Source organism: Streptomyces lunalinharesii (genome assembly GCF_039532155.1).
Classification (GTDB): domain Bacteria; phylum Actinomycetota; class Actinomycetes; order Streptomycetales; family Streptomycetaceae; genus Streptomyces; species Streptomyces lunalinharesii.
On the sequence record NZ_BAAARK010000002.1, the window covers coordinates 1 to 55,449 of the forward strand.

At 73.0% G+C, this 55,449-nt stretch carries 56 protein-coding genes and 1 pseudogene (1 of these 57 only partly in view); 22 read left to right on the forward strand and 35 right to left on the reverse strand.

Annotated features, from left to right (window positions below):
* Window positions 1-617: 617 nt before the first annotated feature.
* Complete coding sequence (locus ABD385_RS04005) at window positions 618-1,268, reverse strand: DNA-3-methyladenine glycosylase (RefSeq protein WP_344573520.1); 651 nt, start codon at window positions 1,266-1,268, stop codon at window positions 618-620.
* A gap of 154 nt (window positions 1,269-1,422) precedes the next feature.
* On the opposite strand from ABD385_RS04005, the gene ABD385_RS04010 reads away from it, so the two are divergent.
* The 3 genes from ABD385_RS04010 to ABD385_RS04020 all read left to right on the forward strand — a co-directional run bounded on the left by ABD385_RS04010 (window position 1,423) and on the right by ABD385_RS04020 (window position 3,717).
* Window positions 1,423-2,205, forward strand: a complete 783-nt coding sequence (locus ABD385_RS04010; protein WP_344573521.1) for a sporulation protein — start codon at window positions 1,423-1,425, stop codon at window positions 2,203-2,205.
* 42 nt (window positions 2,206-2,247) lie between these two features.
* Window positions 2,248-2,787, forward strand: a complete 540-nt coding sequence (locus tag ABD385_RS04015) for a YbhB/YbcL family Raf kinase inhibitor-like protein (protein ID WP_344573522.1) — start codon at window positions 2,248-2,250, stop codon at window positions 2,785-2,787.
* A 423-nt stretch (window positions 2,788-3,210) separates the two neighbouring features.
* A complete protein-coding gene (locus ABD385_RS04020) occupies window positions 3,211-3,717 on the forward strand; it encodes an HNH endonuclease (protein WP_344573523.1) in 507 nt (168 codons plus the stop codon).
* Between the two features lie 35 nt (window positions 3,718-3,752).
* On the opposite strand, the gene ABD385_RS04025 is transcribed toward ABD385_RS04020, so the two are convergent.
* The 4 genes from ABD385_RS04025 to ABD385_RS04040 all read right to left on the reverse strand — a co-directional run bounded on the left by ABD385_RS04025 (window position 3,753) and on the right by ABD385_RS04040 (window position 7,022).
* Complete coding sequence (locus ABD385_RS04025) at window positions 3,753-4,520, reverse strand: sulfite exporter TauE/SafE family protein (protein ID WP_344573524.1); 768 nt, start codon at window positions 4,518-4,520, stop codon at window positions 3,753-3,755.
* An 85-nt stretch (window positions 4,521-4,605) separates the two neighbouring features.
* Entirely contained in the window at window positions 4,606-5,541 is a 936-nt protein-coding gene (locus ABD385_RS04030) for an SPFH domain-containing protein (protein WP_344573525.1), read from the reverse strand.
* Between the two features lie 98 nt (window positions 5,542-5,639).
* Window positions 5,640-6,053 (reverse strand): NfeD family protein, encoded by a 414-nt coding sequence (locus ABD385_RS04035; RefSeq protein WP_016571699.1) that lies wholly within the window; start codon window positions 6,051-6,053, stop codon window positions 5,640-5,642.
* Window positions 6,054-6,209: 156 nt separating this feature from the next.
* Window positions 6,210-7,022: an ABC transporter ATP-binding protein gene (locus ABD385_RS04040; protein WP_344573526.1), complete on the reverse strand. Its 813-nt coding sequence runs from the start codon at window positions 7,020-7,022 to the stop codon at window positions 6,210-6,212.
* Window positions 7,023-7,112: 90 nt separating this feature from the next.
* Between ABD385_RS04040 and ABD385_RS04045 the strand changes: the two genes are divergently transcribed.
* Window positions 7,113-7,928, forward strand: coding sequence for a hypothetical protein (locus ABD385_RS04045; RefSeq protein ID WP_344573527.1), 816 nt, complete (start codon window positions 7,113-7,115; stop codon window positions 7,926-7,928).
* 102 nt (window positions 7,929-8,030) lie between these two features.
* Here the strand turns inward: ABD385_RS04045 and ABD385_RS04050 are convergent, their stop codons facing one another.
* The 4 genes from ABD385_RS04050 to ABD385_RS04065 form a co-directional block, all read right to left on the reverse strand.
* Entirely contained in the window at window positions 8,031-8,276 is a 246-nt protein-coding gene (locus ABD385_RS04050) for a chaplin (protein ID WP_344573528.1), read from the reverse strand.
* A gap of 164 nt (window positions 8,277-8,440) precedes the next feature.
* Window positions 8,441-8,653: a chaplin gene (locus ABD385_RS04055; protein WP_344573940.1), complete on the reverse strand. Its 213-nt coding sequence runs from the start codon at window positions 8,651-8,653 to the stop codon at window positions 8,441-8,443.
* Window positions 8,654-8,870: 217 nt separating this feature from the next.
* Complete coding sequence (locus tag ABD385_RS04060) at window positions 8,871-9,554, reverse strand: response regulator (protein ID WP_344573529.1); 684 nt, start codon at window positions 9,552-9,554, stop codon at window positions 8,871-8,873.
* Window positions 9,547-10,692: a GAF domain-containing sensor histidine kinase gene (locus ABD385_RS04065; protein ID WP_344573530.1), complete on the reverse strand. Its 1,146-nt coding sequence runs from the start codon at window positions 10,690-10,692 to the stop codon at window positions 9,547-9,549. Before ABD385_RS04065 ends, ABD385_RS04060 begins: the two co-directional genes overlap by 8 nt.
* 415 nt (window positions 10,693-11,107) lie before the next feature.
* Here ABD385_RS04065 and ABD385_RS04070 point away from each other — a divergent pair, with 415 nt between their 5' ends.
* Both ABD385_RS04070 and ABD385_RS04075 read left to right on the forward strand, forming a co-directional pair.
* Entirely contained in the window at window positions 11,108-11,839 is a 732-nt protein-coding gene (locus ABD385_RS04070) for a nitroreductase family protein (RefSeq protein ID WP_344573531.1), read from the forward strand.
* 338 nt (window positions 11,840-12,177) lie between these two features.
* Window positions 12,178-12,897 carry a transglycosylase SLT domain-containing protein gene (locus tag ABD385_RS04075; protein ID WP_344573532.1) on the forward strand — a complete coding sequence of 240 codons (720 nt, stop codon included), beginning with the start codon at window positions 12,178-12,180 and terminating at the stop codon, window positions 12,895-12,897.
* Window positions 12,898-12,999: 102 nt separating this feature from the next.
* On the opposite strand, the gene ABD385_RS04080 is transcribed toward ABD385_RS04075, so the two are convergent.
* Window positions 13,000-15,537, reverse strand: coding sequence for an ABC transporter ATP-binding protein/permease (locus ABD385_RS04080; protein ID WP_344573533.1), 2,538 nt, complete (start codon window positions 15,535-15,537; stop codon window positions 13,000-13,002).
* Window positions 15,538-15,988: 451 nt separating this feature from the next.
* Here ABD385_RS04080 and serB point away from each other — a divergent pair, with 451 nt between their 5' ends.
* Entirely contained in the window at window positions 15,989-17,236 is a 1,248-nt protein-coding gene (gene serB, locus ABD385_RS04085) for a phosphoserine phosphatase SerB (protein WP_344573534.1), read from the forward strand.
* A gap of 236 nt (window positions 17,237-17,472) precedes the next feature.
* Here serB and ABD385_RS04090 read toward each other — a convergent pair whose 3' ends face one another.
* From ABD385_RS04090 to ABD385_RS04105, 4 genes are all read right to left on the reverse strand, one after another.
* The gene (locus ABD385_RS04090) at window positions 17,473-17,991 is read right to left on the reverse strand and encodes a SixA phosphatase family protein (RefSeq protein WP_344573535.1); all 519 of its coding nucleotides are present in this window, start codon (window positions 17,989-17,991) and stop codon (window positions 17,473-17,475) included.
* Window positions 17,992-18,092: 101 nt separating this feature from the next.
* On the reverse strand, window positions 18,093-18,311 hold the full coding sequence (locus ABD385_RS04095) for a hypothetical protein (RefSeq protein ID WP_344573536.1): 219 nt from the start codon (window positions 18,309-18,311) through the stop codon (window positions 18,093-18,095).
* Between the two features lie 213 nt (window positions 18,312-18,524).
* On the reverse strand, window positions 18,525-18,641 hold the full coding sequence (locus ABD385_RS04100) for an SGM_5486 family transporter-associated protein (RefSeq protein ID WP_344573537.1): 117 nt from the start codon (window positions 18,639-18,641) through the stop codon (window positions 18,525-18,527).
* Between the two features lie 156 nt (window positions 18,642-18,797).
* Entirely contained in the window at window positions 18,798-20,126 is a 1,329-nt protein-coding gene (locus ABD385_RS04105; protein WP_344573538.1) for a CynX/NimT family MFS transporter, read from the reverse strand.
* A 151-nt stretch (window positions 20,127-20,277) separates the two neighbouring features.
* Between ABD385_RS04105 and ABD385_RS04110 the strand changes: the two genes are divergently transcribed.
* Window positions 20,278-20,964 (forward strand): FadR/GntR family transcriptional regulator, encoded by a 687-nt coding sequence (locus ABD385_RS04110; protein ID WP_344573539.1) that lies wholly within the window; start codon window positions 20,278-20,280, stop codon window positions 20,962-20,964.
* Window positions 20,965-21,217: 253 nt separating this feature from the next.
* Here the strand turns inward: ABD385_RS04110 and fabI are convergent, their stop codons facing one another.
* Complete coding sequence (gene fabI, locus ABD385_RS04115) at window positions 21,218-21,997, reverse strand: enoyl-ACP reductase FabI (protein WP_344573540.1); 780 nt, start codon at window positions 21,995-21,997, stop codon at window positions 21,218-21,220.
* Between the two features lie 5 nt (window positions 21,998-22,002).
* A complete protein-coding gene (gene fabG, locus ABD385_RS04120; RefSeq protein ID WP_344573541.1) occupies window positions 22,003-22,707 on the reverse strand; it encodes a 3-oxoacyl-[acyl-carrier-protein] reductase in 705 nt (234 codons plus the stop codon).
* 162 nt (window positions 22,708-22,869) lie between these two features.
* Between fabG and ABD385_RS04125 the strand changes: the two genes are divergently transcribed.
* The 5 genes from ABD385_RS04125 to ABD385_RS04145 all read left to right on the forward strand — a co-directional run bounded on the left by ABD385_RS04125 (window position 22,870) and on the right by ABD385_RS04145 (window position 28,581).
* Entirely contained in the window at window positions 22,870-24,447 is a 1,578-nt protein-coding gene (locus tag ABD385_RS04125) for a TldD/PmbA family protein (protein ID WP_344573542.1), read from the forward strand.
* An 82-nt stretch (window positions 24,448-24,529) separates the two neighbouring features.
* Window positions 24,530-25,957 (forward strand): metallopeptidase TldD-related protein, encoded by a 1,428-nt coding sequence (locus tag ABD385_RS04130; protein ID WP_344573543.1) that lies wholly within the window; start codon window positions 24,530-24,532, stop codon window positions 25,955-25,957.
* A 159-nt stretch (window positions 25,958-26,116) separates the two neighbouring features.
* Window positions 26,117-27,520 carry a tyrosine--tRNA ligase gene (gene tyrS / locus ABD385_RS04135; RefSeq protein WP_344573544.1) on the forward strand — a complete coding sequence of 468 codons (1,404 nt, stop codon included), beginning with the start codon at window positions 26,117-26,119 and terminating at the stop codon, window positions 27,518-27,520.
* Window positions 27,521-27,736: 216 nt separating this feature from the next.
* Entirely contained in the window at window positions 27,737-28,099 is a 363-nt protein-coding gene (locus ABD385_RS04140; protein ID WP_344573545.1) for a DUF3099 domain-containing protein, read from the forward strand.
* 239 nt (window positions 28,100-28,338) lie between these two features.
* Entirely contained in the window at window positions 28,339-28,581 is a 243-nt protein-coding gene (locus ABD385_RS04145) for a hypothetical protein (protein ID WP_344573546.1), read from the forward strand.
* Here the strand turns inward: ABD385_RS04145 and moaA are convergent.
* The 3 genes and pseudogenes from moaA to ABD385_RS04160 form a co-directional block, all read right to left on the reverse strand.
* Window positions 28,564-29,553, reverse strand: coding sequence for a GTP 3',8-cyclase MoaA (moaA, locus tag ABD385_RS04150; RefSeq protein WP_344573547.1), 990 nt, complete (start codon window positions 29,551-29,553; stop codon window positions 28,564-28,566). The genes ABD385_RS04145 and moaA overlap by 18 nt on opposite strands.
* A 159-nt stretch (window positions 29,554-29,712) precedes the next feature.
* The gene (locus ABD385_RS04155) at window positions 29,713-31,335 is read right to left on the reverse strand and encodes a solute symporter family protein (protein WP_344573548.1); all 1,623 of its coding nucleotides are present in this window, start codon (window positions 31,333-31,335) and stop codon (window positions 29,713-29,715) included.
* 101 nt (window positions 31,336-31,436) lie between these two features.
* A pseudogene (locus ABD385_RS04160) lies at window positions 31,437-31,778 on the reverse strand (DUF485 domain-containing protein); the annotation flags it as partial.
* Between the two features lie 184 nt (window positions 31,779-31,962).
* Between ABD385_RS04160 and ABD385_RS04165 the strand changes: the two are divergent.
* A complete protein-coding gene (locus ABD385_RS04165; RefSeq protein ID WP_344573549.1) occupies window positions 31,963-32,172 on the forward strand; it encodes a hypothetical protein in 210 nt (69 codons plus the stop codon).
* A 192-nt stretch (window positions 32,173-32,364) separates the two neighbouring features.
* Window positions 32,365-33,864 carry a S8 family serine peptidase gene (locus tag ABD385_RS04170; protein WP_344573550.1) on the forward strand — a complete coding sequence of 500 codons (1,500 nt, stop codon included), beginning with the start codon at window positions 32,365-32,367 and terminating at the stop codon, window positions 33,862-33,864.
* Between the two features lie 49 nt (window positions 33,865-33,913).
* Here the strand turns inward: ABD385_RS04170 and ABD385_RS04175 are convergent, their stop codons facing one another.
* The 7 genes from ABD385_RS04175 to ABD385_RS04205 form a co-directional block, all read right to left on the reverse strand.
* Window positions 33,914-35,476 carry a TIGR03086 family metal-binding protein gene (locus tag ABD385_RS04175; RefSeq protein ID WP_344573551.1) on the reverse strand — a complete coding sequence of 521 codons (1,563 nt, stop codon included), beginning with the start codon at window positions 35,474-35,476 and terminating at the stop codon, window positions 33,914-33,916.
* A gap of 45 nt (window positions 35,477-35,521) precedes the next feature.
* A complete protein-coding gene (locus tag ABD385_RS04180) occupies window positions 35,522-36,280 on the reverse strand; it encodes a lysoplasmalogenase (protein WP_344573552.1) in 759 nt (252 codons plus the stop codon).
* Complete coding sequence (locus ABD385_RS04185; RefSeq protein ID WP_344573553.1) at window positions 36,277-37,233, reverse strand: sterol desaturase family protein; 957 nt, start codon at window positions 37,231-37,233, stop codon at window positions 36,277-36,279. Before ABD385_RS04185 ends, ABD385_RS04180 begins: the two co-directional genes overlap by 4 nt.
* Before the next feature lie 159 nt (window positions 37,234-37,392).
* Window positions 37,393-38,655, reverse strand: a complete 1,263-nt coding sequence (locus tag ABD385_RS04190) for an amidohydrolase family protein (RefSeq protein WP_344573554.1) — start codon at window positions 38,653-38,655, stop codon at window positions 37,393-37,395.
* Window positions 38,648-40,000 carry an amidohydrolase family protein gene (locus ABD385_RS04195; RefSeq protein ID WP_344573555.1) on the reverse strand — a complete coding sequence of 451 codons (1,353 nt, stop codon included), beginning with the start codon at window positions 39,998-40,000 and terminating at the stop codon, window positions 38,648-38,650. Before ABD385_RS04195 ends, ABD385_RS04190 begins: the two co-directional genes overlap by 8 nt.
* A 9-nt stretch (window positions 40,001-40,009) precedes the next feature.
* Entirely contained in the window at window positions 40,010-40,900 is an 891-nt protein-coding gene (locus tag ABD385_RS04200) for an SDR family NAD(P)-dependent oxidoreductase (RefSeq protein ID WP_344573556.1), read from the reverse strand.
* Complete coding sequence (locus tag ABD385_RS04205; protein ID WP_344573557.1) at window positions 40,900-41,697, reverse strand: acetoacetate decarboxylase family protein; 798 nt, start codon at window positions 41,695-41,697, stop codon at window positions 40,900-40,902. Before ABD385_RS04205 ends, ABD385_RS04200 begins: the two co-directional genes overlap by 1 nt.
* A 124-nt stretch (window positions 41,698-41,821) precedes the next feature.
* Between ABD385_RS04205 and ABD385_RS04210 the strand changes: the two genes are divergently transcribed.
* The 6 genes from ABD385_RS04210 (at window position 41,822) to ABD385_RS04235 (ending at window position 47,521) form a co-directional block, all read left to right on the forward strand.
* Window positions 41,822-42,454, forward strand: a complete 633-nt coding sequence (locus ABD385_RS04210; RefSeq protein ID WP_344573558.1) for a TetR/AcrR family transcriptional regulator — start codon at window positions 41,822-41,824, stop codon at window positions 42,452-42,454.
* Window positions 42,455-42,577: 123 nt separating this feature from the next.
* Window positions 42,578-43,615: a DEDDh family exonuclease gene (locus ABD385_RS04215; protein WP_344573559.1), complete on the forward strand. Its 1,038-nt coding sequence runs from the start codon at window positions 42,578-42,580 to the stop codon at window positions 43,613-43,615.
* Window positions 43,616-43,678: 63 nt separating this feature from the next.
* Window positions 43,679-43,912 carry a hypothetical protein gene (locus tag ABD385_RS04220; protein ID WP_016574077.1) on the forward strand — a complete coding sequence of 78 codons (234 nt, stop codon included), beginning with the start codon at window positions 43,679-43,681 and terminating at the stop codon, window positions 43,910-43,912.
* Between the two features lie 114 nt (window positions 43,913-44,026).
* Window positions 44,027-44,947: an SURF1 family cytochrome oxidase biogenesis protein gene (locus tag ABD385_RS04225; protein WP_344573561.1), complete on the forward strand. Its 921-nt coding sequence runs from the start codon at window positions 44,027-44,029 to the stop codon at window positions 44,945-44,947.
* Between the two features lie 29 nt (window positions 44,948-44,976).
* Window positions 44,977-46,761 carry a glycoside hydrolase family 15 protein gene (locus ABD385_RS04230; protein WP_344573562.1) on the forward strand — a complete coding sequence of 595 codons (1,785 nt, stop codon included), beginning with the start codon at window positions 44,977-44,979 and terminating at the stop codon, window positions 46,759-46,761.
* A 4-nt stretch (window positions 46,762-46,765) separates the two neighbouring features.
* Window positions 46,766-47,521, forward strand: a complete 756-nt coding sequence (locus tag ABD385_RS04235; RefSeq protein WP_344573563.1) for an SDR family oxidoreductase — start codon at window positions 46,766-46,768, stop codon at window positions 47,519-47,521.
* Window positions 47,522-47,594: 73 nt separating this feature from the next.
* Here the strand turns inward: ABD385_RS04235 and amaP are convergent, their stop codons facing one another.
* The 5 genes from amaP to ABD385_RS04260 are packed head-to-tail and all read right to left on the reverse strand — an operon-like array spanning window position 47,595 to window position 49,976.
* On the reverse strand, window positions 47,595-48,200 hold the full coding sequence (gene amaP / locus ABD385_RS04240) for an alkaline shock response membrane anchor protein AmaP (protein ID WP_344573564.1): 606 nt from the start codon (window positions 48,198-48,200) through the stop codon (window positions 47,595-47,597).
* A 7-nt stretch (window positions 48,201-48,207) separates the two neighbouring features.
* A complete protein-coding gene (locus ABD385_RS04245) occupies window positions 48,208-48,885 on the reverse strand; it encodes a DUF6286 domain-containing protein (RefSeq protein WP_344573565.1) in 678 nt (225 codons plus the stop codon).
* Window positions 48,882-49,265: a hypothetical protein gene (locus ABD385_RS04250; protein ID WP_344573566.1), complete on the reverse strand. Its 384-nt coding sequence runs from the start codon at window positions 49,263-49,265 to the stop codon at window positions 48,882-48,884. The genes ABD385_RS04245 and ABD385_RS04250 overlap by 4 nt, the downstream gene beginning before the upstream one ends.
* Before the next feature lie 6 nt (window positions 49,266-49,271).
* Window positions 49,272-49,469, reverse strand: a complete 198-nt coding sequence (locus tag ABD385_RS04255; RefSeq protein ID WP_344573567.1) for a hypothetical protein — start codon at window positions 49,467-49,469, stop codon at window positions 49,272-49,274.
* Between the two features lie 36 nt (window positions 49,470-49,505).
* On the reverse strand, window positions 49,506-49,976 hold the full coding sequence (locus ABD385_RS04260; protein ID WP_344573568.1) for an Asp23/Gls24 family envelope stress response protein: 471 nt from the start codon (window positions 49,974-49,976) through the stop codon (window positions 49,506-49,508).
* A 262-nt stretch (window positions 49,977-50,238) separates the two neighbouring features.
* On the opposite strand from ABD385_RS04260, the gene ABD385_RS04265 reads away from it, so the two are divergent.
* Window positions 50,239-50,964, forward strand: coding sequence for a hypothetical protein (locus tag ABD385_RS04265; RefSeq protein WP_344573569.1), 726 nt, complete (start codon window positions 50,239-50,241; stop codon window positions 50,962-50,964).
* Window positions 50,965-50,987: 23 nt separating this feature from the next.
* Here the strand turns inward: ABD385_RS04265 and ABD385_RS04270 are convergent, their stop codons facing one another.
* The 4 genes from ABD385_RS04270 to ABD385_RS04285 all read right to left on the reverse strand — a co-directional run.
* Window positions 50,988-51,767 (reverse strand): enoyl-CoA hydratase/isomerase family protein, encoded by a 780-nt coding sequence (locus ABD385_RS04270; protein ID WP_344573570.1) that lies wholly within the window; start codon window positions 51,765-51,767, stop codon window positions 50,988-50,990.
* Between the two features lie 115 nt (window positions 51,768-51,882).
* Window positions 51,883-52,104 (reverse strand): helix-turn-helix domain-containing protein, encoded by a 222-nt coding sequence (locus tag ABD385_RS04275; RefSeq protein ID WP_016573902.1) that lies wholly within the window; start codon window positions 52,102-52,104, stop codon window positions 51,883-51,885.
* A gap of 351 nt (window positions 52,105-52,455) precedes the next feature.
* Window positions 52,456-54,054, reverse strand: coding sequence for an ABC-F family ATP-binding cassette domain-containing protein (locus tag ABD385_RS04280; protein ID WP_344573571.1), 1,599 nt, complete (start codon window positions 54,052-54,054; stop codon window positions 52,456-52,458).
* A 422-nt stretch (window positions 54,055-54,476) separates the two neighbouring features.
* Window positions 54,477-55,449 carry the 3' portion of a hypothetical protein gene (locus tag ABD385_RS04285; RefSeq protein WP_344573572.1) on the reverse strand. 479 nt of this gene lie beyond the right edge of the window, so 973 of the gene's 1,452 nt are visible here — the last part of the coding sequence; its start codon lies beyond the right edge, outside the window — the gene reads right to left on this strand; its stop codon occupies window positions 54,477-54,479.

Below are 55,449 nucleotides of genomic sequence, written 5' to 3' on the forward strand. Positions count from 1 at the left end.
CGCCTCCCAAGCTATTGGGAGGACTTTTCAAAGGAACCTCATCTCCATGATGGAGACGGGGTATCAACATATCTGGCGTTGACTTTTGGCACGCTGTTGAGTTCTCAAGGAACGGACGCTTCCTTTGCGCCTGTTTCACCAGGCTCTCCGGGCGCTTCCCTTCGGTCTTGCGTTTCCGACTCTATCAGATCCTTTCGGTCCTGATTTTCGCCGGTGCGATCCGGCCTTTCGGCTTTCTCGCGATTCCAACCTTACCAGATCCGTTTCCGTCTCTGGCCCCCTGCTGGAGCGGGGTCCGGCCGATTCGCTTTCGCTCCTCGACCTTTCCGACTTTATCAGATCCTTTTCGTGTCCGGCCTGCTCCTCGGTGAGGCGCAACCGGCTCGAATTCGGTTCCGAATTCTTGTCGGGATGGTTTGCCTTTCGGCGTGTCCACTACTTTAGCGGCTTTTCCTGACGGCTCATAATCGGGCCGCTCGGGTCTGATTTCCGGCAATGCCGAAGAAGACCCGTCAGGGAGTCGATCGAAGTAGTGGGTTCCGCCACTTCCGGGTCACGCAGATAGCGCTGCCCGTGTCCAGCGGCTCGGGCCACGTTAGACGTTTGGCAGGACAGAGTCAAGTAGCCGTGGTGGTGCGCCGCCTGGGGGTGTGGCGACGGTAGGGGCTCACGGTGGGGTCCCCGTCGATCCAGTAGCGCCAGGGGTGGTCGGCGCCGTCGCCGCCGACGCCGGTGCGCGGGCCGTTGCGCACCCGGGCGAGCGGGGCCGGGGTGCCGTGCAGGATCGTGATCGGGGTGTCGGCGGGGGCGCAGACGTCGACGCCGTCCAGGGAGCGGTCGATGTCGAGGGCGGTGGCCAGGCGGGCCGGGCCCTTGGCGAGTTCGTTGGTGTTGCGGGCCTTGGGGCGGCGGTCGGCGGCCAGCTGCGTGCCGGTGAGCACCTCGCCGGCACGGAGCAGGACCGCACCGGCCCTGCCCTCGGGGCCGCACACCAGGTTGATGCTGAACCACATGCCGTAGATGAAGTAGACGTACGCGTGGCCGGGCGGACCGTACATCGTGGCGTTGCGGGCGGTGCGGCCCCGGTAGGCGTGCGAGCCCGGGTCGCGCTCGCCGTCGTACGCCTCCACCTCGGTGAGGCGGAGTGCGATCGGGCCGTCGGGGCCGTGGCGTACCAGGGTGCGGCCCAGCAGGTCCGGGGCGACGTCCAGGACGGGGCGGTCGAAGAAGTCGCGCGGGAGAGGGGTGCGGTCCGGTACGTCCGTCATGGCCTCCGAGCGTAGTGGAGGGGAGCGGGTGGCTGTCGGGGCGGTTTGGGCGGGTGTGGAAACGGAATTGGGGCGATCGGTCCGCGGTGCGCAAGGATCGGGCCACGATCGACCGGCTGTGCGCACCGACGCGGTGCGTCAGGGGAGGACGGGCATGGGGTTCAGGAAGCTGCTGGCGAGTCTCGGGGCCGGGGGCGCGTCCGTGGAGACGGTGCTCTTCGAGGAGAACGTGGTGCCCGGCGGGGTGGTGCAAGGAGAGGTGCGGATCCAGGGCGGGTCGGTGCCGCAGTCCATCCAGGGGCTGTCCGTCGGATTGCAGGCCCGGGTCGAGGTCGAGCACGGGGACGAGGAAGTGCGGCGGGACGTCGAGTTCCACCGGACGCAGTTGGGCGGGGCCTTCGACGTGCAGGCCGGGGCGGTGCACACGGTGCCGTTCGGGCTGGTGGTGCCGTGGGAGACGCCGGTCACCGCGTTCCTGGGGCATCCGCTGCCCGGGATGAGCGTCGGAGTGACGACGGAGCTGGCGATCGCGCGGGCGGTGGACTCCAGCGACCTCGATCCGGTGCAGGTGCATCCGTTGCCGGCGCAGCAGGCGATCCTGTCGGCCTTCGAGCGGCTCGGGTTCCGCTTCAAGTCCGCCGATCTGGAGCAGGGGCAGATCCACGGGACGCGGCAGCAGCTGCCCTTCTACCAGGAGATCGAGTTCTCGGCGCCGTCCCAGTACCACGGGCTCAGCGAGGTCGAGCTGTCCTTCGTGGCGGACGACCAGGAGATGGACGTGGTGCTGGAGATGGACAAGAAGCCGGGCCTGTTCAGCGAGGGGTCGGACACCTACCGGTCGTTCACGGTGGGGTTGGAGGACTTCGAGGCGACCGACTGGGCGGGTTATCTCAACCACTGGCTGGCCGAGGTCGGCGGGCGGCGCAACTGGCTCTAACCTGGCCGGACGAAGTGTCAGCAAGCGACCAGGAGGTCCGAGGTGTCCGAGCTGAAGCGGCGGCCGCTCCCGCACGATTTCCACCCGCCGGTGGCGGAGTTCACCGTGGTGAGCGAGGAGGTGGAGCCGGGCGGGACGCTCCGGCCGGAGCAGGTGCTCGCCGAGGGGAACCGCTCGCCGCAGCTGCGGTGGGAGGGGGCGCCCGCGGGGACCAAGAGCTACGCCGTCACCTGCTACGACCCGGACGCGCCGACCGGCAGCGGATTCTGGCACTGGGTGCTGTTCGACGTCCCGGCGTCGGTGACGGAGCTGCCGGCAGGGGCGGGCAGCGGTGCGATGAAGGGCCTGCCCGACGGGGCCGTGCACGTCCGCAACGACTACGGGACGCGGGACTTCGGCGGCGCCGCGCCGCCGCCCGGCGACGGGCCGCACCGCTACGTGTTCACCGTCTACGCGGTGGACCAGGAGAAGCTGGGTCCCGACGCGGACGCCTCGCCCGCGGTGATCGGCTTCAACCTGCGGTTCCACACGCTCGGGCGGGCCCAGCTGATCGGCGAGTACGAGGTGCCCGCCGCCGGCTAGCGCCGGCACCGGCCGAGCCGTCGGGCCCGGGAAATGCGTTGCGCCCCGGCGCTCCCCGCACGCACAGTGGTACGCGTACCGCCGCCTCCACGAGGCGGCGGGCAGCCGGTACCGCAGTGGCGGGAGCGCCGGGGCGCCGGTGTGTGCGCCCCCGTTCGCCGGAGCCCCACGCACGGGGCGTCCGCGCCGGCTGCCGTTCGCTCCGGGTTCCGGATGTCACGGGGGCCGGGACCCGGAGCGCACTCCCCTTCGCACGCGCCGCACGGCGCTGCCGCCGCCGCTCCGGCGCACCCCTTCTTCATGCTGCGCTCACCCGCCATTTCCCTTGTGGCACACGGAAATTGCGTTGTCCGGGAAATACCTGCCCCTGCACAGTGGAGCCACTTCGCCACGGCGGCGATCGGGGTCCGGGAGGTGGACGGGATGCGCGAGACGCTGGTGCTGAATGCGAGCTTCGAGCCGCTGGCTACGGTGTCGCTGCGGCGTGCGGTGGTGCTGGTGATGCAGGACAAGGCGGTCGTGGAGCACGCCCACCCGGGGATGCGGATCCGGGCGGCGTCGATGGACGTGCCGGTGCCGAGGGTGATCAGGCTCAGCAGGTACGTCCGGGTGCCGTTCCGAAGACGGGCGCCGTGGTCGCGGCGCGGGGTGCTCGCCCGTGACCAGCACCGTTGCGCGTACTGCGGGAAGCGGGCGACGACCGTGGACCACGTCGTGCCGCGGTCGCACGGCGGTGGGGACACCTGGCTGAATACCGTCGCTTCGTGTGCGGAGGACAACCACCGCAAGGCGGACCGGACGCCGGAGCAGGCGGGGATGCGGCTGCTCCGGCGGCCCTTCGAGCCGACCCCGGCGGATGCGCTGGTGTCGGCCCTGGGGATCTCCGTCCGGGACGAGCTGCCGGAGTGGCTGCGGGCGCTCCCGGCGTGACGCCTCGGGCGGTGGGTGCCGTCGCCCAACTCTCGTTATTTCAGGAGGAGTTGGACGATGGCCACCAGCCCGACCACGACGATCACACCTCGTAGGGCGGCCGGTGGCAGCCGGCGGCCGATCTTCGCCCCGATCTGACCGCCGAGCGCGGAGCCGACCGCGATCAGGACGACGGCAGTCCAGTCGAAGTGGGCGACGAAGAGGAAGAAGAGCGCCGCCACGCCGTTGACCAGGGCGGCGAGGACGTTCTTGAGGGCGTTCAGGCGCTGGATGTCGTCGCTGAGCAGGACGCCCATCAGGGAGAGGTAGATGATGCCCTGGGCGGCGCCGAAGTAGCCGCCGTAGACGCTGGCGAGCAGGAGGCCGGTGAACAGGGCGATGCCGCCGTCGCGGTGGGCGGTGGTGCCGTTGCGGGCCCGCCGCGCGCGGACCGCGGCGGCCAGCCTGGGCTGTGCGACGACGAGCACCAGGGCGACGGCGATCAGGCCGGGGACCACCGCGTCGAAGGCGCTGGAGGGCAGGGCCAGCAGGAGGAACGCGCCGAGCAGTCCGCCGATGAGCGCGGCGACCGCGAAGCGCAGCACGCGGCGCCGCTGACCGCGCAATTCGCTGCGGTACCCTATCGCGCCGCTGATCGAACCGGGCACCAGGCCAAGGGAGTTGGAGACGTTCGCGGTCACCGGCGGGAGGCCGAAGGCCAGCAGGACCGGGAAGGTGATCAGGGTTCCGGAACCGACGATGGTGTTGATGGTGCCGGCGCCCAGGCCGGCGGCGAAGACTGCGACTGCTTCCCAGGGGGACAAGCCGTTCTCCTTACAGAATCAGGGTTGCCTCCCCGCCACGGAGGTCGAGGGGCAACCCTGATCATGCACGAGCGCGGACGCGCCGTCAGTCGATGGGCGGGGCCTGGCGCTCGGGGCCGCCGGGCTTGGGGATGCTGGCGTTGCCCGCGGGGTTGAAGTTGCCGAGGGCACCGCCGAGGCCCTTGAGGGCGTCGCCGATCTCGCTGGGGACGATCCAGAGCTTGTTGGCGTCGCCCTCGGCGATCTTCGGGAGCATCTGGAGGTACTGGTACGACAGCAGCTTCTGGTCCGGGTCGCCGGCGTGGATGGATTCGAAGACCACCCGGATCGCCTGGGCCTCGCCCTCGGCGCGCAGGGCCGCGGCCTTGGCCTCACCTTCGGCGCGCAGGATCGCGGACTGCTTCTGGCCCTCGGCGGTGAGGATCTCGGACTGCCGGACGCCCTCGGCCTGGAGGATGGCCGCGCGCTTGTCACGGTCGGCGCGCATCTGCTTCTCCATCGAGTCCTGGATGGAGGTCGGCGGCTCGATCGCCTTGAGCTCGACGCGGTTGACGCGGATGCCCCACTTGCCGGTGGCCTCGTCGAGGACGCCGCGCAGTGCCGCGTTGATCTCCTCGCGGGAGGTCAGGGTGCGTTCGAGGTCCATGCCGCCGATGATGTTGCGGAGGGTCGTGACGGTGAGCTGCTCGATCGCCTGGATGTAGCTGGCGACTTCGTAGGTGGCGGCCCGGGCGTCGGTGACCTGGTAGTAGATGACCGTGTCGATGTTGACGACGAGGTTGTCCTGCGTGATCACCGGCTGCGGCGGGAACGGCACGACCTGTTCGCGGAGGTCGATGCGGTTGCGGATGGTGTCGATGAACGGGACGACGATGTTCAGGCCGGCGTTGAGCGTGCGGGTGTAGCGGCCGAAGCGCTCGACGATGGCCGCGCTGGCCTGGGGGATGACCTGGATCGTTTTGATGAGTGCGATGAACACGAGCACCACCAGGATGATCAGGACGATGATGATCGGTTCCACAGCGGCTCCCGTGCCCTTCGTTGCTGGTCCGTCCGGCCGCGGCCGGCTTGTTGTTGATCAGTCTTTCAGAGGTGCGGGGCGTCGCGCATCGGGTTCGGTCAGATGACCAGGGCGGTGGCGCCTTCGATTTCCACCACGTCGACCTGTTGGCCCGGTTCGTAGACCCGGTCGCCGTCGAGTGCGCGGGCGGACCAGATCTCTCCGGCGAGTTTGATGCGGCCGCCGTTCCCGGCGTCGACCCGCTCCAGGACGGTGGCGGACCTGCCCTTGAGGGCGTCGATGCCGGAGGCGAGCCGCGGTCCCTGACCGCGGTGGCGGTTGGCGATCGGTCGGACGACGGCGACCAGCGCGATCGACACCACGACGAACACCAGGAATTGCGCAACGGTGCCGCCACCGAGCGCTGCGGTGACGGCACCGGCGACGGCGCCGACCGCGAACATCCCGAATTCGGGCATCGCGGTCACGACGAGCGGAATGCCCAGCCCCACGGCGGCGATGAGCCACCACACCCAAGGATCCACGGGCTCATGGTAGATCGGCCGGGCGGCCCGGGGACAGGGCGCGATCGGTCAGCCGTCGTCCGCCGCGGCGCGGTGGGAGCTGCTCCGCCCGGACGAATCCGGGCGGAGCGCGCATCGGGGTCGATGACGGGCGAGCGGTGGCCCTTACTTGAGGGGCAGACCCTGCGCGGTCCAGCGGTCGTTGCCGTTGTGCTCGACGACGAGCGGGAGGCCGAAGCAGTGCGAGAGGTTGCTGGAGGTGAGTTCCAGGTCGAGCGGGCCGGCGGCCAGCACCTTGCCCTGACGGATCATCAGGACGTGGGTGAAGCCCGGCGGGATCTCCTCGACGTGGTGGGTGACCATGATCATCGAGGGGGCGTAGGGGTCGCGGGCGAGCCGGCCGAGGCGCCGCACCAGGTCCTCGCGGCCGCCGAGGTCGAGACCGGCGGCGGGCTCGTCGAGGAGGAGCAGCTCGGGGTCGGTCATCATGGCGCGGGCGATCAGGGTGCGCTTGCGCTCGCCCTCGGAGAGGGTGCCGAACTTCCGCTCCAGGTAGGCGTTCATGCCGAGGCGGTCGAGGAAGGCCCGGGCGCGCTGCTCGTCGACGTCGTCGTAGTCCTCGTGCCAGCTCGCGGTCATGCCGTAGGCGGCGGTGAGGACGGTCTGCAGCACCGTCTGACTGCGCGGCAGCTTGTCGGCGAGCGCGATGCCGGCGATGCCGATGCGCGGGCGCAGGTCGAAGACGTCGACGCGGCCCAGCTGCTCGCCGAGGACCCGGGCGGTGCCGGCGCTCGGGAAGAGGTAGCTGGAGGCGACGTTCAGCAGCGTGGTCTTGCCGGCGCCGTTGGGGCCGAGGATCACCCAGCGTTCCCCCTCCTTCACCGACCACGAGACCTGGTCCACCAGAGCCCGTCCTTCGCGGACCACGGATACGTCCACCAGCTCCAGCACATCGCTCATGAGCGCACTGTCTCCCATTGCTTCTCGGTCGTCGTGTGCGCCTGTAGGCGCAGCCCCCCTGCAAACCTACGCCACTCGTTGTCAGTGCCGTTCCCTAGGCTGGGGACCATGCTCGACGAACCTCGTTCAGGACGGCTGGCAGCATGGGGAAATTCCCTTTTGGCCGGCTTTGTCTCACCTGATGATGCCGCACACCACATCGCGGACGACGACGCGGTGCACCGCGTCGCGGGCCTGCCCGGAGAGGGCGCCCCGGTCGGCCTGACGCTCGCCCTGGGGCGGCTGCGGACGCTCGGCGCGACCGGCCTGCGGGTGGCGCTGCCGGTGCCGGGACATCCGCTGGGGCTGAGCGGCCCGCCGGAGTTCAACGCGCGGGCGTTGGAGGCCGGTGAGGCCGTGCTCGCCCAGGGCGCCGGGCTGGGGCTGGTGCCCGAGGTGTTCGAGGCGGGGCCCGAGGGCGCCGCCGGCCCCGACGTGCACGTCGAGGTGGTCTGGCACTGCCTGCCGACCCGGGAGGCCCCGCCGGCCGACGTGCCGTCGCTGGGCGAGGCCGAGCGGGAGCTGGCCGAGGCGCTGCGGGAGGCGACGGAGCTGCTCTCCCGGCTGGACGTGGCCGGTTCCGGTCCGGTGGCCGACGCGGCGCTGGCGGCGTACCGGGCGCGGGCGGAGGCCGGCCGGCAGGTGCTGGCGCCGGGCTATCCGCCGCGCGCCGTACGGGTGCTGGAGCTGGCCCAGCGGGTCGGCGCGCTGATCGACATCGCCCAGGGGACGGGCGGGGACGGCCGGGAGCACGGCGCGGCCGTCAGCTCCTCGGAGATCGCGGCCCGCGCCGAGGCGCTGCGGCCGGTGGAGCGGACCGCTCGCCGGGCGCAGGTGGCGGCGTACAACTCCGCGGTGGAGGAGCAGGAGCGGCGCCGGGGGTGAACGCGGAACAGGTCCCGCCGGCCATGGAGTGGCCGACGGGACCTGGGGAGGACCGGGCTGAACTGCCCCGGGCGGCCCGGGAGTTGCCCCGGGCCGGCGGCGTCAGTTGTTGACGGCCGGGTTGCCGAAGGCGGAGTTGAGCACGCCGACGACGTTGACGCTGTTGCCGGAGACGTTCGCGGGGACGTGCACCGGGGCCTGGACGAGGTTGCCCGAACCGACGCCCGGGGAGTTCAGGGCCTTGCCGTCGGCGTGCGCACCGTCGTGGGCGAACGCGGAACCGGCGGCGGCACCGACGGCGAGACCGGTGGTGGCAAGGACAAGGGCGGCCTTTTTGACGCTGTTCATGGTGGCGTGTTCCTCACGTGCTGGCACAGGGCCGAAATGACGGTGTATGTGGAGGGCGGACCAGCCGCACGGCCAGGGCTGGGCGGGGCCGGTCCGGAGTGACCCGCGCGAGCCGGTGACGGCCCGGCGCAGGGGTCAGCTGGTCGGAGCGGACGCTCCGGGCCTCACTTGTTGAGGCAGGTGTTGCCGAAGACCGGGTTGAGCAGGCCGATCACGGAGACGGTGTTGCCGCAGACGTTCACGGGGATGTGGACCGGCACCTGGGCGACGTTGCCCGAGACGACGCCCGGCGACTGCACCGCGGCACCCTGCGCCTGCGGGCCGTCGTGCGCCGAGGCGACGCCGGCGCCCGCCAGGGCGAGACCGGCGCCCGCCATCGTGATGGCCGCAACCCGCTTGATGTTCTTCACTTCGCTTGCTCCTCGTTGCCGATGCCGTGGCCAGCCGCCACGACTGCACTGGGAAACGGCCCGGCACGGAACGGGGATACGCCAAATGGGCTACGTATACACGACAGTATGAATCTCGACTGCGCGAGGCGACGTTCGGTTCATCGTTTTGACGGTCCGCCATCATGCCGGTCCGCCCCGGGATTCAGGCCCCGATGCCGTGCCGGACGGCCCACAGCGCGGCCTGGGTGCGGTCGGCGAGGTCGAGCTTCATCAAGATGTTGGAGACGTGGGTCTTGACGGTCTTCTCCGACAGCACCAGGGCGCGGGCGATCTCGCGGTTGGACCGGCCGTCCGCGATCAGCGCCAGCACCTCGCGCTCGCGGTCCGTGAGCGAACTCCCCCGGCCCTGGCCGCCGTTCCCCTCCTCCTGGGAGAGCAGGGCACCGGCCACCTCAGGCTGGAGCAGGACGTGCCCGGCGTGCACCGAGCGGATGGCCCCGGCCAGGGCGTCCGGGTCGATGTCCTTGTAGACGTAGCCGGCGGCGCCCGCGCGCAACGCCGGGACGACGGTGCGCTGTTCGGTGAAGCTGGTGACGACCAGCACCTTGGCCGGGTTGTCGAGGGTGCGGAGCTGGCGCAGGGCCTCGATGCCGTCCATGCCGGGCATCTTGATGTCCATGAGGACGACGTCCGGGCGCAGTTGCTCGGTGGCGGCGATGCCCTCGGCGCCGTCGGACGCCTCCCCCACCACCTCGATGTCGTCCTGGACCTCCAGGAACGTGCGCAGGCCGCGGCGCACCACCTGGTGGTCGTCGACGAGCAGCACGCGGATCGCGCGCCCCTCGCCGGTGGCCCGTTCCGTACCGCCCTGCGTGCTGTCAGCCACCGGGCACCTCCATCTCGACAGTGGTGCCCGTGCCGGGCTCCGATTCCACGGTGAGCGTGCCACCGACGCCGCTGGCGCGGTCGCGCATCGACACCAGGCCCAGGTGCCGGCCGGCCCGGCGGACCACGCGGGTGTCAAAGCCGCACCCGTCGTCGGCGATCCGCAGCAGGGCGCCCTGGCCGAACCGGGTGAGGCTGACCTCGACGCGCCCGGCGCCGGAGTGCCGCAGCGCGTTGTGCAGCGCTTCCTGGGCGACCCGGAGCATCGCCTCCTCCTGGGCGTTGGGCAGGGCCCGGATACCTTGGGCGGTGAAGGTGACGCGGGCGGAGTGGGCCCGGTCGAGGACCTGGGCCTGGGAGCGCAGGGTGGCCACCAGGCCGTCCTCGTCGAGGGCCGCGGGGCGGAGTTCCACGACGGCGGCCCGGAGCTCGTCGGCGGCCTCCGCGGCCAGCGCGGCGACCTGGTGCAGCTCGTCCTTGGCGCGGGCCGGGTCGCGGTCGACCAGGGCGGTCGCGGCCTGGGCGGTGAGCCGGAGCGAGAAGAGCTTCTGGGAGACCGCGTCGTGCAGCTCGTGGGCGAGCCGGGCGCGCTCGCCGGCGATGGTCAGCTCGCGGCTGCGCTCGTAGAGGCGGGCGTTGGTGAGGGCGATGGCGGCGTGCTGGGCGAGTATCCCCAGCAGGCGCTCGTCCTCCTCGGTGAAGCCGCAGCCGCCGGTGGGCTTGGGGCAGCGCTTGTTGGCCAGGAACAGGGCGCCGAGGATCTCGTCGCCGTCGGCGACCGGCAGGCCCAGGAAGTCGGACATGTCCGGGTGGGCGGCGGGCCAGCCGCCGAAGCGGGGGTCCTCGCGGACGTCGGCGAGCCGCTCGGGGGTGGCTTTGTGGAGCATCGCGGCGAGGATGCCGTGCTGGCGGGGCAGCGGGCCGATGGCCTTCCACTGCTCGGCGCTGACGCCGTCCACCACGAACTGGGCGAAGCCCCCGTGGTCGTCCGGCACGCCGAGCGCGGCGTACTCGGCGTCCAGCAGCTCACGGGCCGAGGCGACGATCGTCTTGAGGACGTCGCGCACCTCCAGATGCCTGCTCATGGCCAGGATCGCGGTGCTCACCGCGGGGATTCCGGCCCCCGGTCCGTTGCTCATGTGCTCACCGTACCGGCGCGGCGAGCGGCCCGTATCGGTCCGCCGACGCCCTCGGCCTACGCCGGCGGGCCTAGGCCGAACGCCCCGCGCCGGCTCCGCACGAGCCTTTCCATTAGGTCCCTTTTGGTCGCTTTTATTCCGTTATGCCCTTATTCATGCCCCCTATATAGGGGTGCGCCTTATATGGGGAGAGGTTCCGCCTACGGAAGAGCGTGGTACGAGGACGCCTAGTAGAGCGGCCGGGTACGTCGGGTCGCCACCTGGAGATGAAATCAATGCTTGTCCCCTTATATAGGGACAGGTCGGGTGAAGCCGGTGGGTGGCTTCGCGTCGATCCCGTCGGGGAGGCGGGCGGTATCGGGCACACCTGCGGGGATCCGTGTTCCCCGTCGCCGGAGCGGACCAGACTCTGGGCATGTCCTCTTCATCCCAGGCGCACCCCGCGCCCACCCCCACGACGAAGCACTGGACGCCCACCCACGGAGAGCCCTACCGGTCGGTGCCGTACCGGCCGGAGCGGATGCCCGCGGCCGAGTCGCTGGCCCGCGCCGCCGAGCTGCGCGAGCGGATGGACCGGCGGCGGACCGTCCGGCAGTTCGCCGCCGACCCGGTGCCCGAACAGGTCGTCCGGGACGCCATCGCCTGCGCGGCCACCGCACCATCCGGCGCGCACCAGCAACCCTGGACGTTCGTCCTGGTCAAGGACCCCGAGGTGCGCCGCCGGATCCGGGCGGCGGCGGAGGCCGAGGAGCACCGCTCCTACGAGGGGCGGCTGGGCGAGGAGTGGCTGGCGGCGCTGCGGCCGCTGGGCACGGACGAGGTCAAGCCGCACCTGACCGACGCCCCGCACCTGATCGTGGTCTTCCAGCAGCGGCACTGGCTGGGGCCGGACGGCGCCAAGCGCAAGCACTACTACGTGGACGAGTCGGTGGGCATCGCGGTCGGCATGCTGCTGTCCGCGCTGCACCTGTCGGGGCTGGCGGCGCTGGTGCACACGCCGAGCCCGATGCGGTTCCTCCAGGAGGTGCTGGGGCGGCCGGCGAACGAGAAGGCGTTCGCGGTGCTCCCGGTCGGGTACCCCGCGACGGACTGTCGGGTGCCCGATCTCGTACGAAAGACCCTTGACCAAGTGTTGGTCGAGGTATGACTCCGCACAGCCTTTCCATAGGCTGCGCACAGCCTGTGCGATTGCAATTACTGCCGGCGAGATAAACCCCGGCCCGATGTGACCCCGCGCATAGGGCGCAGGTCACTTACGACCTCGGTTAGTGGACTTAAGAATCGCGTGTGAACTGGGAATATTCCCGTCCGGACGCATTCCCGGCCAAGCCGGTTCCACTAACCGAGGTCGTACGTCACATCATTGCTCGGCGAATTTTCGGCCGCTAAGAATGGCTCCCGTCGCTCGGCGCCGTATGAGAACTCGGCGTTCTGCCGCCGCTCATGGCCCGTGCGACGCCCCCCATTGGAAGAGGTCGAGCCGCCATGTCGAAGTACGCCGTCTCCGGTCTGAAACTGACCCGTGTCCACAAGCTCACCGCCGCCGGCGTAGCCGCCGCGGGTGCCGCCGCACTGGTCTTCACCGCCGTCCCGGGTGCCGACGCCGGCCAGAGCAAGGCCGCGGCCGCCTCTGCCAGCCTGAACGTCAAGCCGGTGGCCTTCAGCGCCGTCGACACCGCCGCCCGCGCCCAGCAGGCCACCATCGCCCAGCAGGCCGACGCCTCCGCCGCCCAGGGCAAGGCCGAGGCCGCGGCCGCCAAGCAGCAGGCCGAGGCCGCCGCGAAGGCGAAGGTCGAGAAGGAGCGCCAGGTCAAGGAGGCCGCGAGCCGCGCCGCCGTCCGCCAGGCGATCCCCGCCGCCGTCCAGAAGCCGGCGAAGGTCTACCCGAACAACCTGGACGGCTGGATCCGCGAGTCGCTGGACATCATGGGCAAGAACAACATCCCGGGCAGCTACGACGGCATCTACCGCAACCTGATGCGCGAGTCGTCCGGCAACCCCACCGCGATCAACCTCTGGGACTCCAACGCCCAGGCCGGCATCCCGTCCAAGGGCCTGCTCCAGGTGATCGACCCGACGTTCCGCCAGTACCACGTCTCCGGTACCTCCTGGAACATCTACGACCCGGTCGCCAACATCACCGCCGCCTGCAACTACGCGGCCGCCCGCTACGGCTCGATGGACAACGTCAACTCGGCCTACTGAGCCGGACCTCCGCCGCGTACCGCGGCACCGCACGCACCGCCGAGGGGCGGCACCCGGAATCGGGTGCCGCCCCTCGGGCGTGCGTGGCGGTGACCGCGGGCCCTACTTGCGCATGACCTCCGGCTCGTGGCGGCGCAGCAGCCGCGCGACGACGAAGGCGAGCGCCACGCCCAGGGTGACCAGGATGACCACGTCCATGACGTAGACGCCGGTCTGGTGCTTCCACAGCGGGTCCGGGTTGCCGGGCTCCCACGGCAGCAGGGTGTTCATGTCCTGGGTGGCGCCGAGTGCGGCGACCGCCCAACGGGACGGCATCAGCCAGGAGAACTGGGAGACGCCGACGGTGTCGAAGAGCTGGAAGAGGACGCCGGTGAAGACCACCTGGACGATGGCGAACATGACCAGCAGCGGCATGGTCTTCTCGGCGGTCTTGACCAGCGACGAGATGATCAGGCCGACCATCATCGAGGTGAAGCCGAGGGCGATGATCGCGATCGTCATCTCGACGGCCGGGGCCTTGGCGACGATCAGGCCCTGGGACGGCATCTGCCGGGTGGAGAAGCCGATCGCCGCGATGATCACGCCCTGGAGGGCGGTGGCCACGCCCAGCACGATGATCTTGGACATCAGGTACGCCGACCGCGAGAGGCCGGTGGCCCGTTCGCGCTCGTAGATGACCCGCTCCTTGATCAGCTCACGGACCGAGTTGGCCGCGCCGGAGAAGCACATGCCGACCGCCAGGATCAGCGAGATGGTGCTCGCGTCGCGGTTGGTCTGGTGCCTGGCGATGGGGCCGTACCCGAGGCCGTAGTCGCTGGGGATCAGCAGGGAGACCACGCCGAGGACGGCCGGCAGGATCACCATCAGGGCGAGGAAGCCGCGGTCGGAGGCGAGCACCGAGACGTAGCGGCGCATCAGGGTCCAGAGTTGGGAGCCCCAGCTCTGCGACTTCTGGATGCGGGCCGGCGGGGCCTGGACGTTGACCGACTGCGGCGGGGCGTCGTCGAGGTCCGCGGCGTACATCTGGTAGTGCGGGGAACCGCGCCAGCGGCCCGCCCAGTCGTAGTCCCGGTAGTTCTCGAACGCCGAGAAGACGTCGGCCCAGGTCTCGTACTGGAAGAAGTTCAGTGCCTCCTCGGGCGGGCCGAAGTAGGCCACCGAGCCGCCCGGGGCCATCACCAACACGCGGTCGCACAGGGCGAGTTCGGCCACCGAGTGGGTGACCACCAGGACCGTGCGGCCATCGTCGGCGAGGCCGCGGAGCAGCTGCATGACGTCGCGGTCCATGCCCGGGTCGAGGCCCGAGGTCGGCTCGTCCAGGAAGATCAGCGACGGCTTGGTCAGCAGCTCCAGGGCGACCGAGACGCGCTTGCGCTGGCCTCCGGAGAGCGAGGTGATCTTCTTGTCCTTGTGGACGTCGAGCTTGAGTTCGCGCAGCACCTCGTTGATGCGGGCCTCGCGCTCGGACTCCGCGGTGTCGCCGGGGAAGCGGAGCTTCGCGGCGTAGCGGAGCGCCTTTTGGACGGTCAGCTCCTTGTGGAGGATGTCGTCCTGCGGGACCAGGCCGACGCGCTGGCGCAGCTCGGCGAAGTGCTTGTAGAGGTTGCGGTTGTCGTAGAGGACGTCGCCCTGGTTGGCGGGGCGGTAGCCGGTCAGCGCCTTGAGCAGCGTCGACTTGCCGGAGCCGGAGGGGCCGATGACGGCGACCAGCGACTTCTCGGGGACGCCGAACGAGACGTCCTTGAGGATCTGCTTGCCGCCGTCGACGGTGACCGTGAGGTGGCGGGCCGAGAAGGAGACCTCGCCGGTGTCGACGAACTCCTCCAGGCGGTCACCGACCAGCCGGAAGGTGGAGTGGCCGACGCCGACGGTGTCGTTCGGGCCGACCGGGGCGCTGCCGGACTTGGGGACCGGCTGGCCGTTGACGTAGGTGCCGTTGTGGCTGCCCAGGTCGCGGATCTCGAACCGACCGTCGGGGGTGGCCCGGAACTCCGCGTGGTGGCGGGAGACCTGGAGGTCGGAGACGACCAGCTCGTTGTCGAGGGCACGACCGATCCGCATCACCCGGCCCGTGTCCAGGCGGTGGAAGGTGGTCGGGCTGCGGTCGCCGCCCTGGGGCGGCTCGGCCGCGCGCTGCTGCTGGGGCTGCGCGGGCTGCTGGGCCGGGACGGCCTGCTGGGGCGCGGCCTGCTGCGGCGGGACGTACGGCTGCTGGCCCTGCGGCGGGGCCTGCCACCCCTGCTGCGCCGGCTGCTGCTGCTGCGCGGGCGGGGCCTGCCACCCCTGGTGCGGCGCGGCCGCGGCGGGCTGCGCGCTGAAGGCGTCGGCGGGCGCCGCGGCGGCGGACAGGCTCAGCCGGGGGCCGTCGGTGGCGTTGCCCAAGTGGACGGCGGCGCCGGGGCCGATCTCCAACTGCTGGACGCGCTGGCCCTGCACGTAGGTGCCGTTGGTGCTGCCGTGGTCTTCGATGAGCCAGCTGCGGCCGGACCACCGGAGGGTGGCGTGTCGCCAGGAGACCCTGGCGTCGTCGAGCACCATGTCACCCTGCGGATCACGGCCCACGCTGTAGGACCGGGACGGATCGAGGGCCCAGGTCCTTCCGTTCAGTTCCAGTACGAGTTCAGGCACTCCATGCCCCATTACATAGTCCCCCGAGTGACGCCCTGTATGGGAAGTCTAGGGATGGCGAACATCGTGAAGAACTATTTCAGGCTCGGACCGCGGACCGGAAACCGGGACAGGGCCGGGGAACGGGGCGCTCCCGCCGCATCCGGCGAACCCTCCCGGAGAGCCGGAAGGGCCCGCTCTGCCTGAAATACCAGGAATTCAGGCTATTCGGCGCACCGGAGACGCTCCACACTTCCGCCTCGGGACGGAAAACGCCATACCAAAAGGGAAGTTGGAGCGCCAGCCGGGTCCCCCGGGCCGGTGCAACCCGACGACCCCGGACACGAGTCCATAACGATCACGCGCACCCGGTGGAGCACCGGCGGGAGACCGGCCCGGTGGCACTCGGGCACCCCCGGGCGGCGGGTCCGATCCCCGGACACGCGTACGGCCGCGGCCGCCCGCCGGTTACCGTAAAGGCACCATGAGCGCATCGCAGACCCCGCCTGCCGCCGCCGCACCAGGCGAAGACGAACCGACACTCCTCGTCAAGATCTTCGGGAAGGACCGGCCCGGCATCACCGCGGGCCTGTTCGACACCCTCGCCGCCTACGCCGTCGATGTCGTGGACATCGAGCAGGTGGTGACCCGGGGCCGCATCACCCTGTGCGTGCTGGTCACCACCCCGTTCCCCGACCAGGGCACCACCGGGTCCTCCGAGGGCGACCTGAGGGCCACCGTGCACAGCTGGGCCGAATCGCTGCACCTCCAGGCCGAGATCATCTCCGGCCGCGGCGACAACCGCCCGCGCGGCGTCGGCCGGTCCCACGTCACCGTGCTGGGACATCCGCTCACCGCGGAGTCGACGGCCGCCATCGCCGCGGCCATAACGGCCACGGGGGGCAACATCGACCGCATCTTCCGGCTCGCCAAGTATCCGGTGACGGCCGTGGAGTTCGCCGTCTCCGGGGCCGAGACCGAGGCGCTGCGCACCGTGCTGGCGCCGGAGGCGGCGAAGCTCGGGGTGGACGTCGCGGTGATCGCGGCCGGGCTGCAGCGCCGGGCGCAGCGGCTGGTCGTGATGGACGTCGACTCCACCCTCATCCAGGACGAGGTCATCGAGCTGTTCGCGGCGCACGCCGGCTGCGAGGCCGAGGTCGCCGAGGTGACGGCCGCCGCGATGCGCGGCGAGTTGGACTTCGAGCAGTCGCTGCACGCCCGCGTCGAGCTGCTCCGCGGACTGGACGCGTCCGTGGTGGACCTGGTCCGCAAGGAGGTGCGGCTCACGCCGGGCGCGCGCACCCTGGTCCGCACCCTCAAGCGGCTCGGCTACCAAGTCGGTGTGGTATCGGGCGGTTTCACCCAGGTCACCGACGCCCTCCAGGAGGAGCTGGGGCTGGACTTCGCCGCCGCCAACACCCTGGAGATCGTCGACGGGAAGCTCACCGGGCGGGTCACCGGCGAGATCGTGGACCGGGCCGGCAAGGCCCGGTTGCTGCGGCAGTTCGCGCACGAGGCGGGGGTGCCGCTGGTGCAGACCGTCGCGATCGGCGACGGCGCCAATGACCTGGACATGCTCAACACCGCCGGGCTGGGGGTCGCCTTCAACGCCAAGCCGGTGGTCCGCGAGGCCGCGCACACCGCCGTCAACGTGCCGTTCCTGGACACCGTGCTCTATCTGCTGGGAATCACCCGCGAAGAGGTCGAGGCGGCGGACACCCACGTGGAGTGAGCCGCGGGGCCGCGCGCCCGGCGCCGGCGGTCCCCCCGGGGGCGCCCGCCCGGGCCCCGCTCCGCCCGCCGGCTCCGGTCCCGGACAGTCGTAAGGCCCCGGTGCGCACCTCGCGCACCGGGGCCTCGTCATCGGTCACCCGCCGCCGCGGGCCGTTCACCGTCCGGGACGGCCGCCGCGGTGACCGCTGCGCGGCCGGGCCGGGCGCGCTCCCGCGGAGATCCGTCAGAAGCGCCCTAGGCGTGCGGCGACCAGAACGCGACGAGCCGGCCGACGCCGTGCTCGACCGCCTTCCAGGAGCCGGTGAACGTCAGCACCGCCATGGCCGACGTGGGGAAGCCGCTGCGGTTCATCCGCGCCAGCAGATCCCCGTCGGCCTCTCCCGCCAGGGCGTCGGCGAGGGCGTGCACGCCGGGGTTGTGCCCGACGACCAACAGGTCGCTCACTTCGTCGGAGGTCTCGTTCAGGATCGCGATGAGCTCGCCGAGGGAGGCCTCGTACAGGCGCTCCTCGTAGACGGTCTTGGGTCGCTGCGGCAGCTCGGAGACGACCAGCTTCCAGGTCTCGCGGGTGCGGGCGGCCGTCGAGCAGAGGGTCAGCTCGGGGGTGATCCCGGCACCGGCCAGCCAGCGGCCGGCGACCGGGGCATCCTTGCGGCCGCGATCGGCGAGCGGACGCTCATGGTCGCTCTCGTCCGACCATTCGGCCTTTGCGTGTCGGAGCAGGACAATCCGGCGGGGTGTATCGACGCTCATGCGTCCCAGCTTCGCACGAAACCCGCCGCCCGGCGCGGGGTGTTGAGGCGCTCCGCCCTGCCGGGTGACCCCGTCGGGAGGCCCCGGCGCGCGGGCCGCGCTCACCCTCCGAGCCGGAGCACCCGGGCGAGGAACTCCAGCAGCGGCGCCAGGCTCTCCGGGGCCCGCGACGCACCGGCGGCACTCGCCGAGCCCGGGCTCGCCACCAGCACCAACAGGACGACGAACGAGACGATCGGCAGCGCCAACCCCCACCACGGCAGGGCCTTCCGCAGACGCGGTGCCCGGGCTGCGGACGGGCGGCTGAACGCGGCGGACATGGCGGGCTCCCAAGGGGTCGCGGGACCGGCGCGGCGGTGAACGGCGCCGCGCCCACCGCGGTTCCGCGGTGTGACGACGACGCTACGCAGTCGCGGCGGCCCTTCCCATCCGGGAAGCCACCCATTGATCCCTGACGTCCGCCCCCTAGGGGATCGGGGGACAACCCCACCCCGGGCCGCAACGAGCGGGCCGCGGGGCCGGCCGCCTCGGGATCATGGCGCGGCGATGCTCGCGATGATTCCGACGACGACGGTCACCCCGAGCATCAGGGCCAGGACGAGCAGCAGCTTCTTCTGGCTGTCCTGCGGATTCGGTTCGAGCACTGGCATGCGCCCAGTGTCGCACCCGCCCACCGCGCGGCTCCCGCCAGGGCTCGCAACCGGGTGCGAGCGGCGCGACACGCGGTCCGCACGGCGCCCCCGCGCCACGGGGGCACGAGGGCGCAGGGGCGCGGGCGGCCGGCGCTCAGCCCCCGGCCGCCGCCGTCACCGCTCGTCCTCGATACGGCGGTTGCGGCCCGCCAGCACACCCACCGCGATCTGCGGCACCATCAACCCGATCATCAGCGCGATCGGCAGGCCCCAGCCACCGCTGTGCTGGTAGAGCGTGCCGACCAGCAGCGGCCCGGGGATGGAGATCAGGTAGCCGACGCTCTGCGCGAAGGCGGACAGCTTGACCACGCCGGCGGCGCTCACGGAACGCATCCCGATCATCGTCAGGGCAAGCGGGAAGGCGCAGTTGGAGATGCCCATCAGCAGCGCCCACGCCCAGGCCCCGGCGGCCGGCGCCAACGCCAGACCGGTGTAGCCGGCCAGTCCGCAGACGCCCAGCACGACCACCAGCGGCCCCTGGTGCCGCATCCGGGCCGCCAGCCGCGGCAGCACGAACGAGAGCGGCACGCCGACGGCCATGGTGACGGCCAGCAGCACCCCCGCGGTGCCCGCCGAGACCCCGGCGTCGCGGAAGATCTGCGGCATCCACCCCATGGTGATGTAGGCGGCGGTCGCCTGGAGGCCGAAGAAGACGGCCAGCGCCCAGGCGGTCGGCGACGAGGTGATCCGTATGGGGGTTTCCGCGGTCGCCGGGGTGCCGCCCGCGGGTGCCGTGGGCGAACCGGCCGGCCGGCGCCGCACCACCACCAGCCACGGCACCACCGCGAGCACGGCGAGCAGCGCCCACACGGCCAGCCCGGTGCGCCAACTGCCGCCGAGCGCAGCGGTCATGGGGACGGTGAGCGCCGCCGCGAGGGAGGTCCCCAGGGCGAGCGCCATCGAGTAGAGCCCGGTCATCGGCCCGACCCGCTCGGGGAACCAGGTCTTGATGACCACCGGCAGCAGCACGTTGCTGACCGCGATGCCGGCCAGCGCCAGCGCGCTGGCGGCCAGGAAGCCGGGCGTACCGCCGGCGTACGGGCGCACCACGACGCCCACCGTGATCGCGACCATCCCGGCGCAGACGATCGCGCCGGGCCCCCAGCGCCGGGCCAGCCGGGGCGCGGCGAAGCCGAAGACGGCGAAGCACAGGGCCGGCACGGAGGTCAGCAGACCGGCGACGGTGCCGCTCATGCCGAGCCCGTCGCGGACCTCTTTCAGGAGCGCGCCGAGGCTGGTGATCGCCGGGCGGAGGTTGAGGGCCGCGAGGACGAGACCGGCGATCACGACGCCGGAGAGCCAGCTCGGCGCCGGGCCGCGTTCCGGGACGCGCTGGGGTGCGGCGGAGGGCTGCGCCGCGCCGGCGCCGGCGTCGGCGGGCGGGGCGGCGGGGGTCCGGGGCTCGGCGGCCGGGCCGAGGGTCGCGAGGTCTTCGTCTGCCATAGGGGTCATCATAGAATCATGGGATGAATAGTTGTCCAGCCGTAGTCGGTAGCCTCGGCTCCCCCGCACGGCGCCACGGACCCCGACGGACCGCCGTCCGCGCCGCCGCCGCCCATCCGGCCCACCGGCCCCAACACCCCGGAGCCCAGCCATGCCCTTGACCTCGCCCCGCCGGTCCGCGCTGGCCGACCAGGTGATCGCGCAGCTGCGTGCCCAGATCACGTCCGGCGACTGGCCGGTGGGGTCCCGCATCCCGACCGAGCCGGAACTCGTCGAGCAGCTCGGGGTGGCGCGCAACACCGTCCGCGAGGCGGTCCGGGCCCTGGCGCACAACGGGCTGCTCGACATCCGGCAGGGGTCGGGCACCTACGTGGTCGCCACCAGCGAACTGGCCGGGGTGATGAACCGCCGGTTCGCCGACGCCGACCCCCGGCACGTCGCGGAACTGCGCTCCGCGCTGGAGACCGAGGCCGCCCGGCTCGCCGCGCACCGCCGCACCGAACAGGACCTGCGCCAGCTCGACACCCTCCTTCAGCGCCGCGAACGGGCCTGGGAATCCGGCGCCGCCGAGGCGTTCGTGGAGGCGGACGCGACGCTGCACATGGCGGTGGTGGCGGCCTCGCACAACGACGTGCTGGCCGAGATCTACGCCGACCTCGGGGGCGTGCTGCGCGAGTTCCTGCGCGCCGACGTCGGCGACGTGCTGCGGCCCGAGGCGCACATGGACCACGCACGACTGGTGGCGGCGATCCGCGCCGGCGACGGCGAACGCGCCGCCGCCGAAGCCAGCACCCACCCCTTCGGCTGCCGGCTGGGGGCGGGGCCCCTGGGGCCCTAGGTTCTTAGGGTCCCAAAGCTCCTGGGGCCGTGGGTCCCTAGGGGAGGTCGAACAGGTCCCGTAGGGGACGGGAGCGCCCCCTGCGGGCCGCAACGCGGCGGGGGGTTGGGGGTATTCCCGCGCGGCGCCGGATGCGGCGGGTGCGGCGCGGGCAGCGGGTGCGGCGTGGGAAGCGGACGGAACGCGTACTGCCCGCCCCGGCGGACCGGGGCGGGCAGTACGGGAGTTCGGCGGTGCGGGTGCTGACGGAGCGTCAGGCGCCCATCATGTGCACGCCGCCGTCGACGTGGATGATCTCGCCGGTGGTCTTCGGGAAGAAGTCCGACAGCAGGGCGACGATGCCGCGGCCCGCGGGCTCGGGGTCGGCCATGTCCCACGCGAGCGGGGAGCGGCCGTCCCACACCTTGGCCAGGTCCGAGAAGCCCGGGATGGACTTGGCGGCCATCGAGCCGATCGGGCCCGCCGAGATGAGGTTGCAGCGGACGTTGCGCTGGCCGAGGTCCCGCGCCATGTAGCGGTTGGTGGCCTCCAGGGCGGCCTTGGCCGGGCCCATCCAGTCGTACTGCGGCCAGGCGAACTGGGCGTCGAAGGTCAGGCCGACCACCGAACCGCCCTCCTCCGGCATCAGCGGCAGGCACGCCATCGTCAGGGACTTCAGGGAGAACGCCGAGACGTGCATGGCCGTGGCGACCGACTCGAACGGCGTGTTGAGGAAGTTGCCGCCGAGCGCGTCCTGCGGGGCGAAGCCGATGGAGTGGACGACGCCGTCCAGCCCGCCGAGCTCCTCGCGCACCAGGCCCTCAAGGCGGGCCAAGTGCTCGTCGTTGGTCACGTCCAGCTCGACGACCTTGGCCGGCTTGGGCAGCTTCTTGGCGATGCGCTCGGTGAGGGTGGGTCGCGGGAAGGCGGTCAGGATGACCTCGGCGCCCTGCTCCTGCGCGACCTTGGCCGCGTGGAAGGCGATCGAGGACTCCATCAGCACACCCGTGATCAGGATGCGCTTGCCGGCGAGGATTCCGGTGGTGTTCGTCATCGTGCTCAGTGCCCCATGCCCAATCCGCCGTCCACGGGAATGACGGCTCCGGTGATGTACGCGGCCTCGTCGGAGGCCAGGAAGCGGACCGAGGCGGCGACCTCCTCGGGCTGCGCGTAACGCGCCAGCGGCACCTGCTTCACGATGTTCTCCCGCTGCTCGTCGCTGAGCGCCCGGGTCATGTCGGTGTCGACGAAACCGGGGGCGACGACGTTCACGGTGATGTTGCGGCTGCCCAGCTCACGGGCGAGCGAGCGGGAGAAACCGACCAGCGCGGCCTTGGACGCCGCGTAGTTCGCCTGCCCCGGCGCGCCCATCAGGCCGACCACCGACGAGATCAGGACGATCCGGCCCTTGCGGGCCCGCAGCATCGCCCGGTTGGCGCGCTTGACCACCCGGAACGTGCCGGTCAGGTTGGTGTCCAGGACCGTGCTGAAGTCCTCTTCGGACATCCGCATCAGCAGCTGGTCACGGGTGATGCCGGCGTTGGCCACCAGCACCTCGACCGGACCCTGCTTCTCCTCGATCTCCTTGTACGCCTGCTCGACCTGCTCGGTGTCCGTGATGTCGCACTTCACGGCCAAAAAGCCCGCCGGGGGCTCGCCCGAGCGGTAGGTGATGGCGACCTTGTCGCCTGACTCGGCGAAGGCACGGGCAATGGCCAAGCCGATGCCGCGATTGCCTCCGGTGACCAGAACCGAGCGGCTCAAGAGATCACCCTTTCCGTTTTCTGTCCGTCTTGCGTTCGGTACGAAACTATCGGTCGGGCGGCCCGTACGGAGAATCGAGCCCACACAGGGGCGCGCCCCCGTTCACTGTCGGGTCTCCACAGAAGCACGGCATGATGCATCCGCCGACTACGGGAGGATGCCGTGCCAGCCGCACCCCATGACCTTGACGAGACCTTCCGCGCACTGCCGCTGCGCGCCCTGGCCGACGCCGCACTGGCGCGGGCCCGCGCGCTGGGCGCGGAACACGCCGACTTCCGCCTGGAACGGGTGCGCAGCGCCATGTGGCGGCTGCGGGACGCCCGCACGTCGGCCACCTCCGACACCACCGATCTGGGCTACGCGGTGCGCGTGGTGCACAACGGTGCCTGGGGCTTCGCCGCGGGCGTCGACCTGACGATGGACGCCGCGGCGCGGGTGGCCGGGCAGGCGGTGGCGATGGCGAAGCTGTCGTCGACCGTGGCGGAGACCGCCGGCGTCGGGGCCCCGGGGCGCGGCGCCGGTGGTGCGGACCGGTGGGCGACGGGCGGGCGGGTGGAACTCGCCGAGGAGCCCGTCCACCCGGACCGCACCTGGGTCTCCGCGTACGACGTCAACCCGTTCGACGTGCCGGACGCGCAGAAGACCGGGCTGCTGGCCGAGTGGAGCGCCCGGCTGCTGGCCGCACCGGGCGTGGCGCACGTCGATGCGCACCTGCTGGCCGTGCAGGAGAACAAGTTCTACGCGGACACCGCGGGGACCAGCACCACGCAGCAGCGGATCCGGCTGCACCCCGAGTTCACCGCGGTCGCGGTGGACCCGGCCAGCGGCGACTTCGAGTCGATGCGGACCCTCGCGCCACCGGTCGGCCGCGGTTGGGAGTACCTCACCGACGGCGGCTACGACTGGGACGGCGAACTGGCCGCGATCCCCGGGCACCTCGCCGACAAGCTCCGCGCCCCGAGCGTCGAGCCCGGCACCTACGACCTGGTGATCGATCCGTCCAACCTCTGGCTCACCGTCCACGAGTCGGTGGGGCACGCCACGGAACTGGACCGGGCGCTCGGCTACGAGGCCGCGTACGCCGGCACGTCCTTCGCCACCTTCGACCAGTTGGGGACGCTCGTCTACGGCTCGCCGTTGATGAACGTCACCGGGGACCGGACCGCCGAGCACGGTCTGGCCACCGTCGGCTACGACGACGAGGGCGTCGCCGCGCAGTCCTGGGACCTGATCACGGACGGCGTCCTCACGGGGTACCAACTCGACCGCAGAATGGCGAAGTTGGCGGGCTTCCCGCGCTCCAACGGGTGCGCCTTCGCGGACTCCCCGAGTCACGTGCCGGTCCAACGGATGGCCAACGTCTCGCTGCGTCCGGCGCCGGACGGCCCGTCCACGGACGCGTTGGTCGCGGGCGTGGAACGCGGCATCTACCTGGTGGGGGACCGTTCGTGGTCCATCGACATGCAGCGCCACAACTTCCAGTTCACCCAGCAGCGGGCCTTCCTGATCCGCAACGGGCGGCTGGCCGGGCAGCTGCGGGACGTCGCCTACCAGGCCACCACCACCGACTTCTGGGGTTCGATGACGGCGCTCGGCGGTCCGCAGACCTACGTCCTGGGCGGTGCCTTCAACTGCGGCAAGGCCCAGCCGGGCCAGATCGCGGCGGTCTCCCACGGCTGCCCCTCGGCCGTCTTCGAGGGCGTCAACGTCCTCAACACGACGCAGGAGGCCGGGCGATGAACGCGCACCACCATTCGGGCCGCGGGTCCGGGGAGCGTCCCTGGGCCCGTCACACTCCCCACACGACGCAGGAGGCGGGTCGATGAGTCCGCGCGGTACGCGCAGCAACCAGCCGAACGAGATCGTCGAGCGGGCCCTGGAGCTGTCCCGCGCCGACGGCTGCGTGGTCCTCGCCGAGGAGCACTCCAGCACCAATCTGCGCTGGGCCGGCAACGCCCTGACCACCAACGGCGCCACCCGCGGCCGGACGGTCACCGTCGTTTCGACCGTGGACGGCGCCCGGGGCACCGCCTCCGGCGTGGTGTCCCGGTCGGCGGTCACCGTGCCGGACCTGGAGCCGCTGGTGCGGGCCGCGGAGGCGGCCGCCCGGGACGCCGGGCCGGCCGAGGACGCCCAGGCGCTGGTCGCGGACGACCGGACGACCGCCGGCTTCACCGACGCGCCGGCCGGGACCTCCCCGGACGTCTTCGCCGCGTTCGCGCCGGCCCTCGGGGAGTCCTTCCGGCAGGCCCGGGCCGGCGGGCGCGAGCTGTACGGGTTCGCCCAGCACGGCGTGGTCTCGTCGTACCTGGGCAGTTCGACCGGTCTGCGGCTGCGGCACGACCAGCCCACCGGGACGCTGGAGCTGAACGCCAAGTCGCCGGACCGCACCCGGTCGGCCTGGGCCGGCCGGGCCACCCTGGACTTCACCGACGTCGATCCGCGCGCGCTGGACGCCGAGCTCGCCCGGCGGCTGGCCTGGGCCGAGCGCCGGATCGAGCTGCCGGCCGGCCGCTACGACACGCTGTTGCCGCCGAGCGCCGTCGCGGACCTGCTGGTGTACCAGCAGTGGTCGGCGACCGCCCGGGACGCCGCGGAGGGCCGGACGGTCTTCTCCAGGGCCGGGGGCGGTGCGGGCGCCGCCGGGACCCGGATCGGCGAGCGGGTCGCCGCGCTGCCGCTGACGCTGCGCAGCGATCCGACGGCGGCCGGGCTGGAGTGCGCGCCGTTCGTCCTCGCCCACGCCTCGGGCGAGGACGCCTCGGTCTTCGACAACGGGCTGCCGCTGGCCGCCACCGACTGGGTGCGCGAGGGGGTGCTCAACCGGCTGGTGGCCACCCGGCACGGTGCGGCGCTGACCGGGCTGCCGGTGGCGCCGGCGGTCGACAACCTCCTGTTGGAGGGCGGTGGTCCGCGTGACCTCGACGCGATGGTGGCCGCGGCGGGCCACGACGGGCCGGCGCTGCTGCTGACGTCCCTGTGGTACATCCGGGAGGTCGATCCGGCGACGCTGCTGCTGACCGGGTTGACCCGGGACGGCGTCTACCTGGTGCGGGACGGCGAGGTCGTCGGTGAGGTGAACAACTTCCGGTTCAACGAGTCGCCGGTGGACCTGCTGGGCCGGGCCACGGAGGCCGGCCGCACGGAGCGGACGCTGTCGCGGGAGTGGGGCGACGACTTCCCGCGGACCGCGATGCCGCCGCTGCGGGTGCCGGACTTCCACATGAGTTCGGTCAGTCCGGGCGTGTGAGTCGGCGCCGGGCTGGCGGTGCGGGGGCCGCCGCCCGGTAGGGGGCGGGCGGCGGCGGCAACGGCCGGACCGGCGGATATCGCGGTGAGCGACGCCGTGCGGCCTAATAGACTGTCGCCCTGTCCTCCCCTCGGGGAACCACGATCGATCAGGAACGCCATGACACGCCTCGGCGAATCCGTCGCCCGCGCCCGCACGCTGCTCTCCGCAGACCTCTCCTCGGACGACACCGTCCGGGAGCTGCTCCAGGAGACCCGCGAGCGGCGCTATCTCGACCTGACGGACCTGTCGCCCACGGAGCAGGCCGAACTCATCGCGTCCCGCACGGTCGAGGTGCTGCCGGGCGTGGAGAAGCTGGCCGAGCGCATCGAGGAGCGCCGGTCGGCCGGCGAGGGCCTGCACATCAAGCTGGGCATCGACCCGACGGCGACGGACGTGCACCTCGGTCACGCGGTGCCGTTGATCATCCTGAGCCGGTTCCAGCGCCTCGGCCACGCCGTCACCCTGATCATCGGCGACTTCACCGCCAAGATCGGTGACCCGTCGGGCCGGACGGCGGAGCGGCCGCCGCTGACCGACGCGGACATCGCGCACAACCTCGCCACGTACCGCGAGCAGGTGCGCCCGTTCTTCGACTTCGAGAAGGTCAGCTTCCGGCAGAACAGCGAGTGGCTGGCGCCGTACACCTTCCCGGAGCTGCTGGGGCTGCTGGCGCAGGTGCCGGCGTCGCAGCTGCTCCAGCGCGAGGACTTCCGCAACCGGCTGGCGGCCGGCTCCGGTCTGACGATGACCGAGCTGCTGTACCCGATCGCGCAGGGTCTGGACTCGGTGGCGCTGGGCTGTGACGTCGAACTCGGCGGCTCCGACCAGCTGCTCAACCTCCAGATGGGCCGCAAGCTGATGGAGCTGCGCGGGCAGCGGCCGCAGTTGGTGGTGACCATGCCGCTGATCGAGGGCACGGACGGCAGCGGCGCCAAGATGTCCAAGTCCAAGGGCAATTACGTCGGGCTGAGCGCGCCCGCCGACGACGTCTTCGGCAAGATCATGTCGGTGCCGGACCGCCTGATGGAGCCGTACCTCAAGGCGTGGACCGAGTGGACCGACGAGGAGATCGCCCTGGTCCTGGGCCGGATCTCGGAGCGGGCGACGCACCCGATGGACCTCAAGAAGGTCCTCGCGGGTGAGGTCGTGGCGGCGCTCTACGGGCTGGACGCGGCGATGGCGGCCCGGGCCGGTTTCGTGGCCCAGTTCTCCAAGAAGTCGTTCGCCGACGTGGAGTCGCTGCCGGTCGTGGACGTCGCGGAGCACGGGGAGCTGCCGGTCGCGGCGGTGCTGACGACGGTGCTGGAGTTCACCCCGAGCGCCTCGGCGGCGCGGCGGCTGGCGAAGCAGAACGCGCTGCGGCTGGTGAGCGAGGGCGAGTCCGGTCAGTCGACGGTGGTGCTCGCCGAGGCCGACGCGGTGCGTCCGCTGGCCGAGGTCCTGGCGGAGAAGCTGTCCGGCACGGAGGGCGTCGCCTACCTCAAGGCCGGCCGCAAGTTGGCGCAGCTCACCGGGCGCTAGGCCCTTGCGGTCCGGGCCGGCCGCGCGGCCGGCCCGGACCGCTCCCTGGCCGCTCGTCCTGCGCACCGGAGCCGGCGGGCGGCTACGTCATCCGAGGTACGGAGCGGTCCGCCGACGACGTGACCCGGTCTCGTAGGGCCGGGAAGGGCGGCGTACCGTGGGATCTGACCGGAATGCGGGGAGAATCCGGCACGACGGAGCAGGTGGTGGAACGCGATGCGGAAGCACAGCGGTGGCGACGAAACCTTCCGGATCACGGGAGCGCGCCAGGGGCTGACCGAGGACGTGCGCGGGCGCCAGCGGCGGTACGTGATCTCGATGGCGGTGCGGACCCTGGCCGTGGTGCTCACGGCCGTGCTGTGGAACGTCGAGCGACCGGTTGCCATTGCAACGCTCGTGATCGGCTTGGGGCTCCCGTACGTCGCGGTGGTCATCGCCAACGCCGGTCGGGAGAACGTCCCTTCGCTGCCGTCGACGTTCGTCAAGCCCGTACGGCGGGCGCTGCCGTCGGAGCCTTCGGAATCCGTTGCGGAACGTCCGGCGGACGGGACGTCGTCGTCGCGCGAGGAACGGGGCTGAGCTTCGCTGACGGTGCTTGCTCAGCAAAGCTCAAGAAAAGCTCAGATCAATCGTGCGGTTCCGCTGCACCACGCACCATTCCCCATGACATACTGCGTACGCGCTCCGCATCCCCCGTCGGAGCGACGGACCGACGCCGGGCGGCTCCCCCCGTGGCTGCCCGGCGTCGTCATGTCCGCGGGGTGACGGCCCTGGAGAGCGGCCCCGAAGGGGCGTGCGGCGGGACGTAGGGTTGAGGCGTGAACTCCCCGAACACTTCAGAGAATTCCGTCATCTGCTCGGCCAAGGGCTGCCGTGCCGACGCGGTGTGGGTGCTGGCCTGGAACAACCCGAAGCTGCACACCCCGGACCGGCGCAAGACGTGGTTGGCGTGCGAGGAGCACCGGGAGCACCTGTCGCAGTTCCTCGCCGTGCGCGGGTTCCTCAAGGACGTGGTGACGCTGGCGGAATGGGAGCGGGTGCGGTCAGCCTCCGATGGCTGACATGGGGCGGTCCGGCTGGAGGAAGGTGGGGTCGTCGAGGCCGGATCCCGCCTTCTTGCCCCACATGGCGAGCTTCCAGAGGCGGGCTATCTCGGCGTCGGGGGCGCCGGAGCGCAGGGCGCCGCGCAGGTCGGACTCCTCGGTGGCGAAGAGGCAGGTGCGGATCTGGCCGTCGGCGGTGAGCCGGGTGCGGTCGCAGGCGCGGCAGAACGGGCGGGTCACCGAGGCGATGACGCCGACGCGGTGCGGGCCGCCGTCGACGATCCAGCGCTCGGCGGGGGCGGAGCCGCGCTCGTCCTGACCCTCGGGGGTGAGGGTGAAGCGGGTGCGCAGCGAGGTCAGGATGTCGCCGGCGGTGATCATGCCGTCGCGCTTCCAGCCGTGTTGGGCGTCCAGCGGCATCTGCTCGATGAAGCGCAGCTCGTAGTCGTTCTCGACGGCCCAGGCCAGGAGGTCGGGGGCCTCGTCGTCGTTGAGGCCGGGCATCAGGACGGCGTTGACCTTGACCGGGGTCAGGCCGGCGGCGCGGGCGGCTTCGAGGCCCTTGAGGACGTCGTCGTGCCGCTTGCGGCGGGTCAGGGCCTGGAAGACGTCGGGCCGGAGGGTGTCGAGGGAGACGTTGACCCGGTCCAGGCCGGCGGCCTTCAGGGCGGCGGCGGTGCGTGCCAGGCCGATGCCGTTGGTGGTCAGGGACATCCGGGGCCGCGGCGCGAGGGCGGCGACCCGCTCGACGATGCCGACCAGGCCGGGGCGGAGCAGGGGCTCGCCGCCGGTGAAGCGGACCTCTTCGACGCCGAGGTCGCGCACGGCGATGTCGATCAGCCGGACGATCTCGTCGTCGGTCAGCAGGTCGGGCTTGGCCAGCCATTGCAGGCCCTCTTCGGGCATGCAGTAGGTGCAGCGCAGGTTGCAGCGGTCGGTGAGTGAGACGCGCAGGTCGGTGGCCACGCGGCCGTAGGTGTCGATGAGCATCTGGCCCCCTCCCCAAGAGTCCGGCTCGGTCCGTCGATCAGTACGCCTTCGAGACTACGCGATGGTTCCGACGGTGAGGAGGCGTGAGAAGCACGAGGTGGGCGGGGTGGCGTCGTAGGTCTCTACGATGCCACCCCGCCGGTGCCCTGTGCGGACGACTCAGTGCGCGCCGGTGCCGGTCAGGGAGCGGACTTCCAGTTCGGCGTACTTGGCGGCGTCCGGTGCCTCCCGGGAGAGGAGGGAGCCGAGCCAGCCGAGCAGGAAGCCCAGGGGGATGGAGATCAGGCCCGGATTCTCCAGGGGGAACACCGCGAAGTCGGCGCCGGGGAACATCGAGGTCTCCTTGCCGGAGACGACGGGCGAGAAGAGGACCAGCAGGACGGAGGAGAGCAGGCCGCCGTAGATGGACCAGAGGGCGCCCTGGGTGGTGAAGCGCTTCCAGAAGAGGCTGTAGAGGAGGGTGGGGAGGTTGGCGGAGGCGGCGACCGCGAAGGCGAGCGCCACCAGGCCGGCGACGTTCAGGCTGCGGGCGAAGACGCCCAGGACGATGGCGATCGCGCCGATGCCGACGGTCGCCCAGCGGGCGGCGCCGACCTCTTCCTGCTCGGTGGCCCGGCCCTTGCGCAGGACGTTGACGTAGAGGTCGTGGGCGAAGGAGGAGGACGAGGCGAGGGTGAGGCCGGCGACCACCGCGAGGATGGTGGCGAAGGCGACGGCGGAGATGACGGCGAGCAGGACGGCGCCGCCGGTGGAGCCCGCGCCGCCGCCGATCTCCTGGGCGAGCAGCGGGGCGGCGGTGTTGCCCGCCTTGTTGGAGGCGGTGATGGTGCCCGGCTTCAGGAGGGCCGCGGCGCCGAAGCCGAGGGCCAGGGTCATCAGGTAGAAGACGCCGATGATGCCGATCGCCCAGTTCACCGACTTCCGGGCGGCCTTGGCGGTGGGGACCGTGTAGAAGCGGATGAGGATGTGCGGCAGACCGGCGGTGCCCAGGACGAGGGCGAGGCCGAGCGAGATGAAGTCGATCTTCGAGGTGGCGGTGGCGCCGTACTTGAGGCCGGGTTCCAGGAAGGCGGAGCCCTTGCCGCTGTTCTCGGCGGCGGCGCCGAGCAGCGCGGAAAGGTTGAAGTGGAACCGCCACGCCACCAGGAAGGTGATCAGCAGGGTGCCGGCAATCAGCAGGACGGCCTTGACCATCTGGACCCAGGTGGTGCCCTTCATGCCGCCGATGGTGACGTAGAGGATCATCACGATGCCGACCAGGACGACGACGAGGATCTTGCCCGCTTCGCTGGTGATGCCCAGGAGCAGGGTCACCAGGGCGCCGGCGCCGGCCATCTGCGCGAGCAGGTAGAAGATCGAGACGACGATGGTGGAGGTGCCGGCGGCGGTCCGGACGGGGCGTTGGCGCATCCGGTAGGCGAGGACGTCGCCCATGGTGAAGCGGCCGGAGTTGCGCAGGGGTTCGGCGACCAGGAGGAGCGCGACGAGCCAGGCGACGAGGAAGCCGATGGAGTAGAGGAAGCCGTCGTAGCCGAAGAGGGCGATGGCGCCGGCGATGCCGAGGAAGGACGCGGCGGACATGTAGTCGCCGGAGATGGCCAGGCCGTTCTGGAAGCCGCTGAACTGCCGTCCGCCGGCGTAGAAGTCCTCCGCGCCCTTGGTCTGCCGGCCGGCCCAGACGGTGAGGCCGAGGGTGGCGGCGACGAAGACGGCGAAGAGGGTGACGATCAGGGTGCGGTGCTCGCCGGCGCCGCCGGCGGCGAGGTGCTGGGTGAGGTTCATGCGCCGGCCTCCTGCACGCCGGTCTGCTCGGGGTCGTCCTTGGGAGCGTCCTTGGGAGCGCCCTTGGGGGCGTCGGCCGCGTGGACCGGGGCCGGAGTGGCGGCGGTGCCCTCCAGGCGGGCCTTGATGGCCTCGGCCCGGGGGTCGAGGCGGGCGGCGGCGTGCCGGGAGTACCACCAGGCGATCAGGAAGGTGGTGGCGAACTGGGCGATGCCGAGGACGAAGGCGACGTTGAGGTGGCCCGCGACCTTGGTGGCCATGAAGGCGCCGGCGTAGCTCGACAGCAGCACGTAGCCGAGGTACCAGAGGACGAAGGCGACGGTGAGCGGGAAGGCGAACGAGCGGTGGGCGCTGCGGAGTTCGGCGAACTCCGGGCTCGACTGGACCTGTCGGTAGTCGGGCGGGTCGTGCTGTCCCGGGTCGGCGTTGGGTGCGGTGATCACGGGTCTCCTGACACTCGGTGAGCTGGTGCGGGGCCGACGATAAGCCCTGGATAAGTGACGTGGATCACGCATCGTAGGACGGTCGGACACGATGCGACAGACGATGGATGGTTGAATTCCTGAAGAAATCGGGGGAATGGCCGCACCGGCCGCCACCGGTCGGGCGACGCTTCGTTAGCCGGTCATGACTCCGCCGCCCCCGCAGGACCCGCCTGCGCACGCCCCGCGTCGGCGCCCGTACGGCAGCGTCCACCTGGCCGCCCCGATCGCCGCCACCCCGTCGCGGCCGCGCCCCGGGGCGGACGCCCGGCGCTGGTACGGCCCGCGGATCCCGCTGCCGCCGCTGAGCATGGGCACCCTGCGGCACCGCGGCGGAGCGGGGCGGCGGGACTGAGCGCACGGGCCCGCTCCGGGGCGTGCGCCTATACCCGAACCGGCGCCTGACCGTCCGTCAATTTGCCGCCCCTATGAGGTTTTCCCTGCATTCCATTGCTGTGCGTCGGTGATCGCCGATAGCTTCACCTGTCATGCACCCGCCTGTGCGCGCCCCGCGCACGGGCGGTCCGACGGATGAGGTGGAGTACCCATGGCACGTCCCCTTGCACATCCCCGGAACAGACGCCTGCGGGCCCTGGCCGTCCCGCTCGGGCTGGCACTGACCGCGTCGACGGGCTTCCTCGGAGCCCTCCCGGACGCGGTCGGCGCCGCACCGCCGGACAGTGGCCCGCTGCTGTCGTACGTCGTGAACACCGTCCCCGGCCACGCCACCGTCGACGCCGTCGAGCGGGCGATCGGCCGGGCCGGCGGCAAGGTGATCACCGCCCACGAGCGGATAGGCGTGATCGTCGCCCATGCGGCCGACCCCCGGTTCGCCGCCACCCTGCGGACCGTGCCGGGCGTGCAGTCGGCGGGCGCGACCCGCACCGCACCGCTCAAGCAGTCCGGCACCACCGACATCGGCACCCCGCAGAAGATCACCGCGGCCCAACTCGCGGCGGCGCAGAAGACCGCGAAGGCCACCGGCGAGGAACCGCTGGAGCCGCTCCAGTGGGACCTCCCCGCCATCGGGGCCGACCGGGCCGCGAAGGTGAACCCGGGTAGCCGCAAGGTGACCGTCGGGGTCATCGACACCGGCGTGGACGACACCCACCCGGACCTCAAACCGAACTTCTCCGCCCGGCAGTCCGCGAACTGCGTGGGCGGCGTGCCCGACACCTCGCCGGGGGCCTGGCGGCCCTACGACCCGGTCGAGGACGCCCACGGCACGCACGTGGCGGGCACCATCGCCGCGGCCCGCAACGGCATCGGCGTGGCCGGCGTCGCACCGGGCGTGAAGGTGTCCGCCCTCAAGGTGAGCGAGCCCAAGACCAGCCTGTTCTACGCGGAGAGCGTGGTGTGCGCCTTCGTCTTCGCGGCCGACCACGGCATCCAGGTCACCAACAACAGCTATTACGTGGACCCGTGGATGTTCAACTGCAAGGACGACGCCGACCAGGCGGCCATCGTTGACGCGGTCGGCCGGGCGGCGAAGTACGCGCAGGACAAGGGCGTGGTCAACGTCGCGGCGGCGGGCAACGCCAACGCCGACCTCGCGGCCGACAAGCTCACCGACACCGGCAGCCCCAACGACTCCACGCCGGTCAACCGCACCCTCAGCCCCAAGACCTGCTGGGACGTGCCGACCCAGCTGCCCGGGACGGTGACGGTCGCGGCGACCGGATCGCACCGCTTGAAGTCCGGCTACTCCAACTACGGCCTGGGCCAGGTCGACGTGGCCGCGCCCGGCGGCGACACCAAGCAGGTGCCGGACCTGCCGGCCAAGAACGGCAACGTGCTCTCCACCATCCCCGGTGGCGACTGGGCCTTCTACGCCGGCACGTCGATGGCCTCCCCGCACGTCGCGGGCGTGGCGGCGCTCCTGAAGAGCACCCACCCGAAGGCCAGCGCGCAAGAGATCCAGTGGCTGCTCAAGCAGCAGGCCGACAACCCCGGGTGCCCGGCGGGTGACGCCACCTGCACCGGCACCCCGCTGGTCAACAGCCACTTCGGCTACGGGATCGTCAACGCGCTGAAGGCGGTGCAGTAGCAGGCGGGACCGCCTCCCGCCCCGCCCGTCGCCCCGCCCCGCCCGCCGGTCACACGGTGCGCCCCAGATACGCCGCGAGCCGGTCCGCCGCGGTGGCACCGGGCGGGGCGGGGCGCTGCGGGGCGAACGAGCCGCCCTCGGTGCGGGGTGCGGCCCCGTAGATCCGGTGCGCCGCCGCCAGGATCTCCTCGGCGACCTCCGGGGCCAGCCCGGTCGGGGCGCCCAGCGCCCGCGCCACGTCCCAGCCGTGGGCGAGGAGTTCGACCACCACCTGTTGGACGAGGAGGGCGCCGGGCGCCTCGTAGGGGCCGAAGGTGCGGGTGAGCATGCCGCTGCCGCGGAAGGTGGCGAGCGCGGTGTGGGTGGCGTCCTCGAAGGCGGTGCCCGGGTCGTCGCCCAGGTGGTCGGCGGCGTGGTCGGTGCGCGGCGTCCCCTCGGCGATCGAGGTGACCATCAGGCTCTCCCACACGAGGTGGTCGAGCAGTTGCCGGACGCTCCAGTCGGCGCACGGGGTGGGTCGGGCGAGGTCCGCCGGGCGGACGCCGGCGACCAGTGCGCCGACGGCCCGCGCGACCCGCTCGTAGGCGTACAGCACCCGCTCCGGGTCGGGGGCGCCGAACGCGGTGCGGTCCACCAGGACGGGGGTGCGGTGGGCGCGCAGGGCGGCGGCGGTCCAGGTGCCGGCGGTGTCCCAACGCGGCGGGGCGGGGCGGCCGGTGGCGGTGCACAGCAGCCGCCAGTACCGCTCGACGAGGGGTTCGGCGGCGGTCCGGAGCTGGTCCAGCAGTCGGGTCCGGGCGGCCGGGCCGTCCTCGGTGGGCGGGTCCGGGGTGCCGGCCTGGGTGGGGAGCCAGGCGGCCACCAGCTCGGCGACGAGCGGGGCGGCGGCCGGCGAGTCCGGGGCGATGCCGTCGGCGACGGCGGTCTCGGCGAGGGTGCGCAGCACGGTGGCGACGCGCCGGGCGGCGTCCGCGTCCGCCGCGGGGTCGCCGTCGGCGGGCGGCGCGGTGCGGGCGCTGTAGGCGGCCAACCGGCGCAGGGCGGCGCCGAGTTCGGGGTCGCGGACCAGGGCGGCCAACTCGATCCAGGCGGCCAGCTGCTCGGGGGTGGGGTCGTCGGGCAGGTCGGGGGTGGCGGCCAGCAGGCCGCTGCGGTAGGCGGGCGCGGGCACGCCGTCCAGGGCGTCGTCGACGAACGCGGCGACGATCCGGCGGCGTTCCTCGGCGGACAGGCGGGCGGTTCGGGTCATCCCGGGGAGTTCCTCTGCGGTGCTGCCCCGCGCGGCCACGGCCCTCAGGACGGCGCGCCGGGAGCGCAGCGCGGCGATCTGCGCGTCCAGGACGTCCGCCGAGCGCTCCGCCGTGTCGGCGAGGGTGCGTTCGCGGTCCAGGACGGCGCGGATGGCGGCGGTGCCGACGCCCAGGTCGCGCAGGCTGCGCACGATCTCCAGGCGGGCCGGGGCGTCCGGTCCGTAGAGGCGGTAGCCCGCGGGGGTGCGGGCGGCGGGCGGCAGCAGGTCCTGGTCCGACCAGTTGCGTATGGTCTTGACGGAGACGCCGGTCAGGCGCGACAGCGCGCCGATCGACAGCAGTTCCGTGCCGTCCTCGTACATGCCCCCACCTTCGGGTCTCCCACGGGGGGAGACTCAAGGGGCACGCTACGCGAGGGCCGGGCGGGGCATCGGGGGGACCGGGTCCCGCGGGCCGGCCGCCGCCAACACCCCGACGGCCAGGGCGCATTGGGCGGCCGTGTAGGTGAGCATGATCCAGAACTGCGGGGCGGGCAGCTGCGGCCACCGGGCGATGCCGCCGGCGATCAGGGAGTCGGAGAGCAGGAAGAGCAGCCCGCCGACGGCGGCCCAGGGGGCCGTCCAGAGCGCGCCGAACGCCATCACGGTGAGCAGCAGGCTGTATCCGGCGACCGGGATCCGCAGGTCGGCGGGGAGGTCCGGCCACAGCAGGACCACGGTGACGACCAGGGCCGCCGCGTACAGCCCGGCGGCGCCGGCGGTGCGCGCCCGGCGCCGTCCGGGCGCGCCGGCGGGCCCGCCGGCGCGTCCCCGGCGGCCGTGCCGGGCGAACAGCGCCAGGTAGCAGAGGTGGCCGGCGGCGAACGACGCCATGCCGACGAGGAACGCGGTGCCGCCGCCGATCTGGAGGAAGGTGTCGCCGCCGCAGCCGAAGAGCAGCGCGCCGGCCAGCAGCGGCGGCCCGCCGCGCAGCAGGACGTGGGCGGCGAGCAGCGGCATCAGGGCCGGTTTGGTGAGGTGCACGACGGTGTCGGCCAGGGCCGCGGGGCCGCTGCCGGGCGCGGCGCCGGCGTGCGCCACCAGGGCGGCGAGGTGGCCGACGCCCAGGACGGCGAAGACCAGCAGCAGGGCCCGGGCGGCGCGGGGCCGGGGCGCGGGCGCCCTCACGCGGCGGACTCCCCCACGGCGGGCTCGGCGGCGCCGGTGCGGTCCGCGGCCGGGCGCACGCCGGCCGGCCCGCCCGGCTGCTCGGCCGCGGCGGCTGCTTCGGCGGCCAGCGCGGCCCGGACCCGGGCCGGTTGCCAGCCCGGTCCGCGGAACACCAGCCCGACGCGCTCGCTCCAGCTCTCCGCGGCCCGGACGTCGCGGGCGATGGCGGCGTACTCGTGGGTGGCGACCCGCAGCGGGTTGAAGGTGTTGATGTTCTTGGTGAGGCCGTAGACGGGCCGCTCGGTCTCGGGGACGAACGAGCCGAACATCCGGTCCCAGACGATCAGGATCCCGCCGAAGTTGCGGTCCAGGTAGCCGCCTTGGGAGGCGTGGTGGACGCGGTGGTGGGAGGGCGTGTTGAAGACGAACTCGACGGGGCGGGGCAGGGTGCCGATCCGCTCGGTGTGGACCCAGAACTGGTAGACGAGGTTGGCGCCGGAGGTGAAGGCGATCGCGGCCGGGTGCACGCCGAGCGCGACCAGCGGCACGTAGAACGGCCAGACCGTCCACGTCGTCCAGGGCTGCCGCAGTGCGGTGGTGAAGTTGAACTTCTCGCTGGAGTGGTGGACCACGTGGCAGGCCCACAGGACCCGGATGACGTGGTGGCCGCGGTGCGACCAGTAGTAGAAGAAGTCCTGGGCGAGCAGCATCAGGGGCAGCGTCCACCACAGGACGGGGAGGCGCAGCGGGGTCAGTTCGTAGACCGCGGCGTAGATCGCCACGATCGGGATCTTCCACAGCGCATCGAAGACCAGGCTGCCCAGCCCCATGCCGACGCTGGTGGCCGCGTCCTTCGCCGCGTAGCCCTCGGCGTCGTCGTCGGGGTGCAGGCGGTAGCTCACCATCTCCACGACGGTGAGCAGGACGAAGGCGGGTACGGACCACAACACGACATCGGGCAGGTGCGGCATGCCCCGCACCATAAAGGCGTCGACGGGCGTCCCGCTAGAGGTTGTTACTGAGAAGTATGTAAGACGTGGTGTCAGCTTCGGGGCGCGGACGTACCGGCGGTAGCCCCGGGCGGTCGCCCGGCACCCGCCGGCGGTGGCGGGTGCCGCGCGGCCGGGGCCTCACCAGATCCGTACCGAGGCCCCCGGCGCGAAGGCCGGGCTGGTGGCGTCGGGCGGGGGTGCGGTGAGGGGGACGGCGATCTCGGTGGTGGTCGGGCCGCAGCGGGCCGCGATCCGGGCCAGGGCGGTCGGGTCGAAGCCGTAGACGCGGGCCGCGTTGCCGCCGACCATGGCGGCGACCTCGGTGGGCGGGACGTCGGCGTAGGCGGCGCGCAGGCCGTGTCGGGAGTACGGGTGGGTGCCCTCGTCGTGGGGGTAGTCGCTGCCCCACATGATCTTGTCGAGGCCGATCCGGTGGCGCAGCGGGACCTCGTGGGGGCGCATGAAGCTGGCGCCGACGTAGCAGTGGGCGTGCCAGATCTCGGTGGGGGTGCGGTCCAGGGAGGCGGCCAGGCCGGCGCCGAAGCGGGCTTCCGCGGTGTCGGCGCGGGCCCCGGTGGCGACCAGGCGGCCGTGGTAGTAGTCCAGCATGTCCAGGACGCCGGGGATCCAGCCGGAGCCCTGTTCGGTGAGGACGAGGGTCAGCCCCGGGTGGCGGGTGAAGACCCCGCCGAAGATCAGGTGCCACAGGGCCCGGTGGGAGAACCACGTCGTCTCGACCATGAACACCGCCCGGGCGGCCGGTTCGTCGCCGAGCGGCGGGGAGGCCGAACCGGCGTGGTGGTTGACGGGGACGCCGAGCTCGGCGCAGACCGCCCACAGCGGGTCGTAGTACGGGGAGTGGAGTTCCGGCAGGCCCGACCCGGGTGGGGTGCCGGGGAGCATGATGCCGCCGGTGAGGCCGGCCTCCTTGGTCCGGCGGACCTCGCGGACCGCCTCCTCGACGTCGTTGAGGAGGATCTGGGCGACGCCCGCGCGGCGCCCGGGGGCCTCGGCGCAGAAGTCCGCGAGCCACCGGTTGTGGGCGCGCAGCCCGGCCCAGCGCAGGGCGAAGTCGGTGCCGGTGGGCGCCGGTGCCATCAGGGACGCGCTGGGGAAGAACGGCGGGATGGTGTTGGGGAAGACCACCTCGGCGACGATGCCGTCGGCTTCCTGCTCGGCCAGGCGGCGGGCGGAGTTCCAGTTGCGGTCGGCGGTGTCGCCGAGCAGGTCCTCGTGCGGGTTGACGTAGGTGGCGGCCCAGGCGTCGAACTCCTCGTGGTGGCGGGCCGGGAGGTAGGAGCGGTAGTCCAGGAGGTCGGCGCCGGCGTGGCAGTCGGCGGAGATGACGGTGTAGCGGGGCGCGTCGGCGGTGGCGCCGGTCACGGCGGCGGCGTCAGGCACGGGTCACCCCCACGAACGGGAAGTCCCGTCCGGTCAGCCAGTGGCGGCCGGTCTCGCGGGCGGGGCGCCAGGCCGCCTCGACCGCGCTCTGGTCGGCCGGTTGGCCGAGTTCCGCCGGGGTGGGGCCGATGCGGCGGGCGTGCGGGGCGAGCCGGTCCGCGTCGAAGCCGAAGACCTCGGCGGCGGAGGTGCCGAGGATGCGCCGGGTCTCGGTCACCGGGATGTCGTGGAAGGTGTCCGCCAACCACTGCCGGGTGCGCGGCCAGGTGCCCTCCGGGTGCGGGAAGTCGCTGCCCCACAGGATGTTGTCGACGCCGATCTCGTAGCGCTGGGCCAGTTCGCGGCGTTTGGTGTTGGTGGCGCAGACGAAGACGTTGCGGTCGAGGTACTCGTGCGGGGGGCGGCGCAGCCCGGCGAACGGGGACAGCTTCTTGCCGCCGTGCGCGCCCAGGTAGAGCCGGTCCATGAACCACAGCAGGTTCGGCAGCCACCAGCAGCCGGACTCGGCGACGCCGAACCGCAGGCCGGGGTGGCGTTCGAAGACCCCGGACCAGAGCAGGAACCACAGCGGGCGGGCCGGCCACCAGGTCACCTCGGTGACGAAGATGCCCAGGTGGTCGCCGTACTCCTCGCGCGGCGCGGCGCCGGAGTGTGTGAGCACCGGCATGCCGGCCTCGGCCGCGGCGGCCCACACCGGGTCGTACCGCCGGTCGTGGTAGGGCGCGCCGGCGCCCCACATGGCGGGCACCATCAGGGCCCCCAGCCCGTCGGCGCGGGCCCGGTGGACCTCGGCGACGACGGTGTCGACCTCGCCGGTGAGGGGCAACAGGGCGACGCCGCAGTGGCGTTCGGGGTCGGTGGCGCAGAACTCCGCGAGCCAGCGGTTGTGGGCCCGGGCGCCGGCCATGCCCAGCTCCGGGTCCTGGTCACCGGTCAGGCCCAGGCCGACGCCGAAGGGCGCGGCGGTCGAGCTGTCCACGGCGTCCGCGTCCGGGAAGACGACCTCGGCGGCCACCCCGTCGCCGTCGAGTTCCTTGGCCCGTTGTGCCGGGTCCCAGCCGCCGCGCAGCCCCTCCTCGTGCTCCTCGAACCACTGGGTGGCGAAGGTCTCGTTGCGGACGCCGAGCCGGGTCATGGCCGCGCGCCGGGCGTCCCGGCCGGCGAGGAAGTCGTCGAAGGCCCGGTGGAAGCGGTGCTCCAGGTAGGGGCGGTACTCCTCGGTGGGCAGTCCGGCGTGGCAGTCGGAGGAGACGATCAGGTACGGGTCCCGGGGGTCGGGGCCGGCCGGTGGGCCGTCGTGCGGGGCGCGGCGCGCCGTGGTGGTGTCCTGGTACGGGTCGCTCATGGCGGTCCCTCACTCGTCGTCGAGGATGAAGTGCTCCAGGTACGTGGGGGCGGTGCGGTCGAGTTGGGACCGCGAGCGCGCCCGGATCTGTGCGTCGGTGTGCTCGCTGGGCGGCAGCATCCAGAAGCGGCCGGCCCGGATGCCGTCGACGACCTGCTCGGCGACGGCCTCCACGGGCGTGAACGCCACCTCCTGCCCGGCCGCCCGCACGGCCGCCTCCCACGCCGCGAGGCTGCGGTACGGCGTCCTGCGGGGGCGGGACTTGGCGTGCCGCGCGGGCCGGTTGCGGTGCGACTCCCACAGGCCGGTGCGGAGCATGTGCGGTCCGGGGAAGAGCACCGACGCCCCGATGGGCGCGCCCTCGGCCGCCAGGTGCGCGTACAGCGATTCGGTGAGCGTCACGACGGCGGCCTTGGTGACGGCGTAGACGGAGGCGGTGGGCAGCGGCGCGATCCCGCCGTCGGTGGACGAGGTGTTGACGACGTGGCCGGGCTCCCCGGCGGCCAGCATCCGGGGCAGGAAGCACTGGACGCCGTGGAAGACGCCCCAGACGTTGACCTCGAACGCCCAGCGCCAGTCGGCGGGGTCGTGCTCCCACATCCGGCCCTCGGCGCCGGAGCCCACCCCGGCGTTGTTGCACAGCACGTGGACGGCGCCGAAGGTCTCGTAGGCGGCACCGGCCAGCGCCTCGACCTCGGCCCGGACGCCGACGTCCACGGTGCGGACGAGCAACTCGGCGCCGTCCGCGGCCAGTTCCTCGGCGGCGGCCCGCAGCGGCGCCTCCTCGACGTCGGCGAGCACGACCTTCAGCCCCTCGGCGGCGAAGCGGCCGGCCAGCGCCCGGCCGATGCCGCTCGCGGCCCCGGTGACCACCGCCACCTGCCCGGCCCGCAGTTCCATCAGGCGCTCCCTTCCGGTGGGGCGTCGTGGACCTGCCCGGGGTCGTCGTAGCGCTGGTGGACGTAGGGCAGCAGGTCCTCGGCCCGGACCCGCCCGACGACCTCGCCGCTCTGGTCGGAGGTCTTCTCGCCCAGGGTGATCCCGACGAGGGTGCGCACCGGGAGGTCGGCGACCGGGTCGTACATCGACTCGCGCAGCACCACGTCGCCGGTGATCCGCTCCAGGCGGCGGACCTTCTCGGTGCGCCGGCAGTGCACCAGGAGCGGGTCGCCGTCGAAGCCCGAACCGTCCACCGCCGGCAGGAACTTGAAGTAGAAGTCGTACCGCACCTCCGGCTCCGGGAGCGGCAGCGGGCCGCTGACCGCGCCGCGCACCTCGACGAAGGCGATGCCGTGCCGGGCGAGCGCGGCGCGCACGGTCAGGCCGTCCCGGACGACGGTGACCTCGCCCAGCTTCTTGGGCTCGCCGAAGACCTCGCGGCCGCCGGTCAGCGCCCGCTCGTGGGTCATCGGCATGACCAGCGGGTACCAGCCCTCGATGCCGTCGTGGGCGGCCGCGACCGCGACCGAGCCGGCGCCCAGCGGATAGCCGGGCAGGTTGACGGCGCTGATGGTGGCCCGGACCAACGGGCGGCCGGTGGGGGTGAGCGGCGGCGGGAGAACGGCCGCGACCGCGTCCGGGTCGGTTTCCCACAGGGCCACCACGCCGGTGGACCAGATGTCGGGGAGCCGGCCGCCGGCGGCCCGGGTCGCGGCGATCTCCGCGTCGGTGCGGGCTCCGTAACGCATGCGTGCCATGGCGTACCACCCTTCGTCGACGTGACGCGCGGGGGTCGTGCGAGGCGTCTGTAACACAGTTACACCGCCACCGATGAAGGGTAAAGAGGCATGCGTCGAACGGAGTTGGGCGAGAGTGGGGGCCATGACACGTACCGCACTGACCGGTGAGGAGGTGCTGGCGGCGGCCGCCCGGCTGGTCCGGGCGCACGGGCCGGCGGCCCTGACCATGCGCCGGCTCGCCACCGAACTCGGCACCGCCGTCACCTCCATCTACTGGCACGTCGGCAACCGCGAGTCCCTCCTGGACGCGCTGGTGGCCCGCACCCTCCAGGAGATGGGCGAGATCCGGCCGACCGGGGACACGCCCCACACGCGCCTCACCTCGGTGGCCCGCGCGTTGCGCACCGCGCTGGGCGAGCGCCCGCACCTGATCGCGATGGTGCACGAACGCGGGCTGACCGAGCGGATGTTCCTGCCGGCCCAACAGGCCCTGGTCCACGAGGTGCACGCGGCCGGGCTGCGCGGCGAGCTGGCCGCCGAGGCGGTGCGCGCCGTGCAGTTCCTGGTCGTCGGCTCGGTCCTGGTGGAGCGCAACCGCGCCCGCTCCCCCGCACAGCACCCCAGCGAGCGCGAGCTGTGGGACGCCCCGACGACCGGGCGGGACCCGGCACTGGCCCGCGCACTGGCCGCACCCGCCGACGCCGAACGGCTCTTCCTGGTCTCTCTGGAGGCGCTGGTCACATCCCTCCTCAAACCAGAACGAAGCGGGACATAGCTTCGGCATGCGTGGACCGGCGGGCGGCGGGCCGGTGCGCCGCCCGGTCCCCCCGGCGCGCCGCGTCCGGGCCGGACGCGCCCCCGGCGATGCGGTGGCTGTCGGTGCCGGCCCGTATCCTCAATGACCATGCTCGAAGACCGCAGCGCAGCCGCCCCCTCGATCGCGCCGAAGATCGGCCGGCAGCCGGGCCCGCAGACGCCGCCGGCCGATTGGCCGGCCGGGTACCCCGAGGGATACGCGGTGGTCGACGTCGAGACCACCGGCCTGGCCCGCGACGACCGGATCATCTCCGCCGCCGTGTACCAACTCGACGCCCACGGCGCGTTCCAGGACTCCTGGTACACCCTGGTCAATCCGCAGCGCGACCCCGGCCCGGTCTGGATCCACGGACTGACCAGCGACGTGCTGGCCGACGCGCCTCTCTTCCCGGAGGTCGTGCCGGAGCTGTCGGCGCGGCTGGCGGACCGGGTGCTGGTCGCGCACAACGCCATGTTCGACTGGTCGATGCTGGCCCGGGAGTACGCCCGCGCCGCGGCGGTCGCCCCCGTGCGCCAACGGCTGTGCACCATCGCGCTCTCCAAGGAACTGGGCCTGCCGCTGCCCAACCACAAGCTGGAATCCCTGGCCGCCCACTTCGGCGTCGTGCAGGAACGCGCCCACCACGCCCTGGACGACGCCCGGGTGCTGGCCGAGGCGTTCCGCCCCAGCCTGCACCGGGCCGCGCGGGCGCAGGTCCGGCTGCCGCTGCTGACCTGCCAGCCCCTGACGGAGTGGTCCGACGCCCCCGCCCCCCGCGCGCACCCCAGCGGCTCGTCCTACCGCCCCACCTCGTGGCGGCCGGCCCGCAGGCGCCCGGCCTGCCCGTACCCCAACCCGGGTCGCTACGAGCCCGGCGGCCGGCTCGTCCAGGGCATGCGGGTCGCCTTCTCGGGAGACACCTCCGTCGACCGCGACCTGCTGGAGGACCGGGCGGTCGAGGCCGGACTGCACGTCGCGACGAGCCTGTCCCGGCTGACCAGCCTGCTGGTGACCAACGACCCGGACGCCCACACCTCCAAGACGGTCAAGGCCGCCGCGTTCGGCACGGCCGTCATCGACGAGGCGGCGTTCATGCAACTGCTGCGGGACGTGGCACCGGCCGCGCCGGCGTCCGGGTGAAGCCCGCCCAACACACCCGCGAGCGCCTCCCCCGGTAGCCGCCCCACCCGCACGCTGTGGCCCATGGCACGTTGTGAGGTCTGCGGAAACGAATACGGCATGACGTTCGAGGTGCACGCGCAGGGCGCGGTGCACGTCTTCGACTGCTTCGCCTGCGCGATCCACCGCATGGCTCCGATCTGCGAACACTGCCGGGTGCAGGTCATCGGGCAGGGCGTGGAGGCCGACGGGAGCTGGTACTGCGGTGCGCACTGCGCCCGCTCGGCGGGGCGGGTGGGCATCGTCGACCGGGTCTGAGGCGGTGGCGACCGGGGCGCACGACGGTGCCCCGCGGCCCCGGCGGCTTCGCGGGCGCGCCTCGCGGGGGCCCCGCGGACAAGGCCCTCAGGGACGCGGGGTACCGTCGCAGCCGTGTACCGCTTCCTGTTGACCCGGCAGTGGGTGATCCTCACCCTCCTGGGACTCGTCCTGATCCCCGTCATGATCAAGCTGGGGTTCTGGCAGTTCCACCGCCATCAGCACAAGGTCGCGCAGAACGCGCAGATCGCGCGCAACCTCGCGGCCACCCCGGTGCCGGTGACCGAGCTGGCCGCGGTCGGCCGGAAGCTGCCGCAGGGCGACATGTGGCGCCGGGTCACCGCCACCGGCACGTACGACACCCCGCACGAGGTCGTCGTCCGCCAGCGCACCGCCGCCGACGAGCAGACCATCGGCTACTACGTCCTGACGCCGCTGGTCCTGGCCGACGGCAAGGCCGTCGTCGTCAACCGCGGCTGGATCCCGGCCGGCGACGACCTCACCAAGTTCCCGCACGTCCCGGCCGCGCCCACGGGGACGGTCACGGTCACCGGCCGGATGATGGTCGACGAGACCACCGCGGTCAGCGGGATCAAGAACACCAAGGGCCTGCCGCCCCGCCAGGTCATGCTGATCAACAGCAGGCAGCAGGCGAAGCGGGTGGGCCGGCCGACGCTCGGCGGCTACATCGAGCAGACCGCGCCCCGGACCAAGGACAACTCCCCCGAGCTGGTGCCCGAACCGGACCACGACTCCATCGGTCCGCACATGGCGTACGCGGTCCAGTGGTGGCTGTTCGCGGCGGCGGTGCCGGTCGGCTGGGTCGTCCTGGTACGTCGGGAGCGCCGCGACCGGCTGACCGCGGCGGCCCGCGAAGCCACGGCGGCCGAGCAGGCGGAACGAGCCGAGCAGGACGGGCCGGCCGGACCGGCCTCCGCGCCGGCGGACCCCGGCGACGGCGACGGCACGACGGCCGCGGACGCCGGGCCCGTCGACGGGCAACCGGTAGCCCGGACGGCCGGCTCCCCCGACTAACCCGCCCGCCGCGCGGGAAGGGGCGCGGAGTGCACCCACGCATCGAGGACTACGCGCTCATCGGCGACCTGCAGACCGCCGCGCTCGTCGACCGGAACGGCTCCATCGACTGGCTGTGCCTGCCCCGCTTCGACTCCCCCGCCTGCTTCGCCGCCCTCGTCGGCGACCAGGACAACGGCCACTGGACCCTGGCGCCACGGTCCGCCGGCGCCCGCGCGGAGCGCGCCTACCGCGACGACTCGCTGATCCTCGACACCGTCTGGGAGACCGAGGGCGGCAGCGTCCGGGTCACCGACTTCATGCCGCAGCGCGACCACATGCCCGACGTCATGCGGGTGGTCGAGGGGCTGCGCGGCCGGGTCGAGATGCGGAGCGTGCTGCGGCTGCGGTTCGACTACGGACGGGTGGTGCCCTGGGTGCGGGCCACCGAGGGCTGCCGGGTGGCGGTCGCCGGCCCGGACTCCGTGTGGCTGCGCACCCCGCCCGCGAGCACCACCTACGGCGAGGACTTCAGCACCCGCTCCGACTTCGCCGTCGCGGCCGGCGAACGCGCCGCGTTCGTGCTGACCTGGCACCCCTCGCACGAGCCCCGGCCCGAGCAGCTCGACCCGTTCGAGGCGCTGGCGGACACCGCCGAGGACTGGCGGGCGTGGTCCACCCGCTGCCGCTACGACGGCCCGTACCGCGCCGCGGTGGTCCGTTCCCTGATCACCCTCAAGGCGCTCACCTACGCGCCCACCGGCGGGATCGTCGCGGCCCCCACCACCTCGCTGCCCGAGGAGCCGGGCGGGGTCCGCAACTGGGACTACCGCTACTGCTGGCTGCGCGACGCCAGCCTGACCCTGAACTCCCTGCTCCTGGCCGGGTACCTCGACGAGGCCGGTGCCTGGCGCGACTGGCTGCTGCGCGCGGTCGCCGGCGCCCCCGACGACCTCCAGATCATGTACGGGCTGGCCGGGGAGCGGCGGCTGCCGGAGTTCGAGGTGCCCTGGCTGTCCGGCTACCGGGACTCGCTGCCGGTGCGGATCGGCAACGCCGCCGTCGAACAGCGGCAGCTCGACGTCTACGGCGAGGTCATCGACTCGTTCCACGTCGCGCGCACCGCGGGACTGCCGGCCGAGTTGCACGCCTGGAGCATCCAACGGACGCTGATGGACTACCTGGAGTCCACCTGGCGCGACCCCGACGAGGGCATCTGGGAGATCCGCGGCCCGCGCCGGCACTTCGTGCACTCCAAGGTGATGGCCTGGGTCGCGGCCGACCGCGCGGTCCGGGCGCTGGAGGGGCACCAGGAACTCACCGGGGACCTGGACCGCTGGCGGGCGATGCGCGACGAGGTGCACCGCGAGGTCTGCGCCCACGGCTACGACGCCGAACGCGGCACCTTCACCCAGTCCTACGGCTCGACGGAACTGGACGCCGCGACGCTGCTCATCCCCCGGGTCGGCTTCCTGCCGGGGAACGACCCGCGGGTGGTCTCCACCGTCGACACGGTGCGCCGCGAGCTGACGCACGGGGGTCTGGTACGCCGTTACAGCACCGAGGGCGAGTCGGTGGACGGACTACCGGGCGACGAGGGCACGTTCCTGGTCTGCTCGTTCTGGCTGGCGGACGCGCTGTTGCTGACCGGGCGCCGGGAGGAGGCCCGGCAGCTGTTCGAGCGGCTGTTGGCGCTGCGCAACGACGTGGGGCTGCTGTCCGAGGAGTACGACCCGGCCACCGCACGGCAGTTGGGCAACTTCCCGCAGGCGTTCAGTCACGTCGGCCTGGTGGGGACCGCCTTCGCGCTGCACCACGGGGCAGGGGCAGACTAGGGCCATGGATCTTGGACTGACCGACCGGACGTACCTCGTCACCGGCGCCACCCGCGGCCTGGGCTTCGCCACCGCCCGCGCCCTGGTCGCCGACGGCGCCAACGTGGTGATCACCGGACGCACCGAGGAGGCCGCGGCCGAGGCCGCCGCCGCCCTGGGCGAACGGGCCCTGGGCCGCGCCGCCGACAACGCCGACCCGACGGCCCCGGCCCGCCTGGTGGCGGCCGCCCGGGAGCGCTTCGGCGGCTTCGACGGCGTCCTCATCAGCGTGGGCGGCCCGGCACCTGGCACCGCCGCCGACAACACCGACGACCAGTGGGAGACCGCCTTCGAGACGGTGTTCCTGGGGGCGGTGCGGTTCGCCCGCACCGCCGCCGCCGAACTGGGCGAGGGCGGCGCCATCGGCTTCGTCCTCTCCGGCTCCGTCTACGAGCCGATCGCCGGGCTGACCCTCTCCAACGGCCTCCGCCCGGGCCTCGCCGGCTTCGCCAAGTCCCTCGCGGACGAGGTGGGCCCGCGCGGCATCCGCGTCGTCGGCGTCCTCCCCGGCCGGATCGCCACCGACCGGATGACCCAGCTCGACGCGCTCTCCGGCGACCCCGAGGGCTCCCGGGACCGCAACTGCGCCGCCATCCCGCTGCGCCGCTACGGCGACCCCGAAGAGTTCGGCCGCACCGCCGCCTTCCTCCTGTCCCCCGCCGCGTCCTACCTGACCGGCGTGATGGTCCCCGTGGACGGCGGGGCCCGACGGGGCTTCTGAACACCCGCCCGGCGGGCACCGGGAGACGCGGGGCGTCGGGGCGTCGGGCCACCAGCCCACCAGCCCCGCGCGCCTAACTGACCCGTTCCGCCCGGTGGCGCACCGCCCGCAGCCGGACCTCCGTCGGCAGCCGGTCCAGGCCCACCGAGGTGCGGGCGTGGGCCACCGCCCCGTGGGCCAGCCGGCGCACCACGGTCCCGGGGTCGGCGTGCGGGGCGAGCACCACCAGGGCGCGCACCTGGGGCTCCGTGCGGCGGCCGGTGAGGGCGACGGCCGCCCGGTCGACGCCGTCCACCGCCGCCGTCTCGGCCGCGAGCACGGCCTCCAACGCCCGCCCGTGCACCAACGCGCCCTCGCCGTCGCCGCTGTCGACCAGCACCGCACCGAGCCGGCGCCGCCGTACCTGGGCGAGCAGCCACCACAGCAGCAACAGGACCAACACCGCCAGCCCGGCGATGACCACCGGCCACCACCAGCCGCGGTCGGTGAACCGGGTGCGTTGCCGGGCCGGGAGCAGGACGTCGTCCGGACCGGTCCAGGGCCATCCGGCGGGCAGGTCGAGGTGCCACCGGGCGGGCAGGTCCAGACCACCGAGCAGGACCAGCCCGCCGGCGCCGAGCAGCACCAGGCCGACCAGCCCGAGCAGCACCCGGTTGACGCTCGCGCGAACGGTGCGCATCGCCCGCTCACCTCCCCTTGGGACGCCGCACGTCGACGCCCAGCCGCAGCGGACGCGTCAGGTCCAGTTGCCGCAGGCCGTCCTCCAGGACGGTGACGAGGTCGCCGCGGACCTCGTCCAACGGCCGGAAGTGCGCCACCGCCCGGGCCCGGGCCCGGCGTCGGCCGACGGTCACCCGCACCGCCTGCACGCCGGAGACCTCCATGGCCCGGTCGCGCAGCACCAGCGCGGCGGCCGGCCGGTCCAGCCCGGCCCGGACGCCGGGGGCGGTGCGCCGCATCGGCAGCACCGCGCGCAGCCCCGGGGTGCCGGCCAGGACCAGCAGCCAGATCCCGAGCGCCGCGGCCGCCGCCGCGGCGCCCAGGACCCAGGGGTCGTCGAGGGGCCGGACGGCCAGTTCGTGCGCCAGCCACCGGCGCCAGGCCATCGCGGTGCGCCCGGCCCGCACCGCGGCCACGTCGTACAGCAACAGGCCCGCGGCGGCCAGCAGCACCAGGGCGACCAGCGCCGCCGGCACCCGGCGGGCCGCCCAGAACCGCCCGGCGGACCCACCCGCGCGCGGTGCGGGAGCCGCGGCGTCCGGTGCCGCGGTCGGCGAACCGCCCGCGGTGCCCGGACGCGCCCCGGTCCGCGGCTGGGCCCCGTCCGCGGCCGGTGCGCCCCGTGCGTCGCCCGGCACGCTCACCGCAGTCGCTCCCGGCCGGGCGACGACGCGTTCAACCGCTCGACCCGCACCGCCACCTCGGTGACCGTCATGCCCGCCAACGTCCGTACCCGCTCCGCCACCTGACGGCGCACCAGCCCGCAGTGCGCACCGATGGGGGTGGGGTAGGCCAGCTCCACGGCGACCCGCAGCCGGGCCTCCCCGAACGGCGGGTGCACCTCGCGACGGGCCACCGTCACCGTCGCGTGGGCGTCCGTGGGGTCGCCGGGGGCCGCCGCGTGCAGCGCCTCCCGGGCCGCCCGCGCGGCGATCTTGGCGACCACCCGGTCGGCGACCCTGGTGGCGCCGCGCTCACCGGCCGGGACGTCGGCGGCAGCGGCCGATGCGGACACCGTCGCCATCCGGACTCACCGCCGCCGGTCGTCGCGGTCGCCGGTCCGGGGGCGGAAGAACTCCCCCGCCGCCAGGTCGCCCTCCAGGAACCTGCCGGCCACGAACCCGACGGCGCCCAGCGCCGCCACCAGGACGAACGCCCCGAACCCGCCGAAGTACCCGGCGAAGCCCAGCGCCATACCGGCCACGAGGCCGATCACGGCCATGCTCATCGTGCGCTCCTTCGCTACCGCTCCGGCCGGGCCCGGTCACTGGAGCCGCGGCTCCGCTCCCTCGGCCGCGATGTCCTCGTCGTCCTCGTCGGGCAGCTTCACGTCGCTGACCGCGATGTTGACCTCGACGACCTCCAGGCCGGTCATCCGCTCCACGGCGGAGATCACGTTCTCCCGGACGGCCCGGGCGACCTCCGCGATGGCGACCCCGTAGTCGACGACGATCTCCAGGTCCAGCGCGGTCTGCACCTCACCGACCTCGGCCTTCACCCCGCGCGTCGCGGTCGCCGACCGCCCGCCGCCGGGCACCCGGTCACGGACCGCGCCCAGCGTGCGGGCGAAACCGCTGCCCATCGTGTGGACGCCCAGCACGTCGCGGGCGGCGAGCCCGGCGATCTTCTCCACGACGCCGTCGGCGATGGTGGTCCGGCCGCGGGTGGCGGGGTCGCCGCCGCCCCGTTTGACCGGCGGCTTCGTCGCGTCCGCGCCCTGCTGACTCTCCGTCATCGCCGTGCGTCCCTTCTGCGCCGCCGCACCGACCCACCGCGTCCCGCGGCACCCGGCGGGCCGTCCTCGCGGACGCAGCACCGCGCCGGACCCGGTGAGCAGCCCTCTGACGAACTGCCCTTTTTCATACCAATCGTTCCGCTCTCCACAGTAGGGGCGGACGAGGGGGCGCGCCCCGGGGACGCGGCAGCGGAGTGCCGCAACCGGCCGCGGCGGGCGCACTGCGGCAGGCTGGGAAGTGGTCAGGGAAAGGGGTGACGCGGTGGCCGCGAACGCGTTGGCACGTGCCGTGCGGGAACAGCTCGGCATCGGCCGGGTGCTGCCGCTCGGCGACCCGGCGGACGGGGCGTGGATCACCGAACGCGCGGCCCGCGCGGCGCTCCTACGGGCCCCCGGCATCCCGCCCGGCGTCCGCCTGGACGCCCTCCGCCTCGCCCTCGCCGCCCCCGACGAGGCCCCGGCACCGACCGTGCCGGCGCCGCCCGGCGCCCTGCCACCGGGCCCCCTGCGCCTCGCGGTGCACCTCGCCGCACCCCCCGGCCTTCCCCTACCGCCCCTCGCCGAACGACTCCGGACGGCCCTGCTGGCCACCGCGGAGGACGGCCTGGGCCTACGGGTGCGCGCGGTGGACCTGCACGTCGACGCGTTGCTGGACGAGGCGGCCGCGCCGACGGCGCAGCCGCCGGGGACCCCCGCGGCACAGGAGGACCGCGGCGACGCCCCGGAACCGGCCGGCGCGAAGGCCCCGGACGACCTCGCCTCCCGGGTGCGCGCCGTCCCCGGGGTGGCCGGGCTCGCCCCGGCGCTCGCGGGTCGCTCCGCCGCGGTGTCCCGCAGCGACGACGGCCACCACGTGCTGGTCCAGGTGGCGACCGCCGCCGGCCACCGGGCGTTGGACGTGGCCCGTGCCGTCCGCCGGACGGTCACCGGCCCGCCGCCGGCCCCGGCCACCGCCGCGGTGCTGGTCACGGAGGTGGCCGCCGTCTGACGGCCCGGTGCGGGGGTGGGTGGTCAGTCGCCGACGCCGGCCAGGTCCCGCAGCCGCCGCGCCTGGGCGGCCCGCTCGGCGCGACGCTGCTCCTCGTAGGTGCGCCCCGCGGCGCCGGCCAGCAGGGCCTTGGTCTCGATGACGGCGTCCCGCGGCGCGGCGGTCAGCGCGGCGGCCAGATCGGCCACCGCGGCGTCGAGTTCGTCACCGGGCACGACGAGGTTGGCGAGGCCGATCCGCGCGGCCTCGTCGGCGTGCACGAAGCGTCCGGTGGCGCAGATCTCCAGCGCCCGGGCGTAGCCCACCAGGCCGACCAGCGGGTGGGTGCCGGTCAGGTCCGGGACCAGGCCCAGGCTGGTCTCGCGCATCGCGAACTGCGCGTCCTCGGCGGCGACCCGCAGGTCACAGGCGAGGGCCAGCTGGAAGCCCGCACCGATGGCGTGCCCCTGGACGGCGGCGATGGACACCAGGTCGTTCCGCCGCCACCAGGTGAACGCCTCCTGGTACTCGGCGATCGTCGCGTCCAGCGCCTCGTCGGCACCGCGCGCCAGATCCAGGAACGACGGCTCGCCGTCGAACCCTTCGGGCGTGAACGCCTGCCGGTCGAGCCCCGCGGAGAAGGACTTGCCCTCACCGCGCAGCACCACGATCCGTACGGTGCCCGGCAGCAGCGCACCCGCCTCGGCCAGCGCCCGCCACATCGCGGGGCTCTGGGCATTGCGCTTGGCCGCGTTGGCGAGGGTCACCGTGGCGATCGCGTCGTCCACGGTGAGCCGCACACCGTGCTTGTCGAGCAGAGTCATGAGGGCGCCTCCGAGTCAGCCACCGCACCTGCGTGCGTAAGTGACTGAACGGTAACCTCCCGGCCGAACCATCGGACGGCCGGGGGGCGACCGCCTGCACTCGGAGCCGCGGCCGTCAGACCGAGGCGGCCTTCTTGCCCCTCGTGGCTCCGCCGCGGCCTCGCAGGACCACACCGGATTCGCTGAGCATCCGGTGCACGAATCCATAGGAGCGGCCGGTTTCCTCGGCCAGCGCCCGGATGCTCGCTCCGGAGTCGTACTTCTTCTTCAGGTCTGCCGCGAGCTTCTCGCGCGCGGCGCCGGTCACCCGGCTGCCCTTCTTCAGAGTCTCGGCCACCCGTGCCTCCTCGTGGGAAGTGCGCTCTGGACTCTCATGATCACCCCTCCTCGGCTTCCTGGCCACCCATTCCGCAAGGTCTGTGGGACATCCTTTGCCGTCCCGCGCGCGCCCGACGTGGTCGGAATTGCCTCTTCCGTGCGCCTCGCGGGCCCCGCGCACGCCCAGGCATGCGAAAAGTGCCAGGTCAGGTGGTGTGTCCTGGAAAAGGCGACCGGCCGGGCCGTGAGGGCCCGGCCGGTCGCCGCAGGCTCGCCGGTGTACGAGCCGTTCTCACTCAGATGATGGATCACCCATCGGCCGAATGATCCAGCAGGCGTGATCCATCCGGCGGCACCGCCACGGCGGTGATCAGGCCAGGGCGACCAGGTCCGCGTAGTCCTGGCCCCACAGGTCCTCGACGCCGTCCGGCAGCAGGATGATCCGCTCCGGCTCCAGCGCGTCCACCGCGCCCTCGTCGTGGGTCACCAGGACGACCGCGCCGGTGAAGGTGCGCAGCGCGCCGAGGATCTCCTCGCGGCTCGCCGGGTCGAGGTTGTTGGTGGGCTCGTCGAGGAGCAGGACGTTGGCGGAGGAGACGACCAGGGTCGCCAGGGCGAGCCGGGTCTTCTCGCCGCCGGAGAGGACGCCGGCGGGCTTGTCGACGTCGTCGCCGGAGAACAGGAAGGAGCCGAGCACCTTGCGGACCTCGACGAGGTCCATGTCGGGTGCGGCGGAGCGCATGTTCTCCAGGACCGTGCGGTCCGGGTCGAGGGTCTCGTGCTCCTGCGCGTAGTAGCCGAGCTTGAGGCCGTGGCCGGGGCGGACCTCGCCGGTGTCCGCCGTCTCGACGCCGGCCAGCAACCGCAGCAGGGTGGTCTTGCCCGCACCGTTGAGGCCCAGGATGACGACCCGGGAGCCCTTGTCGATGGCCAGGTCGACGTCGGTGAAGATCTCCAGGGAGCCGTAGGACTTGGACAGGCCCTCGGCGGTGAGCGGGGTCTTGCCGCACGGCGCGGGGTCCGGGAAGCGCAGCTTGGCGACCTTGTCGGAGACCCGCACCGCGTCCAGGCCGGCGAGCAGCTTGTCGGCGCGCTTGGCCATGTTCTGGGCGGCGACGGTCTTGGTGGCCTTCGCCCGCATCTTGTCGGCCTGGGAGTTGAGCTGCGCGGCCTTCTTCTCGGCGTTGGCGCGCTCGCGCTTGCGGCGCTTCTCGTCGGCCTCGCGCTGCTGCTGGTAGAGCTTCCAGCCCATGTTGTAGACGTCGATCTGCGCGCGGTTGGCGTCCAGGTAGAACACCTTGTTCACGACCGTCTCGACGAGGTCGACGTCGTGGGAGATGACGATGAAGCCGCCGCGGTAGGTCTTGAGGTAGTCGCGCAGCCACACGATGGAGTCGGCGTCGAGGTGGTTGGTGGGCTCGTCGAGGAGCAGGATGTCGGAGTCCGAGAAGAGGATCCGGGCCAGCTCGACGCGGCGCCGCTGGCCGCCGGAGAGGGTGTGCAGGGGCTGTCCGAGGATCCGGTCGGGCAGGCCCAGGCTGGCGGCGATGGTCGCGGCCTCGGCCTCGGCGGCGTACCCGCCCTTGGTGAGGAACTCGGTCTCCAGCCGCTCGTACTTCTTCATCGCCTTGTCGCGGGTGGCGCCCGTGCCGTTCGCCATCCGGTCCTCGTTCTCCCGCATCTTGCGCAGGACGGAGTCCAGGCCGCGGGCGGAGAGGATGCGGTCGCGGGCCAGGACATCGAGGTCGCCGGTGCGCGGGTCCTGCGGGAGGTAGCCGACCTCGCCGGAGCGGGCGACCGTGCCGCTGGCCGGGATGCCCTGGCCGGCCAGGACCTTGGTGAGGGTGGTCTTGCCGGCTCCGTTGCGGCCGACCAGGCCGATGCGGTCGCCCTTGGCGATGCGGAAGGAGGCGGACTCGATGAGGATGCGGGCGCCGGCGCGCAGCTCAAGGCCGGAAGCGGTGATCACGGGAAAACTCCAGGGCAGGAAGACGGCGGGTTGGACGGACGGTCCGAGAGCGGTCTACGCCGTCTAATGAACCCAAAGGAGAACTGCCATGGAGGCAGTCTAACGGGCCGGCGCAAGTCGTTTCCGGCGCTGCCGGACGCCGCTGCGCGACTGTGAGCCAGGACACAGGGGTCCGGGTGGCGGCTCGCCGGGCGGCGCCGCGGGAGGTGCGGTGATCGACCGGGCGGGGGCGCCGACGGTGCTCCCCGCGCCGCCGTACCGTGCCGCCGCAGGGTTGCCCTCCGACGGCTGGCCGAGGCGTTCGGACGCACCGTCGGCGCGCGGCGCGACGGCCCCGGCGGCGCGGCGCCGCACGCCCAACTCCGCGACGGGGAAGGGGCGGTGAGGCCCGGCGTCCGGCGCCCGGCCGGGGCGCCGGACCGTTACGCGCCGCCGGTGTGCACCTGGAAGGCCGCCCGGCGGACGGCCTTGGCGAGCGCCGGGTCGGGGTGCGCGGCGGCCAGCGCCACCAGTACCTGGACGGTGCGCGGGTGGCCGACCGCGCGGACCTCCGCCAGCAGCCGCGGCACCGAGCCCTGGACGGCCGAGTCCAGGTGCCGGACCAGCAGTTGGGTCTCGCCGTGGTCGGCGACGGCCGCCGCGGTGTCCACCCACAGCCAGGTCGACTCCTCGCGGGTGAGGACGTCGGGCGCGGTCTCCGGGTCGCCGCCCTCGTGCTCGAAGAGCCACAGCAGGGCGTAGGGCCGCAGGACCGGCTCGTCGGCGACGGCGCGCACGGCGGGTTCGGCGGGGGCGCCGACCGCACGCAGCGCCTCGAAGGCCAGTCCGCGCAGCAGCGCGTCCTCGCCGCGGGCGACGGTCAGGAGCTCCTCGACGGCGCCGCCCACGGAGCGGGCGGCGAGCCAGGCGCGGTACTCGGCGCGGGCCGGGCCCGGGGTCAGCCGGGCGCAGCCGCGCAGCATCGCCTCCGCGGACTGCTCGATGTGGCCGGCCGGGCTCTGCGCGGCGACGCAGATCTGCTCCAGCTTGACCCACACCGACCAGTTGCCGAGCGGCGTCAGCTGCGCCTCCTGGCCGTAGTGGCGGCCCTCGTCGGCGCCCTGGTCGGCGGGTTCGGGGGCGCCCTCGGGCGGCATCAGCGCGCCGACCGCGAGCAGTGCGTCCAGCGCCCAGCGCAGGAGGTCGGTGAGCGGCGCCCCCGCGGCGTCGCTCACCGTGCCCCCGGCGTCGGCGTCGTCCGCTGCCGGGTCCGCCCCGTAGGGCACCTCGCAGCGTTCGGTGCGCAGTTCGGCGACGCGCTGGGTGAGCATGTCGAGCAGCACCGGCAGGCGCACCGGCCCGGCGGACAGGTGCAGCAGGGACAGCAGCTGCGGGACGGCCTCGACGACCTCGGCG

Bases quoted from the DNA above. Each gene is read 5' to 3' on its own strand.
- ABD385_RS04165 (WP_344573549.1), top strand. From the start codon at position 31,963: ATGACTCCGCCGCCCCCGCAGGACCCGCCTGCGCACGCCCCGCGTCGG.
- ABD385_RS04080 (WP_344573533.1), bottom strand. From the start codon at position 15,537: ATGGGGCATGGAGTGCCTGAACTCGTACTGGAACTGAACGGAAGGACC.
- ABD385_RS04010 (WP_344573521.1), top strand. From the start codon at position 1,423: ATGGGGTTCAGGAAGCTGCTGGCGAGTCTCGGGGCCGGGGGCGCGTCC.
- fabI (WP_344573540.1), bottom strand. From the start codon at position 21,997: ATGACGAACACCACCGGAATCCTCGCCGGCAAGCGCATCCTGATCACG.
- ABD385_RS04210 (WP_344573558.1), top strand. From the start codon at position 41,822: ATGACACGTACCGCACTGACCGGTGAGGAGGTGCTGGCGGCGGCCGCC.
- ABD385_RS04200 (WP_344573556.1), bottom strand. From the start codon at position 40,900: ATGGAACTGCGGGCCGGGCAGGTGGCGGTGGTCACCGGGGCCGCGAGC.
- ABD385_RS04175 (WP_344573551.1), bottom strand. From the start codon at position 35,476: ATGTACGAGGACGGCACGGAACTGCTGTCGATCGGCGCGCTGTCGCGC.
- ABD385_RS04215 (WP_344573559.1), top strand. From the start codon at position 42,578: ATGACCATGCTCGAAGACCGCAGCGCAGCCGCCCCCTCGATCGCGCCG.
- ABD385_RS04090 (WP_344573535.1), bottom strand. From the start codon at position 17,991: ATGAGCGTCGATACACCCCGCCGGATTGTCCTGCTCCGACACGCAAAG.
- moaA (WP_344573547.1), bottom strand. From the start codon at position 29,553: ATGCTCATCGACACCTACGGCCGCGTGGCCACCGACCTGCGCGTCTCA.
- tyrS (WP_344573544.1), top strand. From the start codon at position 26,117: ATGACACGCCTCGGCGAATCCGTCGCCCGCGCCCGCACGCTGCTCTCC.
- ABD385_RS04110 (WP_344573539.1), top strand. From the start codon at position 20,278: ATGCCCTTGACCTCGCCCCGCCGGTCCGCGCTGGCCGACCAGGTGATC.
- ABD385_RS04040 (WP_344573526.1), bottom strand. From the start codon at position 7,022: ATGGGAGACAGTGCGCTCATGAGCGATGTGCTGGAGCTGGTGGACGTA.
- ABD385_RS04235 (WP_344573563.1), top strand. From the start codon at position 46,766: ATGGATCTTGGACTGACCGACCGGACGTACCTCGTCACCGGCGCCACC.
- ABD385_RS04020 (WP_344573523.1), top strand. From the start codon at position 3,211: ATGCGCGAGACGCTGGTGCTGAATGCGAGCTTCGAGCCGCTGGCTACG.
- ABD385_RS04205 (WP_344573557.1), bottom strand. From the start codon at position 41,697: ATGGCACGCATGCGTTACGGAGCCCGCACCGACGCGGAGATCGCCGCG.
- ABD385_RS04270 (WP_344573570.1), bottom strand. From the start codon at position 51,767: ATGACTCTGCTCGACAAGCACGGTGTGCGGCTCACCGTGGACGACGCG.
- ABD385_RS04095 (WP_344573536.1), bottom strand. From the start codon at position 18,311: ATGTCCGCCGCGTTCAGCCGCCCGTCCGCAGCCCGGGCACCGCGTCTG.
- ABD385_RS04105 (WP_344573538.1), bottom strand. From the start codon at position 20,126: ATGGCAGACGAAGACCTCGCGACCCTCGGCCCGGCCGCCGAGCCCCGG.
- ABD385_RS04185 (WP_344573553.1), bottom strand. From the start codon at position 37,233: ATGCCGCACCTGCCCGATGTCGTGTTGTGGTCCGTACCCGCCTTCGTC.
- ABD385_RS04195 (WP_344573555.1), bottom strand. From the start codon at position 40,000: ATGAGCGACCCGTACCAGGACACCACCACGGCGCGCCGCGCCCCGCAC.
- ABD385_RS04170 (WP_344573550.1), top strand. From the start codon at position 32,365: ATGGCACGTCCCCTTGCACATCCCCGGAACAGACGCCTGCGGGCCCTG.
- ABD385_RS04260 (WP_344573568.1), bottom strand. From the start codon at position 49,976: ATGACGGAGAGTCAGCAGGGCGCGGACGCGACGAAGCCGCCGGTCAAA.
- ABD385_RS04130 (WP_344573543.1), top strand. From the start codon at position 24,530: ATGAGTCCGCGCGGTACGCGCAGCAACCAGCCGAACGAGATCGTCGAG.
- ABD385_RS04250 (WP_344573566.1), bottom strand. From the start codon at position 49,265: ATGGCGACGGTGTCCGCATCGGCCGCTGCCGCCGACGTCCCGGCCGGT.
- ABD385_RS04100 (WP_344573537.1), bottom strand. From the start codon at position 18,641: ATGCCAGTGCTCGAACCGAATCCGCAGGACAGCCAGAAGAAGCTGCTG.
- ABD385_RS04005 (WP_344573520.1), bottom strand. From the start codon at position 1,268: ATGACGGACGTACCGGACCGCACCCCTCTCCCGCGCGACTTCTTCGAC.
- ABD385_RS04140 (WP_344573545.1), top strand. From the start codon at position 27,737: ATGCGGAAGCACAGCGGTGGCGACGAAACCTTCCGGATCACGGGAGCG.
- ABD385_RS04255 (WP_344573567.1), bottom strand. From the start codon at position 49,469: ATGAGCATGGCCGTGATCGGCCTCGTGGCCGGTATGGCGCTGGGCTTC.
- amaP (WP_344573564.1), bottom strand. From the start codon at position 48,200: ATGCGCACCGTTCGCGCGAGCGTCAACCGGGTGCTGCTCGGGCTGGTC.
- ABD385_RS04050 (WP_344573528.1), bottom strand. From the start codon at position 8,276: ATGAACAGCGTCAAAAAGGCCGCCCTTGTCCTTGCCACCACCGGTCTC.
- ABD385_RS04220 (WP_016574077.1), top strand. From the start codon at position 43,679: ATGGCACGTTGTGAGGTCTGCGGAAACGAATACGGCATGACGTTCGAG.
- ABD385_RS04055 (WP_344573940.1), bottom strand. From the start codon at position 8,653: ATGGCGGGCGCCGGTCTCGCCCTGGCGGGCGCCGGCGTCGCCTCGGCG.
- ABD385_RS04065 (WP_344573530.1), bottom strand. From the start codon at position 10,692: ATGAGCAACGGACCGGGGGCCGGAATCCCCGCGGTGAGCACCGCGATC.
- ABD385_RS04155 (WP_344573548.1), bottom strand. From the start codon at position 31,335: ATGAACCTCACCCAGCACCTCGCCGCCGGCGGCGCCGGCGAGCACCGC.
- ABD385_RS04070 (WP_344573531.1), top strand. From the start codon at position 11,108: ATGTCCTCTTCATCCCAGGCGCACCCCGCGCCCACCCCCACGACGAAG.
- ABD385_RS04075 (WP_344573532.1), top strand. From the start codon at position 12,178: ATGTCGAAGTACGCCGTCTCCGGTCTGAAACTGACCCGTGTCCACAAG.
- ABD385_RS04045 (WP_344573527.1), top strand. From the start codon at position 7,113: ATGCTCGACGAACCTCGTTCAGGACGGCTGGCAGCATGGGGAAATTCC.
- serB (WP_344573534.1), top strand. From the start codon at position 15,989: ATGAGCGCATCGCAGACCCCGCCTGCCGCCGCCGCACCAGGCGAAGAC.